The following is a 57,671-nucleotide window of genomic DNA, read 5'->3' as shown; positions in this document are numbered from 1 at the left end:
TATTCTCACGGGTACTCCGAAAGGGACCGCACTCAGTACAAAAAAGGGGTTTCGTTCGTGGTTCATTGGTCAGCTTTCTGAGTCCAAAAGATGGGAGATCTTTGTTAGAGATCAGCAGAAGAGCGGGAGATATTTGAACCCCGGGGATGTTGTTGAATCCAGGATATTCTCTTCAGATGGCAGAATAAGTCTTGGTTTGCAAAGAAACGTGGTTGTTGATGAGGAGGAAGCATATTAATGATAGGAATTATTTGTGACTCAATCGTGGATCTTCCTTTGGAGCTGGCTGAAAGAGAAGATGTGTACATCGTTCCTGTGATGGTTGTTCTGGGAGAAAAGTCCTTTCGCGAGGGCGTAGAAATAAGCAAGGCCGAAATTGCGGACTTTCTTGACGACAACTTTGCCAGAACGTCACTCCCTAGCCCTGGCGACGTGATGAAGGCCTTCGAGACAATGTATGCAAGAGGTTACGATGAACTTCTTGTTGTCAATCTTTCCGGTGGGCTTAGCGGAACTCATAATTTATTCAAGACGATAGGTGAACAGTTTGCTAGCGAGCGCAAGTCGGTTGTCATTGAATCGGTAGATTCTTTGTCACTTTCGGGCGGAATAGCCATGCTTGTCTACAAGGCGATAAAGATGAAAGAACGCGGAGACTCTTTGAGAGTAATCGCATCAGACCTTAGAAGTTGCGCAGGAATCAAGAACATAGTCTTCTTCACTTTGCCGACATTGAAGTATCTCAAACAGAGCGGGAGAATAGGAAGGCTTGAGGGTTCTGTAGGAGAAATACTCAATGTGAAACCTATAGGAACAATCGACAGTAGTGGTGTTTTCACCCTCTCCGGCAAAGCCAGGGGGATGAAAAAGGCCGTTGAAAAGATGGTAGATCGTCTGCTAGACACAGTCAAAGGAAAGAAAGTCCTTTGTGTTGCTCTGTATCATTCTGGAGATGACAGCAATACGGTCTCCCTGGTTGATTGGGTCAGAACGAAAATCTCTTCGCTTTCTGAGAATTTGCTTGCAGGAGAGTTATCCTCTGGAATCCTTGTCCACGGAGGGAAAGGAATTATTGGGATAGGGGCCTTGATTGCGTAGGAATAATAAGATCCAGTAATCTTATACTAATACACTGAAATCGTTGGAAGAAGCGTATCAAGTAAATCGATTGCCCAACAAGAAGCAACAGTGAGCAACGGAAAGATCTCGGGATTTATCTGCAGGATACAACAGCTAATTTGCCTTTTTCTTCGGTATTTATTCTTCATTCACTCAAATAAAGGATATTCACGTTTTGACTGACTTAACTGAATTGTTATAATGGAAGCGATTCCAAATTCCTATTGATTATAGGAGCGATCTCTTTGAAGAAGCCAACTATTAAGGATGTTGCAGCTCTTTCCGGAGTTGGAACCGGTACCGTTTCACGTGTACTAAATGGCGGTTCTGTTAAAGAGGCAACCAGGATTAAGGTTGTTAGGGCGATTGAGAAATTAGGTTATCAACCGAATCAAACGGCAAGAACACTGGCGGGAGGTAAGACAAGAAGAATTCTCTTCCTGATGCCTGAAGTCAGGACTGAGTTCCATTGGAGAGTTATGAAGTCGTTTGATGACTATCTCGACATGAAAAACTACGAGATGGTAATTTATCCTGTGTTTTCGGAAAGGAGACTGAGAAGACTTAGGAGAGATCTTGCTTTGCTTCATGACTCAGATGGGGCTGTAGTTTGTACAATGAACACAGAATTCTTGCTTAAGAACGGTATTGACTTCGGAACAAACATGGTCTTTTTTGAGGCTCAATCCGAGGAGTACGACTGTGTTTATCTGGATAATGTCATGGGCGGAAGGATGGCTGCCGAGCTGCTCATTGAGTGTGGCTCATCAGATTTCTTTGTGATCTCTTTTGAGGAAGAAAACACTATTCTAGCAACTGAGAATTTCGAAAAGAGAATTGAGGGCTTTATCGACATTCTCCGGGACAAGGGATATGATTTTGACCCTGAGAGGCTCGTCTACACATCGTTCTTCTTCGAAACGGCTCACGAAAAGATTGCACGGATCCTTTCTGAAAACACTAAACCCGGCATTTTCGCATTGGCCGACAATTTCGCCCTTGAGGTTCTTCAGACTGCAGCTGCTATGAAGAAGATTCCTGGAAAGGATTTTTTCCTTGTGGGATATGATAATCAGAGTTGGACTCAAAGAGCTGGTTTGACTACAATCGAGCAGCCAATGGAAGAAATGGGCAAGAAAACAGCGGAGCTGATAATCCAAAAGATAGAAGCACCAGGACAGTATATTCAGCCGGTAAGATTCCTGCCCAAGCTAAAACGCAGGAGGACGGCGTGATTTATCTCTAATAGTGAGGAGGATTTATGGCCAGGAAAGATAAGCTATCACTTGCTCAGAAGGAACAGAGAACCGCTTACAAATTGCTTATTCCAGCTCTGCTGATCCTAGCGGCCGTTGCCTTTTATCCCCTGTTTCAGGTTTTCTACACGAGTCTCACCGACAAGGTCTTCGCCTCGGGAAAGGACGAGGCGCCTGAGTTCATAGGGCTAGAAAACTATAAGCGTCTGCTCGGGCTTACAATACAGGAACTACCTGCGGTGTTAGATGATTCAACCGGAGAAACATTGATTGACGAGTCAACGGGTAGACCAGTATATGAAAGAGCGATTAGAGTCTTGCCCAGAAGTCCGATCAGGTACAGAGAGTGGTTTCAGTTTTCTTTTTTCGGACGGCGTTATGTAGTAGGTGCGAGAGATCCTGAGTTCATGAAGGCGATCTGGAATACGCTGGTCTTCACTGTTATTTCGGTCTTTCTAGAGACTATTCTTGGTCTTGGAGTTGCACTTGTAGTGAACAGCAACTTTAAGGGGAAAGGAATTATGAGAGCTACAATGCTTGTTCCCTGGGCCGTTATTACCGTTGTCTCAGCTAGGATATGGGAGTGGATGCTTCAACCAACGAGAGCTGGTCTTTTCAACATGGTCCTTAGTAGACTAGGCTTGGGCGATGGAGATCTTTCATTCCTCAGTATGTCAGGTCTGCAAATGCCCACTCTCATAGCTGTAGATGTTTGGAAAACAACACCGTTCATGGCGCTTCTGATTCTTGCGGGATTGCAGCTTATCCCGAGAGAACTATATGAAGCTGGAAGGGTTGATGGAGCAAGTAGAATTAGACAGTTTCTCTCTATCACAATGCCGCTTTTAAAGCCTACGTTAGCTGTAGCGCTCATCTTCAGAACGCTTGACGCCCTAAGAGTGTTTGACGTATTTCAGGTCTTGATGGGCAACCGGATGTACTCTATGGCCTCATACAATTATTATCAGCTGATCGGGAACAGGAATATGGGACTAGCTTCGGCAATAGGCGTAATAATATTCTTCCTAATCGGTATCTTCGCTGTGATTTACATGAGGCTTATGGGAGTTGATGAAGAATGAAGAAGAGTAGATTGCTCTGGTTCATAGGGAGAGTAGCTTTCTGGGTACTCGTACTGTTCATATTCTTTTACATGCTATTTCCGTTCTACTGGGCAGTTAACTCCTCGCTGAAGTCTGAGGCTCAACTACAAATGACCCCCGCTACTTTTGTTCCTGTGGACGGAAATGGAAAGTTCTCGCCGACACTTCAGAATTATGTTGCTGTGTTCAATGACGGGACCTTCGTTAGAGCTTTGTGGAACAGCACCATAGTTGCAGGACTAACTACAGTTCTTGCTCTAGGAGTTGGGTCTTTTGCGGCCTATGCAATGGGAAAACTTAGGTTCAAAGGGAAGAAGATAACACTCTATCTAATCCTTTCGCTAACCATGTTTCCTCAAATCACTGTACTCTCTGGGTTATACGCGGTAATCACAACGCTGAATCTAGGTGCTAGATTGAGTTTGATCCTCTCTTATATGATTTTCACTTTGCCTTTTACAACATGGGTTCTTACAGCTTTTTTCAAAGAGCTTCCTACGGAGATTATGCAGTCGGCATGGGTCGACGGTGCAACTCCATTCCAAACTTTCTATATGATCTTGCTGCCTTTGACAGCGCCGGCTCTAGTAACAGCGGGATTACTGGCATTTATAGCTGCTTGGAACGAGTACATATTTGCTCTTACATTCACAACTATTGCGCCTCAAGCAAGGACAATTCCCGTCGCGATTTCGTTGTTCACAGGGAGTGTCTCGAGACAGGTTCCCTTTGGCGAGATCATGGCTGGCGCGGTAGTGGTTACAGTACCGGTTGTGGTTCTTGTTTTCATCTTCCAAAGACGAATTGTGCAAGGATTGACTGCCGGGGCGGTAAAGGGATAGCGATGCTGAAATGATATGAATGTTTCGCTTCAATGCTAACGGGAGGTGATTTGAAGAGTCAAAGTAACTAAATGAGATTTGAGGATTGATGAAACTCAAAAAAACTCTTTTGAAGGAGGGGTATTATGAAAAAGGTACTTTTAACTCTCATGGTAGTATCATTCGCGTTAATGGCCATTTCCCAAACTGTGATTACGGTAGCCGCAGGAGCTGTCGGTCAGGAACTCGAGCTGACAAGGAAGGCTGCTGAGATGTATATGGAGATCCATCCTGATGTCACGGTAAGAGTACTGGACACACCAGATATGGTACAGGACAGACTAGGTCTCTATCTCCAGTTCCTCGAAGCAAGAAGTCCCGAGATTGACGTTTATCAGGTGGACGTAATCTGGCCCGGCGACCTCGCAGAACACTTCGTAGATCTTTACGAGTACAACGCCGACAAGGTTGTATCGATGCACTTTCCGGCAATAGTTGAGAATAACACAGTCGATGGAAAACTGGTTGCCATTCCATGGTTCACGGATGCCGGACTTCTCTACTACAGGACCGACCTTCTTGAAAAGTATGGGCTTGCTGTGCCGAAGACCTGGGACGAACTGGAAGAGACAGCAAGAATAATACAGGAAGGTGAGAGGAAGACAAATCCCGACTTTTGGGGATTTGTTTGGCAGGGAAACGCCTATGAGGGCTTAACATGTGACGCTCTTGAATGGCTTGCTTCGAACGATGCAGGTACGATTATCAGCGCCGACAAGAAGATAACAATTGCCAATGCAAACGCCGTTGAGATACTTGAAAAGGCCGCCGGCTGGGTAGGCACGATCTCTCCAAGTGGCGTCTTGACATTTGCCGAAGAGGATGCAAGAGCGGTATGGCAGACAGGGAACGCTGCTTTCATGAGAAACTGGCCATACGCTTATTCACTAAGCGGAGGCGAGGACAGCGCCGTAGCAGGAAAGTTTGACGTTTCTCCTCTACCTGCAGGAAAGAGCGGTAGCGGAGCGGCAACGCTTGGCGGTTGGCAGCTCTCGGTTAGCAAGTACAGCAGAAATCCGGAAATTGCAGCCGATGTGGCGCTCTTCATGGCTGGATATGAAGTTCAGAAGATGAGGGCAGTAGAAGGCTCCTTTAACCCAACAATTGGGGCTCTTTATGCGGATTACGAAGTGCTAAAAGCCAATCCGTTTTTCGGTTCATTGTATGATGTGTTTATAAATGCCGTTGCAAGACCTTCAACGGCGACCGCGCCACGATATAATGAAGTGTCTACTCTCTTCTTCAAGGCGGTTCATAACATCCTCTTGGGTACAGCAGATGCTCAGAACGCTCTTGAAGAACTGGCTCTTGATCTCGAAGATTTGACAGGATTTGAGGTAGTTTGGGGCTTCTAGTAACTGTCTAACTTGGTTAGCTGGTCCTAATCGGGACCAGCTAACCTTTTGCCAAAGCAGAAAGAAGGTGTGGACGTGAAGACTACGCAAGTACAGAGAAAGAGTCTGAAGGACTATGAGCCTTTTATAGAAAGTGATCTATTGGAGAGTATTCTTCAGCTTTCGAGCGAACTCAGGGGTCTGAGAGTTTTGCATGTCAACGCAACATCTTTTGGAGGAGGCGTGGCGGAAATACTACACACTCTGATTCCTCTAATGAAAGACTGTGGCCTCACTGTCGATTGGAAAGTAATTGACGCTCCTTCTCGGTTTTTCGACCTTACAAAAAGGATGCACAACGCACTTCAGGGTAAGGAGGATCGACTATCAGATGAAGACAGGAACCTTTTTGAAAACGTTTCAAAAGACAACGCGAGTTTTATAAAACCAGGTGAATACGATATTGCGGTGATACATGATCCTCAACCGGTAGGTCTTCCTGCCTTTGCAGAGTTCGGAAGTTGCAGGCTTGTATGGAGATGTCACATTGATACTTCCTCACCTAATCGGGTCTTCTGGGATTATTTAAACGGCTTCCTGTCTTACTATAATGCAGCTGTATTCACACTCAAAGACTATGCTAAAGACGGGATTTCAATCGACAAGATCTACGAAATTCCACCTTCAATCGATCCTCTAAGCAACAAGAACAGAGAACTATCGAAGGAAGAGATGCAACAGGCACTAAGAAAACTCGGAATCGAGAGTGGAAAACCCGTTATAACTCAAGTATCAAGGTTCGATCCATGGAAGGATCCGTTGGGAGTTGTAGATGCGTATAGAAAGCTGAAGGAGAGGTTTAGAGAGCTTCAGCTTCTGCTAATAGGGTCGATGGCTTCGGATGATCCCGAGGGCTGGAAGATCTATGAAGACCTTCTAAGATACAGTGGAATGGATTACGACATCAAGGTTCTCTCGAACTTCCAGAATATCAGTGATATCGAGGTGAACGCAGCTCAAAGAGTAAGCAAAGTCGTTCTTCAGAAATCACTTCGCGAGGGTTTTGCTTTGACTGTGAGCGAGGCAATGTGGAAGAAGACTCCCGTAGTTGGGGGAAACGTTGGAGGCATTCCTCTTCAGATTCACCACGGAATTAACGGCTATCTCGTTGAAAGCGTTGAAGATACCGTTGAGTACACTGGAAGAATACTTGATGATCCCGGTCTTGCAAAGGAAATGGGGAACAAGGGATATGAAATAGTGAAGAAAGACTTCCTAAGTACGAGACATCTACATCAATATCTTCAACTTTTCCGAGATCTTGCGAATTGAGAAGGCCCCCGTCCCGGCCATATGCGGAACGGGGAGCTTCATATCAGAGGAGCTTCTCCACCTTTCTTCTTTCAAGATTCTCGTATATGGGCAGACCATGTAGATAGAGATTTGGAGCTTCACCCTGTATGAGCGGTAGTGCATAGGATCTGAACTCCTCAGTAACGTGAAATCCGTCTTCCGAGATGAATTCTCTAGGAAGGTCTTTCGTTCCGTTGGCGATCCTCTCCAGATCAACTGTGCAGTATTTTTTCAGATAGGGCCTATTACTTAATCGGCGAATTGAGACCATCACTCCGCTTACCCCTTCTAGTGCCTCCCTGACTGCTAGTGCTCCTACCTCAACTGCTTCTTGCCAATCTATAAGGCTTGCAATGTGTCTTGAAGACCTCTGAAGATAATCCGGGATAGCGACATGCACTTTGCACTTCAAGGAATCGCGAATTGTCTTTTCGAGGTATTGCCCTATCTTCCCGAGCTGCACATTTCCGAAGGAATCGTAGTATCCGGCAGTAGATATGTATGATCCATCAGGCCTCTTAAGAGCCTCTGACGCAACGATTGAACAATAGCCCTCTCTTACGATTACATCATCTACTTTTGCAATGAAGGCATCTTCGTTGAAGGGTACTTCCGGGAAAAGTATGATCTGAGGACCGTGGAATCGGTCACTACTTGCGAGTGAACCTGAAGCAGCAAGCCAGCCTGAATGACGCCCCATAGACTCCATAATGAAAACCTTTGTGGAATCGCTGTACATTGATCTCAGATCTCTCGTCGCCTCCATTATCGAAATCGCAGTGAATCTTGCTGCGGAACCATATCCAGGACAGTGATCGGTTTCCATGAGATCATTATCAACAGTCTTGGGTACTCCTATCACTTGCAATGAAAAGCCTAGTTCTTTTGCTTTGTTATCGATCTTGTTGGCGGTATCCATTGAATCATTGCCCCCGTTATAGAAGAAGTAACGGATGGAATGAGCGTCGAAGACTCTGAACAATCTATCGAAGTCCTCATCGCTGTCGATTTTCGTTCTGCAAGAGCCGAATACCGCGCCAGGAGTGTAGGGAATCCTGTCTATCTCACTCCGTGTTTCTTCCGTCAAGTCAAGAAGCTCTTCGTTGAGGATTCCTTTGATACCATTTATTCCGGCAAATATCCTGTCGATTCCTTCACTCTCAAGCGCCGCAACAATCGTCCCATAAGCTGATGCGTTAATAACAGAAGTTACGCCGCCTGACTGCGCATACACAGCATTCTTCATTGTCCCACCCCTAAATGAATATACCACACTGAGAGATCACCAGTCACAAAAAAAACAGACGCCCTGAGGCGTCTGTGAAACTCGGGGACTTCTCATCGGCATGCTTCAGTAATAGTTGGCACAGTTACCGAAGCATTACNNGTACTATTATCACGCTCTTTGCTTTGGAGATTATGGCAGGCAAGTCTTCGGCGACCTTCTCATCTCTTCTGACAGATGGGGAAGGAGATTCACCGATTTGATCGCTTACGCGAGGCACAGTTACCGAAGCATTACCCCAAATAGTTATGACGTTTTTCATTGAATACAGAGTGTTCTCTACACCGGAGTAACCTGGTTTTTCATCTAGGTTGCACACTATTACGTTCTTCGATTTCTCAACTTCGAGAATTGGCATTCCATATATTGGAGAACCCTTGGCCGTATTAGCAGAAGGATTGACAACATCGCATGCACCCACCACAATTGTTAGGTCAGTGTTTTCGAACTCCGGATTTATCGTATCCATATCGTACAACTTGTCATAATCGATGCCCACTTCGGCAAGCAAGACGTTCATATGCCCGGGCATTCTTCCGGCTACTGGATGTATTCCAATCTTAACTTGCTTTCCAGCCTTCTCCAGACAGTCAATCAGATCCTTGACTTTGCCCTGCGCCTGTGCTACAGCCATTCCATATCCCGGTACTATTATCACGCTCTTTGCCGAGTTAATGACGTCTCCTATCTCCACACTGCCCTTTTTCTCTTCATTGAATCCTTCAAGTTCATTTGAGACGTTCAGCAGATTCTCCGCTCTTCTTGAGTCTGAAACAGTAGTTATTCCAGTTAACACTGCGCTGAGGTTCCTATTCATTGCACGACACATTATTCTTGTCAGAATAAGACCTGAGACTCCAACAACCGCCCCTACTCCTACGAGAAGAGGGTCCTCAACAGCGAAACCAGTTATCGAGGCAGCCACTCCGGAGAACGAGTTTAGTAGAGAGATAACTACTGGCATGTCCGCTCCTCCAACCCGAAGAGCCATTATTACTCCATAGACTGCCGATATTATCGAGAGGAAGACTACCCAAACAGAGTAGATTCCTGTTATGAAGGTGCTTACTAAAACAATTCCAGCGGCTGTTAAGAGTAGTATTCGCTGTAACTTCCCGCTTTCGTCAAGGTTGACAGGTTTTCCCGAAATGATACCCTGCAACTTCATTGCTGCAACCATACTTCCTGTGAAAGTTAATACGCCAACAGAAAGCGCAAGAGAAGCCGTTAACCACAAGTACCAGCTTGCATCGCCTAGAAACTGACTGCTCCCTGCAATTGCAACTAACGCCGAAGCAGCACCACCGAATCCATTTAGCATTCCGACCATTTGTGGCATCTGAATCATCTTCACTACATGGCCGAGTGACACTCCGGCAAACCCTCCAATAACTAACCAAAGCCAAAGAGCGGAATTTCCCATGCCTCCGTAAACGATTATCGTGTATATTATCGCGGCTCCCATAAACGCCGCTCCAATCCTATTGCCAAGAAGAGCAGTTTTTGGAGACTGCATTAATCGGATCTGAAGGATGAATCCAACTATGAATATCGCTGCAATGATAATAATGCTCATTTGTTCTTTCTCCTAACACTAGAATCAAACATCTTCAGCATACGATCTGTTACCCAGAATCCTCCCACAACATTGATCATTGCCAAAACAAGAGCTGCTCCACTAATGAAACGGACTATTCCAGAGTCAATTGTTGCAAAGACAGCGATTGCACCCAGAACGGTAATACCCGACAACGCATTCATACCCGACATAAGAGGAGTATGAAGAAGCGAGGGTACTGAAGATATTATCCTGTAACCTATAATGGCACAGGCGACCAGGAAAATTACTAAAGCCAAGAGCATAGAACTCCTCCTCTTATTGAATAGTGAAAATTATTCTATTATCTCTCCCATGGCCAACAAAGTACCGTGATGAACAATTGATCCCGCATGCGTTACAAGTGTCTCTTTCACAATCTGGTCATCAGAGTCGGTGACGATCTTTCCATCTTTCACCAGGTTGTCCACGAAGTGCCAGATATTGCTAGAGAACATCCTGGTCGAGTCTATCGAAAGTGTGGCAGGGATGTTGAGCATTCCAATCAACCACACTGAATTGTAATCGTATTCCTTACCTTCCTCTGTAAGCGCACAATTGCCCCCCTGATCAATAGCGATGTCAACAATCACAGAGCCTTTTTTCATTGAAGCGACCATTGGTTCAGTTACCAGAATAGGGGCAACCTCTCCCGGAATTAGTGCTGAGAGAATTAGAATGTCGCATGATTCCAAATGCTTTGACAGAATCTCTCTTTCCTTCTCGTACCACTCCTTTGGGAGCCTCTTAGCATAGCCGCCTTTTCCCATGGCCAGTTCCTGCGGCACGTCGAATGGAATTACCTCGACACCAAGCGACTTTGCCTGAGCAGCCGCTTCGGGCCTAATATCAAGTGCCTTCACCTTTGCGCCCAACCTCTTAGCGGTCGCAATTGCCTGAAGGCCAGCCACTCCGATGCCGACAACCACCACTTCAGAAGGAGGTATCATACCTGCAGAAGTAGGCATCATAGGGATGAATTTTCTTATTCTGTTTGCACCAAAGATAACCGATTTATAGCCCGCCACGGTACTCATCGAGGTCAGAGCGTCCATGGACTGAGCCTTTGAGATTCTTGGAATACTGTCCAGGGTGAAACTGGTGATCTCTCTCTCAGCCATAATCCTTATGGCCTTGTGGTTGACATCGTGTGCAGGGTGCAAGAATGCAACAATTGTTGCTCCGCGATTGATTAGCTCGGCCTCATGTTTTCCGAGCGAATTGTTAAACTGCGGTTCCTTGACTTTGAGAATCAAGTTAGCTCTTGAATAGACTTCTTGCGCGGTTGAGACTACTTCAGCTCCAGCAGCTGAATAATCACTATCAAAGAAGAATGCCCCCTCTCCGGCTCGACTCTCAATGACAAACTTAGCGCCGTTCTCAACAAACTTCTTTGCAACATCAGGAGTCACTGCAACGCGGAGCTCACCAGCAAGAATCTCCTTTGGAACACCAATCGTTAGTCCCGAAAACTTCATTCAGAATTCCTCCTTAACAGTCTTTGATTAAAGCACAGCCTCATTATACAATAGAGTTTGAAGAAACGAAACGACCGAATTTCTGCACAGAAACTCGATAAGAGCCAGATATTCGTATGTAGGTGCTCACCCTTCGTGATTTGAGACATTATTCGAAAACGGAGTGTTTCCCAGATTGTTGCGAGCGAAATTCTTGACTCAATATTCTGCCTACGGGCGATCTATCTTACTGTTATTGTGAAGGTTGTCGTGGCCTCCCCGCCTTTGAGATCACTAGCTCTAAGCATAACTGTGCTTGATCCAAGTGTTTCAGGAATGAATGAGTAGATGCTACCGGTCAACACTCCAGGTCCATAGATTAGTTCGTATCTAAGATAGTCTCCGTCGGGGTCGCTGCTGAACTGTCTCAAGTCAAGCCGAAGAGTTCTTGAGATTATTGTGGTTTGATCTGGAATATTGAATTCGGGCGGCCTGTTCGTATCCGTAACGAGCACGTCAAAAGAAGCATTTGCCGTACCTCCCTTACCGTCTGAAGCACTTACGACGAATGTGTAGAAGCCGTAATCCTCGTACCCAGGTTCAATTATCAGCCTGCTTCCTTCGATCGTTCCCATTCCCTGAACGATCTCAAATGATAGATTGTCATTGTCCGGATCAGATGAGTATTCATTCAGATCAACAACAAGTCTAGAACCTTCTGCTATCGTGAACCCAGGTATGTTCAAAACAGGGGGCCTATTGCTCTCTCTGACATCAATTCTTATCGTTGCTCTTGCCGATCCACCCTTTCCATCGCTCACTGAAATAACCGCTTCGTAGCTTCCCGCGCTGCCATAGTCTGCGTCAAAAGTGTAAGTTCTTCCCTGAATTGTTCCCGGACCCGAAACCAGTGAGTAGCTAAGCGGGTCATTATCTGGATCGGAAGCGTGATCTGAAAGGTTAATCGTCAGCCTTTCTCCCTCAGAAATCCTCCTCGGGAGAATTGAGATCACAGGCGGGTTATTTGTTTGACTTACATTGAAGATCACTGTTCTGTCTACCGATCCGCCCTTTCCATCGGAGGCTCTGATAGTTGCTGAGTATCTTCCTGGATCAGATGATTGAAAAGTATACTGACTACCGGCGATTCTTCCGGAACCGCTGACAAGCTGGTATGAAAGTACGTCTCCGTCAGGATCTGAGAAGTAACTGCCAAGGTTAAGCGTAAGTTGTTCATTAACTTCAATCGTTCTCTCGGGAATGTTCGAAGCTACCGGTGCTCTGTTTCTAGTGGCGATACTGATTTGAAAGCTATCTTCAACAGTATTTAGACCGTCCGAAATCTGTAGAACAACGGTCTTTATGCCTGAGTCATTCTCGGTACTTGTATATGAATAGAGTGATCTCTCTACCTCACCAGGGCCCGAACTAATTCTTATCGAAACTGGATCATTTTCTGGATCCCTTATGAAGGTTCGGAGATCCAGAACGAGTGTATTGCCCTGGTCCAGAGTCTGATCAGGGATGCTCGACACCGGTGGAAGATTTCTTGTTTCAGCTGTTACTAATCGCGAAGAAGTATCTGTTCCTTCGGGAGTAATGGTGACTGCTGTTGCTGACTCGATTGTTGTGGAGTCAGCTGATGGTGTTGATGGAGTTGTAATGAACGCCTTATTCAATATCAAGAATGTTGAATCATCATTTCCCCCGCGACCGTCAAGAACTGTTATGGTTATACTCTCCTCTGTTCTTGTTGCAAAGTCCGGTTTGTACGTGTAGCTGCTGCCAATTATCTGACCGCTGCCTGAAGAGATTCTGTACGTAAGAGGATCCAAATCTGGATCTTCTGCGAACTCATCAAGATCTATGGAAACGGTTTCGTTGTGCGCAATCACCTGATCCGGCACTGATAGCACTGGTGGACGATTCACTTCCCTAACGGTAACGACAAATGTGGATTCGGCAGTTTGCTCTTTCTGGTCAGCAACCGAAATCGTCACAGTGTGTTTTCCAGACTGCTGATAACTCGGCGAGAATGTATAGAATGTCTCCCTGATTTCTCCAGGGCCCGCTAACTTTCTGTAGGTGAGAGATGCCATCTTTTCGTCGCTTGAGTAATCGTGTAGATCTATAGAAAGAATGTCACCCTCGTTGATTATCATGTCTGGAATGCTCATTACAGGGGGTTTGTTAAGCATATCAGGAAGCAATCTGATGGCAAATACGACTGCTACCACGACCATCAACAACGCCCAGAAGAACCATTTTCTCATACCGCAAAACCTCCATAGAGACCATAATAGTAATCAAGTCTATTATAATCTTATTCCTGTTCTATGCCCAAATGGAATGGGTTCTGAATACCTTTAGTGAGAACTCCTCACAATCGTTAGTCGGAGACTCGCATACTGTTTAACACGTCTAACCATGTTGCCTTTCATTTGTTTCCCTGTGGGTAAATTTTAACCTAATACCTGGCATAAGGGGCGATCAATATGCTAGAATCTACTTGATAGAAAAATCACAATCTAGTTTCTTCTCTCTCAATAACTGAAGATTTCGAATGGAGGTGCTGTTCGGTGCCCGTGACAATTACCATTAACGGCAAGGACTATTCCGTGAAAGAGGATCAGAGTATTCTTGAGGCTTGCCGCGAAGTTGGAATGGATATTCCAACGCTCTGTTATCACCCTGCCCTCTCTGTTGTTGGATCATGCAGGGTCTGTGTCGTCGAGGTTGAGGGAGCTCGTAATCTCTCGCCCGCATGCGCAACTCAGGTCGCTGATGGAATGAAGATTAAGACGAATTCTGAAAGAGTGAACAAGGCCGTAAGATTCAACCTTGGTCTTCTGCTTTCAAATCACCCCAATGACTGTATGACCTGTGATGTGAATGGTAGATGCGAGTTTCAGGATCTGATATATCAATACGATGTTAAAGACATGTTCCCGAAGACCCTCAGAAATGTTTCTTATGACACTTCCAGTCCATCGCTGTTCAGAGACATGAACAAGTGTATTGATTGTGGAAGATGCGTTAGAGCATGTGATGAACTCCAGGGCCTATCAATTCTATCACCTGTAAATAGGGGATATCATGTTCTGCCTTTACCCGCTCTCGGAGCCCCTATTGCAGCTACTGACTGTATAAATTGTGGTCAGTGCTCAGCGGTATGCCCGGTTGGAGCTATTACCGAAAGGATGGAGTTCAGAGATGTTGTTGCCGAACTAAAGAGACATGATAAAGTTCTCATTGCGCAGACGGCTCCTTCAGTGCGCGTTGCGTTGGCTGAAGAGTTTGGAGAACTTCCCGGAACCGTTAGCACCGGCAAGATGGTTGCTGCACTCAGAAAGCTAGGGTTCGACTATGTGTTCGATACGAATTTCTCTGCTGACCTGACAATTCTGGAGGAAGGCTCGGAACTACTCGAAAGAGTTAAGGAAGGTGGAAAGTTCCCGATGTTCACCTCTTGTTGCCCTGGATGGGTTAACATGATGGAGAAACTATACCCGGAGTACACCGAGAACCTTTCAACTGCCAAGTCTCCTCAAGAAATGATGAGTGCTCTTGTCAAGACTTTCTTCGCGGAGAAGATTGGTAAAAGGCCGGAAGACATTTACCTGGTCTCCATCATGCCTTGTACTGCTAAGAAAGATGAGAAGGGGAGAGATACACTTCAAGTAAGAGGTGCCCAATCGACGGATGCAGTTCTGGTAACCAGGGAGCTCGGGAAACTTATCAAAATGCATAAGATACCCTTCGAGTCGCTTGAAGAGGAAGAATACGACAATCCTCTTGGGATCTCAACAGGAGCTGCAGCTATCTTCGGAGCAACTGGAGGCGTCATGGAAGCGGCTTTGAGAACCGCGTACGAGGTATACACCGGGGAAGAGTTGCCCAGACTTGACTTCGACTTTGCTCGCGGATTCGAAGGTGTGAAGGAAGCTGAAATAGAAATGAAGGGCACTAAAGTAAAAGTTGCGATTGCTCATGGTGGAAGCAATGTTGTCAAGTTGATGGACAAGATACGTTCAGGTGAAGCCTTCTACCATTTTGTCGAGATAATGGCATGTCCAGGTGGCTGTATAGGTGGCGGCGGTCAACCGAAATCTAGTGTTCCTGGTTATTTGGAAAAGAGAATGGAAGCAATATATAGTATTGACAGGTCTTCCAAAATCAGGAAATCTCATGAGAATCCCGGGATTCTAAAGCTTTACGAAGAGTATTTGGAGAAGCCCCTAGGACACCTCTCACACGAACTACTCCATACTCATTACAAGAACAACAGCAAGAGCGTAATTGAGAGAAAGAAGGAGCTTGAGGAAATCGCCAAAGGGTAGCTATGATGAAGAAGGTAATCCGAGGGGCCAGGTGCCCCTCGTTTCTATTCAGCCATCGCTTCTCAGCAGAGCCAGAAACACTGCAAAGGGTGTTTTCAAGAGACACCTGAAGTCTAGCATCAACGACCTGTTCTTGACATAATAGAGGTCGTAAGCAGTTTTTACTTTGTACTCTTCAAGTGTTGTTGTGTACTTGTAATTGATCTGCGCCCAACCGGTGAGTCCGGGTTTGACTAAGAGTCTTAGTGGGTAATCGGGTATGTTCTCCATTCCAAGGCTGTGAAATGATGGGAGCTCTGGCCTTGGCCCGACTAAGCTCATGTCTCCCTTTATGATGTTGATTATCTGAGGAAGTTCATCCAATCTTAGAGGTCTCAAGAATCTGCCGAGGCGAGTAATCCTATCTTTACCCGCCTTTGTTTCAAAAGTTCTAAACTTATACATTTCGAATTCCCTGCAGTCCTTTCCGATCCTCTTCTGGCAAATAAATACAGGTCTTCCGCTAGAGATAACTGAGGTCAGCACAATTACTCCGATGACAGGGCCGAACAGGACGAGTATCGTGACTCCGAGGACTATGTCAAGTACTCTCTTGATTCTGTCGTAGGTTTTCTTGGTTTCTATTGGTTCTCTTTCGATAAGCATCAACTTCTCTTCATTGAAGCTCTCGTGAGAAAGCCTGTATAGAAAGAAGTATCTCAGAGCGGTAAGTGCCAGAGTAGGTAGGGCTATCCATGGTGATAAACGAATCAACAAAGCCCCGAATAAGCAAGACAAAACAACGGATCCAAGGGAAGAAGCCTTCTGCTTATCTGGATCGGAAAAAGTGATTCCCTCGTAACCGCGCATAGAAAAGCTAATAAAGACACATACACCAAGAGCTGCGATAAACGCATCAAAACCGTTCAATAAGAGCGGCAAAGCTAGAGAAAGATCCAGCAAATACCATAGCCTGTCCATCGTTATATTGTCTCATCTTTACAACGATATTGGAACCAGCAATTTCGCAAAATATTGAATCTTGAAAGAGGATTTGCGGTATCATGTAAATTAGGAGGTCCACGGTGAAAAAACTATATCTGAGTGATCTTCACATAGGTGACGGAACGTTAAAGGATGACTTCAAGTTCGATTCGGATCTCATCGAGCTGATACTCAGCTCCAAGGACAAAGGTTTCGGCGAGATCGTGATTGTTGGTGATGGTCTTGAGTTGCTGATATCAGAGTTTATTAGAAGCAGACGGATGTTGCCTTTTGACAGATTGCTGAAAGAGATCGATGTATCGATTGTCGATGCCATTGAGAGCAAACATCAGGAAGTGTTCAGAGCATTCAGAGAGTTCGCCGAGAGTGGAAGAGTGAAATACGTTGTTGGAAACCATGATTCCCTTTTGCTTTTCAGTGAGAGACTCCGTCACAAGTTGAAGGAGTTACTGGGAGACGAAGAGAAGGTTGAAATCCTGCCTTATTATCTTGACAGAGAGTTCAAGACTTTGGCCATTCACGGCAATCAGTACGACATTGTGAACAGATTCTTCAGAGATAGGAAGAACGGCAATCTTATGCAGCCTTTTGGTGACTATATGGCCCGTTTCATGATGGAGAACTTTGACAAATGTCTCATGAGAACCGAGCTTCCCGAGCAGGTGGTAAGGGATTATCAGAATGTACACCCTACTCTCGATGTATTTCAGTGGCTTGAATACTTAAGGAGAGTGTATGAGGTCGACTCGGACTTACAGGCGGAGTGGTCAAGGCAATTTCTTATTCTTTTGAAGAGCCATGATGCACAACGTTGGATAGATGCTAACTGGCCGGTTTTGAAGGTCATTGAGGGGTTGTTTGTGAACAGGCACGGCGGTATGAAACTCGGAAGTCTGATGGTGAGAATCGTGATGGCAGTCAGAAAGTTGAAGAAGACTGACAATCTATATAGGCAAGGGAGAAGACTGCTTGGTGCGGAGGGAAAGAAAGGCTTTCAAAAGGCCATGAACAGTGAGTTCTTTCTGATGTATGGTGACAAAGCCCCGCCTATCGTTCCAGGTGAACTGAAAGGTATTGTGATGGGTCATAATCACCGCCACGTATTGCGGATGATTTCGAGCAACGGAGAAGAGAAATTCTACGCTAATGCCGGGACATGGAAGCCCGTCGTAGAGATGATAGATGATAATCCTAAGAACGGTTTTGCAAGAAGAGTTGAGCTGGGGTACATCACTATAGAGATGATTTCTAACGAGTTTCTTGTTCAGTCGAACCATATCAAGAAACTTAGTGGCCTGCGGTTATCCGAGGATACAATAGAGCGGAATGCCGACAGTTCTATTTCGCACGAGATTGGACTAAGAGTCTGAGGAGGGATTCACGTTGCACTATTACAGAGGTTCCACGATAGTGCCGATTATCATTACTTTGCTCCTGGTAATAGTAGCTGCCGTAGTTGCAGCATTTTTCCTCTGGCCCGTTCCAGAACCGAAAATACTTATCTCGAATGTCTCGCCAATTCCGAAAAATGCAGAGAGAATCCAATATGCTGAAAAGGTAGAATTAAGATGGGAAGCTGTATATGAACGTCCCAGGCATGGCCTCTTAGCAGAAGTCTTCGCTGGCAAGGACAGAAATAGTTTGACCAGATTGGCACTTGACCTTCAGGGTGATCTGACCTCCCCTACTGAGGGGATATTTTCCTTCTCTCATGAGTTTGAGGTTGATCCTCATTCTCAGTATTGGTGGAAAGTAAGGGTTTACACAGAAGGCGGAAAATCTGCAGAAAGTGAAATCTGGACGTTCGTACTCATGAATACTTATCCTAGAAGACCAGAGCTAATTCCACCCGGCAGAAACCTGGGAAACGTCCCCCTAAAAGATCTGACACTTAACTGGAGTTCCAATGATCCTGATGGAGATGAGTTAGTATACGACGTGTATTTTGGCAGAGAGCCAAGATTAGATGAGAAGGACCTTCTCATTAGAGGAACGCACGAAACGATGGTTGACGTTTCGTTACTAAAGAGACTTGATTACTCGACGAAGTATTACTGGAAAGTCGTTGCGAAGGACTCGTATGGAGGTGAATCTACTTCTTATACTGAGAGTTTCACAACACAGATGAGGGCAGATCTTCCTGCAGTTACGCCGGAAAACCCAAGAAGCGGAGCTAGCGATTTCGATGCTGGAAGGAGGAGCCTCTCATGGAAGACCTCACTTCCTCTCGAGTACTATCCCGAACCACTTTATTTCGATGTCTATCTTGCGGAAGGTCAGTCGAGGCATTCCCTCATCGGAACCACGAATTCAACGGATATAGTTATTCCTTCTCTTAAAGGACACACAACTTACAGCTGGTATGTTGTAGTGAGGGACGCATCAGGTAAGGAGAAGAAGAGCGAAGAGTGGATCTTCCGGACTTCAAACAGAGCTCCTGTAATTGATATGAAGTATCCCTTTGCACCTCCCGGGCAGTCCTCAATACCGGTAACTTGGAGCGTAGTGGATCCCGATGGGGATAGTGTTACAACCGAGGTCTTCTTCGGGGCTGAAGATGAAGAACCTGTCAGGATTGCTTCGGGCAGAATGACATCCGTTTTTCTTTCAGCTCTGGACGAGGGGACTAGTTACAGTTTAGTCATAAAAGCCAGTGACAATCATGGTGGCGAGGCAAGCAAAGAGATGCAAATAGTACCGGGAAACCGAGCTCCTAGTGTAGCCGTTGTTAACCCGGTTTCTCGGGAAGGGGTAGAGCCATCGGCTGTCTCTTTCAGGTGGGTCGGCGAGGATCAAGATGGCGACTCGATAAGCTATGAGCTTCATCTGAAGTCGCTAGATGATTCTAGAGTTATTGGACCTATAGATTCTCAAGAACGTGTAGTACGAGATCTTGGAGAAAACGAAGAGTACAGTTGGTATGTTGTTGCGACTGACTCTAGGGGCGCATTTGTCAGAAGCGAAGAAGCGGTCTTCAGAACGGGAGATAAGTCGCTGGCACTAGTTCTACCGGTATCGCCCAGACCTGGAGAAGAAGAAGTACCCCGGTCGCACACCCGTTTCATTTGGGAAATCGATGGAGAGAGAGAGGGTCTTTCTTACAGGTTTGTTCTTGCAAATGACATCGAGATGAACAACACAGTCATCGAACGCGTCCTCGATGGACCGGATATTGAGCTTACTCAGGATATATTGAGCAACACCAGGTACTTCTGGCGGGTAGATTTGATCAAGGACGGTTCCGAAATTGCAGGAGAAATCTGGTCTTTTGAGACCGAAAACCTCCCACCCGAGGTTCCGCGCCTCATATTCCCAATGGACGGTGCTTCGGAAGTCTCTACAAGGGATCTGACCCTGAGATGGGAAGGTAACGACCCGGACGGGGTAATCGTTTCAACAAAGATCTACTTGCGCGGAACCGAATTCGTTGAGAAAGAGTATTCTGCCTCAGAGAGTTCTTTCACTATCGATGAGCTTGAACCTGGGCGAAGATATGAGTGGGCCGTGGAAATTATTGATGATGGTGGGAAGAGCTCCAAGAGCAGGTACTCATCGTTTGTTACAGGCAACCAGAAGCCAGTCATCAAGCTTCTTCAACCTTCTCGCATGTTCCTGGAGGGGGCAACGACGCCTCTTGTTGTTGAATGGGAGCTGGACGATCCTGAAGGAGAAGACCTTGAGGTGGGAGTATATGTCGACCTTGCCGAAGAGTCGTTGGGGCGCCCGGTAGCTATCGGAAATAACCTTGAGAGATATGTCATAACCAACCTCATTTCCGGAAGGGATTACTTGTTGACAATCGTGGCAGAGGATCCCGGAGGTGAAAAAGGGATTCTCGAAATACCGATAAAAAGCCGTGTTTCGGGACTAGACTACATTTATCCTTCCGGTGGAGTATTCGAGAACGACAGAGAGTTCTCTTGGTCATATTCACAACAGAGTTCGGGATACGTCTTCCGACTTTATGATTCAGATCATAACCCCATTGTCAGAAGAGTTGTTCAGGACAACAAATACAGACCCGAACTATCTTTTGAGGATGGTAGACAGTACTTCTGGGCTGTATCTGTCTTGAGAGACAATGTCGAGTATGCAGGCGAGCCGGTCAGTTTCATTTCCGGACAGCCGTTTGGAGTGTTGCTTGAAGCGCCGAGGAACGGAGAAAAAGTGTCGGCTTCGGGAGTAACATTGAAATGGGTTTTAGACGGTGATACAGAAATGATAAGGCAGAAGGAAGTCTATTTTGGAGAACTGGGTAGCCTTTCACGTTACACGGTTTCGAGCGACAGTTATCAAACAGGAAGGCTTCTTCCGGGACGAACATATGAATGGTTCGTTCAGTTGACAGACAATAGTGGAGCCACAATAAGAAGCGAGACTTTCCGATTCTCAGTTGAAAACAGACCTCCAGAACTGTCTTTAATCAGTCCCGTCGATGGAAGGGCGATCGGTGAAACGTATGTTGATTTGACATGGTCAGGCTATGATCCTGACGGAGATCAGCTGAGGTATTCGGTGTATTTTGGTTCGGGATCTGATCTTGAGCTTTATAGAGAGTCAATGCAGACAAATCAAATCAGAATATCCGGTCTAATCATGAATCGAATCTATAGATGGTACGTTGTGGCAACGGACGGCGAAAACACAGTTACCTCAGAGACGAGGACCCTTTATGTGGTAACGAGTCAAGTCGATCTGCAGGTAGAGGCTCCAGCTGCAGATTCAGTTGCCGATATCAGACCTGTCTTCTCTTGGAAGGTTACGGGAGCGCAGGCGGGAGAGTTCAGAATTTATCTGGGCGAGTCTCAAGATCAGATGTCTCTAGTAGCTACGACAGCGGGTAACTCATTTCAGTATCAGGACCGACTGAAGGAAGACAGTACGTATTACTGGAAAGTTGAGCTGTGGAGGGACGGGAGTCTGCTTGCATCAACTTCAACAGTTCAGTTCAGAACGCAGTCTTCTGGAGAACCGCAACTTCATGATCAAAGAAGTGTAACAGCGATCTACTTCGGAGAGGCATTGAATATAGTTTCTTTGGATACTTCGGGCCTCGATATCATGGAGGTTCGTTATAACTATGATGGTGAAGTGCCTGTTGTGGTCAAAGGTAATCTTGTCTACGTGATAGAAGGGACGGGAAGACTAACAACCATTGATTATAGTTCGGGTGAGGCAAAGGTTATTGGAACGATCGCAACAAATACCTCTCCGGTCAAAATAGTGCTTGAGGGAGGTTACCTTTGGATTCTAGACAATAAGAGCGCTGGAGTCGTTGTCAGAGTCTCCCTTAATAGCAGCGGAATTCCCGAAGGGATGGATGTTGTTTACAGAGATTGGACAACGCCGGTAGATTTGTTCGTTACTGAGGACCTTTCAAGAATCTATTTGGCCGATGCTCTCTCAGGAATAAAGATCCTTCAGAGAGAAGGGACGGGATACGTCGATCGCACTTCAAGCTTCGATCTTTCTCTCGAAGGTTATTCTAGAGCCGTTGCCGAGAAGGACGGCATTGTCTTTTCCGGGGAAGCGGGCATAAACGGTGGACTGAAACTCATAGATACTTTGAGATCGCTGAAGAGCACCGTTGGAAGGTACTACATTGTCTTGAAGATCGAAGTCTCAGACGATATTCTCTACGCTTCAACCGACAAAGGAGTAGCGATTGTTGACATAAGCACTCCGGCATCTCCAGTTGTGCTAAGAGATCTGGAGCTTACGCAGGTCGATGAAATCTCAGTCTCGGGGAGGCTTATGATAGTGAAATCGGGAAACAGGATGTTAATATACGACGTAGAAAGACCAAATGATCCTATTCTGTTGGAAAGCAGAAATCAATAGCATCTAAACTTGGGAGGTGTTAGTGTGAGAAAGTATCTGGCAATGCTTCTAATAACTGTATTGTCTGTAGCGCTGTTCGCAGTAAGCGGCGTATTGGTGATGGCTATCGAAACCGAACCTGTAGGATTCGATCCGACTCTTGTGACTGCTTTTGCTTCGCACAGAGTTCTTGAAAACGTCTATGACGGTCTCCTGAAATACGATGAGAACATGAACCTAATACCTAACCTCGCTGTAGACTTCGAAGTTGTCGATCCTTATACCATCGTGTTCGAGATCAGAGAAGGAGTCAAATTCCACAACGGAGAATCCCTAACCGTTGAAGATGTTTTGTTCACATTTGAAAGGATTAGAGACCCGGAAGTGAAAGCTCCCGCAGCCACTTACTATGGTGAAGTCGAATCTATAAAGGTCATAGAAGGCAACAAAGTCGAGTTCAAGTTGAAGATTCCAATGGCCTCTTCTCTCTTACCTAACTTTGCAGGTGTCAATAGCGCAATACTTTCGAAGAGTTTTGTAGAGTCAGGAGCAAATCTTCAGCTCGTGACGAATGGAACAGGCCCGTTCTTTATGGCCGAATTTGTAGCAGGTAACTACATAACGCTGAGAAAGAACACTGAGTACTTTGTGGAGGGACTTCCTTATCTAAGCGAAATAAAGATGATGATCATGCCTGAGGAGGTAACACGGGTCTCCGCGCTAAGAAACGGAGATGTCGATCTGGCAAAGATTAGCGAGCCGCTTAGTTTGAGACAACTGCCCTCAGACAGATTCAAGATATATAGAACACCTGTTCTAAGCTATTACTTGTTGGGGTTCAACACAACCAGAGGTCCTCTAAGTAAGCCAGAGGTTAGGAATGCTCTGAATTATGCAGTAAACAGAGAGATGATCGTCAAGGCGGTTGCATTCGACGAAGCAACTATAACAGGTCCTCTAAACCCGGAACTTGATTTTTGGGCGCTCCAGCCAAATGAGTTTGAGGAGTACACTTACAACCCAGCAAAGGCGAAACAGCTGCTAACGGAGGCAGGCTATCCAAATGGTTTTGAGTTTGAGATAGTTGCTGCCCAGAGATATAACTTCGACAAAGTTGCCCAAGTTATTCAAGCTCAGCTTGCAGAAGTTGGCGTCACAGCAAAGATAAACATTGTGGAATGGGGTATCTTCATTAGCAAATGGAGAGAAAGCGATTTCGATTCTTTCATTTCCATGAACAGCGGTTCTATTGATCCGGATATTCAGTTCAACAGGACCTTCAGAACCGGTGGATCAACCAATGTATTCCTTTACAGCAATCCCGAGGTCGATGAACTCCTTGACAGAGGAAGAAGCGAGTCGGATATTGTTGCAAGACAGAAGATCTATGGAGAGCTCCAGAAAAAGCTTGTGGAAGACTCACCGATTCTGTTCCTGTATTCGGCAAACACGATATTCGCTTCGAATAACGCTGTTGAAGGGTTCAGATCTCTGGCTAACGAGAGTCTTGTTTTCTTGAGAGAAACTCACAAAGAGTAATGAGCAGGTAGAGAATGGAGTTCGGATACATTGCCAGGAGGTTGCTTTCGGCAATCCCCACTGTTCTCTTAGTAACATTTTTGGTTTTCATTGCAATCCACATAGTTCCCGGCGATGTGGTGGACATGATGCTCGGAACTCAGAACTATCTTAGTGAAAGCCAAATAGAGCAGCTTTATACTGAATATGGTCTAGATAAGCCTTTAGTCGTTCAGTATGGAATATGGGTGAGAAACCTCCTTTCTTTCAATCTAGGAACTTCACTTAGAACGGGAAGAACCGTAACCGAACTAATTAGAGAGAGATTTCCCGTTACTCTTGAACTGTCATTATTCTCTCTTGGATTCGCTATGTTGTTTGGTATTCCAATGGGAATCATATCTGCAATCAAAAGAAATGGTTTCATTGACAATTTCGTAAGGATAATCGGCCTCATCGGTCTTTCGTCCCCATCCTTTTGGGTGGGGGCGATCTTCATAGTTCTCTTCTCAGGTACCTTTCACGGCTTCAATCTCTTTGGCTATGTAAGACCGGGAGTAGATCTAATTTCCAATCTTCAAGTGATGTTTCTTCCTTCGCTCACATTGGGTTTGATGGTTGCCGCCCAGATCTTAAGGATTACGAGAACCTCGATGCTGGACGTGTTGAATCAGGATTATGTTAGGACGGCAAGAGCAAAGGGGGTAAGTGTGCGAAATGTTATTTTTAAGCATTCACTGAGAAACGCTCTGGTTCCTGTGGTAACGCTTTCCGGCATTCAGCTTGGATATCTTCTTGGCGGGACAATCGTTATTGAGAATATGTTTGCGCTTCCGGGAATGGGAAGACTTCTTCTCAATGTAGTGAACGAAAGGGACTACCCAGTTGTTCAGGGAATTGTTCTTTTTATAGGTATTCTGATAGTTTTGTTGAACATAGCGGTAGACATAATATACACACTCATCGATCCTCGTGTCGAACTTCGGTAGGTGAGAGAGATTGCTTAATGTATTCAGAAGACTTATCAATAATCCAATTTACATAGTGAGTATGGCGATTATCATAGTCATAATCATGGTGACTCTGCTTCCTGGTTTGTTTGCTCCGTACGATCCGTATAAGATGAATATGGATTCTTTCATGAGCAAACCCACCTGGAGTCATCTGTTTGGTGGAGACCAGTTTGGAAGAGACGTGTTCTCAAGATCAATATATGGAGTTCAGAAGAGTGTGATCATTGCGTCCAGCGCAATTGCACTATCTGCTATTATAGGGACCTTGTTGGGACTCCTTTCCGGCTACATAGGCGGCTGGACTGATCTGATAATCATGAGGATCATGGACAGTTTTTTTGCCTTCCCTTCGTTGATACTGGCTCTCTTCATTATTGCACTATTTGGTTCAAGCATGGCCAATCTGATATTCGCAATAGGGTTGGTCTACGTCCCGATTTTTGCTAGGACTGTTAGGGGAGCCACTTTGTCTCTGAAGGACAGTCTATATGTAAAGGCATCAAAGGCGTTGGGAAAGAAGGGTATTTCAATAATGTTGACCGACATCCTTCCAAACATCTCCTCTATACTCATAGTCACTTTCACAACAAACGTATCAACTGCCCTTCTTACAGAAGCATCTCTTGGGTTTCTTGGTCTTGGTTTACCTCCACCAGAACCTACTTTGGGAGGTATGGTAGGTCAAGGCACATCTTATCTACTTAGCGCACCATGGATCGTCCTCTTTCCCGGTCTTATGATCGCCATAATCGTACTGAGCCTGAATATTCTCGGAGATGGTCTTAGGGATGTGCTTGATCCAAGAATCAGCAGATAATTACCATCTGTAGGACCATAGGGTCGTGGAACTTGTGGATACGGCATCCACGTGTTTTTTGAGAGTCTCAATCTCTTCAGCGGTATCGATGAGTCCAGCGGCGACTATCGTTATGTCGGGTGCGTGTGCTCTGATCTTTGGGGCGATTTTCGCCGCAACAATTCCAGGGAGTATCTCAATATTTCTTACACCATTAGATACTATTTGCTGTATTCCTTTGTCAACGGCCCTCGAGTCAAGAACGAAGAACCTCAACAAGCTCTGATTCAAACCAACGTTAACGGCTTGCTTAAAAATCCTTAGTTTAGCCGTTATTATCCCATCTACCCCGCTCTTCTTAAGGTAGATAACGCTGTCTTCATCTCCAGAAAGTCCTGACACGAAATCGATATCAACAAATACCCTTTTGCCAGCAGATTTGAACTGGTCTATTCTCTCTTGAACTTCAAACAGGCCTCCATTGAGAAAAAAAACCGTCTCCGGTATAACGGCTTCCGGCCTCTCTTTTCTATCCCACAAAGCTGCAATGATTCCCTTAAGCATAGTAAACCTCCCTTAATCGATGATACAACATGTTCTGTAGATCGCTTATGTGCTCTTTGCTTTTAAGATATCCCGTAATCTGAAAAAACATTTGTGATATAATTCGAGTAAACGTGGTAGAGTTTATGAGAAAACCACGCCATGAGTTGATGGCGTGGTTTTCTTTTTGGAGGTGCCGGGATGCAGGCGGTGGTTATTGGTGGTGGAGTTGTCGGTTCGCTAATTGCCCGAGAACTCACAAGATACAAAATTGAAGTCGTTCTGGTTGAGAAGTCCGAGGATATAGGTCAAGGCGTTACCAAGGCGAATTCGGCGATTTTGCATGGTGGTTACGATGATCCGCCAGATACTCTAAGAGCGAAACTTTGTGCCGCCGGGAATTCGATGTTTACCAGGCTTTCTGAAGAGCTAAAGTTTCCTGTTAAGAGGACAGGGTCACTTGTGGTCGCCAGAGGCAGAGACGAACTGCCAAGACTTGAGAAGCTCCTTGAAAACGGCATCAGAAATGGTGTGGAAGGACTCAGAATTGTTGAGAAGAGTGAACTGAAGAGTCTGGAACCATACATTTCTGATGAGTTCAACTTTGCACTTCTTTGCAGCAGTGCCGGTATTACCGAGCCATGGATGGTAGCTATCTCTTCATCGATAAACGTCTCTGAAAACGGAGGCAGAATAATCACAAGCGATGAGGTAGTGGGCGGTACTATGAGAAATGGGAGGATTGAGAAGGTTCTTCTAAGATCGGGAAGAAAGCTAAGGGCTGATTTAGTGATAAACGCTGCGGGGGTATTCTTCGAGAGAGTTGCATCAAGCTTCGGAGTTGATGTGCCTTCCGTTAAATTGAGAAAGGGAGAGTACATTCTTTTGGATAAGAAAGCAAGTTCGCTTGTAAATAGGATTATCTTTCCACTCCCAACTGCCGAAGGGAAAGGAAGACTCGTTGTTCCAACGGTTGATGGAGGAGTTCTACTTGGTCCCACTTCTGTCGAGTTGCCGGGATTTACTCCTGAAGATGTAAGTACTACTTATGAGGGGCTGGTCTCTGTTAGAAATTCCGGGGAGTATCTGATCCCCGGAATAGACAATCCAGGCTGGTATGTCAAGTCTTTTGCCGGACTAAGACCGGAGACAGATCAGAAGGATTTCTACATAAGAAAGGCAGAAGAACTAGAGAACTTCATCACGGTTGGAGCCATCAGGTCTCCCGGATTAACTGCAGCACCGGCAATTGCAGAATATGTTGTGACTAGAATAGTCCCCGAAACAGGAATTCGCCTGGTCGAAAGAGATGATTTCGTTTCTAGCATCAAAGAGAGAGAGAGAATAAAAGAGCTTTCGTTTGAGCGAGTATCACAACTCATTGACAAGGATCCCGCCTATGGAAGGATAGTATGCCAGTGCAACGAGGTATCTGAGACTGAGGTGATTCAGGCAATAAGAGATGGAGCGAGGACTGTGGATGGAGTTAAGTTTAGAACAAGAGCTGGTTTTGGAAGATGTCAGGGCGGATTTTGCAGTTCAAGTATTGCCAGAATTCTGGCCAGAGAGCTGAAAAAAGACCTGTCGGAGATTAGACAGAACAATGAAAGAAGCTGGATAGTAAGCGAGAAGGTGAGACAATGAAGAGACTCATCACAGACGTACTTGTAATTGGCGGGGGAGCCGCAGGAATGGCCGGTGCCTTCAGCGCAGCGAAACAGGGTGTCAAAGTAACCCTGCTCGAAAGAGAGGCAGTAGTTGGCGGCGTCTTGAATCAGTGCATTCACAATGGTTTTGGACTTCAGTTTTATCATGAAGAACTTACTGGTCCGGAGTTTGCAGCTCGACTACAGAGTGAGATGAGTCAGGAAAGGGTAGATGTGATAGGTGAATCATATGTTCGGGAAATTGATGTCCGGAGGAAGGAAGCTTTGGTGTTGTCACCACAAGGTGCCTTCGAAATAGAGTCAAGGGCTCTCGTAATTTCGACCGGTGCAAGAGAGAGACCATTTGGGTCATTGCTGATACAAGGAGATAGACCTTCTGGGGTTCTGCCAGCTGGACTGGCACAGAGATTTGTCAATCTGGAGAACTATCTGCCGTCAAGACGTGCAGTTGTACTTGGTTCGGGGGATATTGGGTTGATAATGGCCAGAAGACTAACCCTTGAGGGTGTCGAGGTTGTGGCAGTAGTTGAGCGAATGCCGTATCCAGGTGGGCTTACGCGAAACATTGTTCAGTGTCTAGAGGACTATGGTATCCCGCTTCTTCTGTCGACAACGGTTACTGGCATTTATGGCAACGGAAGGCTTGAGGAAGTTGAGATCTCAAGAGTCGATGAGAAATTCACGCCTGTTCCTGGCACCTCGAAGAAATTGAAGACAGACACGCTGATTCTATCGGCAGGATTGTTGCCACAGGTTGAGGATTTCGATAATGATTTGATGATAGATCCTGTTAATCGAGGTTTCATCGTTTCCAATACCGGTGAAAGTAGCATAGAAGGTGTCTTCGCTGCAGGAAACAATGTGGCTGTGTTTGACCTGGTTGATTATGTGGCAGCTGAGGGTTGGATAGCTGGCCGACATGCTGCTCTTTTCTCACTTGGTGAGAACACGTCAGGTGACCGAGTTCCGGTCATAAGAGGAGAAAACGTGGGAGTACTGGTTCCAAGCATTGTCGATATGGAAGAACACTTGAGATTGTACATAAGACTGAGGAAGCCCATGGATGAGGGAAGAGTAGTACTAAAGGAGTTGAACTACGAAAAGGGTTTTTCTTACGGAGTTCCAAGTGAGATGATCCAAGTGGTCATAAACAAGGATAAGCTGGCTCCTCTCCTGGATGCAGGACAACTGACTGTAGAGGTGTTAACATGAAACGACATATTACCTGTGTGATCTGCCCCGTAGGTTGCAAGATATCTGTAAGAAAGAAGGATGAGAAATACGAAGTAACTGGTAACAAATGCCCAAGAGGTCAGGAATACGCACTCAATGAACTCGTAATGCCGAAACGAATACTTACAACCAGCGTGAAAGTTTTGAACGGAGAACTCCCTCTTGCTTCAGCGAAGATCACAGGCCCAATTGACAGAGCCCTAATACTCGAAAAGATGAGTTTAATCAGCAGAATAGCCGTTGAGGCGCCGGTGAAGATAGGGGACGTTTTGATAGATGACATCGACGGTGAGGGAACTTCACTTGTCGCTACTCGACCAGTTGGAAGAATCGAAACCTCCAATCAGTAGCTTTGGCTACTTGAAATAACTTTAGATTCGGGTTACAATAATCAATGTGTTCCAGCGTGGCTCAATGGCAGAGCATCCGGCTGTTAACCGGACGGTTGGGGGTTCGAGTCCCTCCGCTGGAGCCAGAACTCCCCCGTAAGGGGGAGTTTTCGTTATATCCAGCTCTGCCCTGGGACTTTCGGGAATAGCCTGGTTTTCAGGACGTTGTCAAGAGAGCATACATATCTGGCAAGTCTTTCGACTCCAATTCCACAACCCGCTGTTGGAATGAGTTCTCTCATTTCTGCTATCTCCATGTACCAGGCAAGTTCTTCGGGGTCAGTACCTTTGAATTCCATTCTGTTAATAATCCTTGGGTGTTCCCACTCTCTCTCTCCACCAGACAAGGTCTCTCCGAATCCTTTTGGAAGAATCAAGTCCATGTCTTTGAGTGTCTTTCCATCATCAGACAGGAGGTCGTAGAACTCCCTCTCCCATATTGGGAAGTCTATCAACCAGAAGGGTTCAGTGAAGCTGGAGGACAGAACGGTTTCGAAGTCTTTTCCATACTGTTCGTAAGCATCCATGAACTTCACTTTTGCGAATGGTCGGGAGGGTACTAAAGGGTCTGAAGACAGATACTCCAGTTCCCTTTTACAGCTCTCTTTAATTGTTGTAATTACGCTGGCCAGCAGATCTTCAACAAGTAACATCACGTCATCTCTGGACGCGTTCTTGATTTCCAGATCGATCTGACTGAATTCGAAAAGATGTTTTCCCGACAGCGCCTTCTCAGAAGTCTCTAGTCTCACGTTAGGAGATACTATGAAGATCCTGTCAAATGACTTGCATGCCAACTGCTTGTGGAAAATCATGGACTGCGTTAGACGATACTCCTGATCGTAATAACGAAACTTCGCGTTATGAACTTCATGGTTCAGTGGATCGGTTATTGGAGATACAACGGTGGGAAGAAGTTCCACAAAGCCTTTTCCCCGAAGGAAGTTGTTTGCTTCTCCCAGCAGTGCGGACTTAACTCTAACTGCCGATTTTACTAGCGGGTCTCTCAGGTGTTCCAGTATCCTTGTGCTTAGTCTCCCTGTGCTTTCCATTCTCTCACCCCTTATAAAAAAAAGAAGGCCGATGGTTATCCATCGGCCTTTTAATCTTCTAAAAGCTACAAAAGCAAAGATTAACTGACCGATCCCGGCCAGGAATTATTATCGACTCCTCTATTCCCATATAAAGACTCATTATGAACCATAATCATTCCTCCTGATTGTTTGATTGTACCACCTGAAAAGTAACACGAAAAGCACGCTGTTTAAGATTTGTTGAAGTATCTTTGTTAAATAGCGCTCGATCGGTTTATAATATTAGCATGAATATCATTCCGATTTTCGTTCCACATGAGGGTTGCAGAACGCGGTGTACTTTCTGTAATGAACATTCGGCTACGGGAGTAAGTAGACTTCCCGATGAAGCCGAGGTTCATGAAACTGTCGAGAGATACCTTTCGTTTTTCAGGGATCCCCATAAGGCAGAACTGGCTTTCTATGGCGGCACCTTTTCAGGTGAAGGCCGTCAGCAAATGTACCTTGAAATTGCAGACAGATTATTCAAGAAAGGAATCATTGGAGGTATAAGATTCTCCACCTCGCCGGGACTGCTTACTGAAGAGACGATTAATCGTATGAGATCTTACCCAATAACCTTTGTGGAATTAGGAGTTCAGTCATTCGACAACGATGTTCTGAGAGGGTGTCACAGAGATCATGGCACAAACGAGATTTACGAAGCCGCTCGATTATTGAGAAAGAATGGAATTGATTACGGGATCCATTTGATGACAGGATTATCTGGAGATTGCGAGGCGAAGGACATGTTCTCGACTAAGGAAGCAATCAGAGTCGGTGCATCTTGTGTGAGGCTTCATCCGGTCGTTGTACTGAAAGGATCGATTCTCGAAGAAGAGTATCATCTTGGAGGATTTACGCCGAAAGGAATTGAAGAGTCACTTGAGATTCTATGGAAGATGTACCTTTTGCTTTTGCTGTCTGAAGTGAAAGTTAGTAGAGTAGGGATCTGTCTTTACGGAAGACAGGTGGCAAATGTAGTTGCAGGTCCTTTTCACCCTGCTCTTGGGGAACTTGTCAGAGATAGGCTGATGTTTGAGATCTTAAGAGAGTTCTGCGTGCAGAATAATCGTCGCTCTCTTTGCCTTGATAGATCGAACAGCAAATGGTTCACAGGCCATAACAAGGGAATTCTCGCAAGGGCATTTAGAGAGGGGATTTCAATCTCCTTTGTCGAGAATGGAGAGGATATCGATTTGCCTTTCTACATGAAGTCTATCGGGGAAAGGATTCTGGGGGGAGTCTATGCTCAAGCTTGATTCAGTTTACATCAAGGGATTCAAGAGCTTTGCCATGCCGACGAAATTTGACGTATCATCGGGAATTACAGCTGTGGTCGGGCCGAATGGAAGCGGCAAGTCGAACGTTGTGGATGCAATAAGATGGATGTTCGGAGAACAGTCGATGAAGAACATCCGTGCTGACAGTAGAGAGGATGTGATCTTCAACGGTTCGGAGAGGTTTCCGCCATCAAACTCTGCTGAAGTAAGACTGGTGTTCGAGTCGGAGGAAGGGACCTTCTCAATAGCAAGAGAGATTTCCAGGGACGGGCAGTCGATGTATAAAGTTAACGACAAGCAGTCTAGGCTGAGAGATATCAGAGAGTTGTTCCAGGGGACAGGAGTAGGGATGGATATCTACTCGATTGTTGGTCAGGGACAGGTTGATAAGGTCGTGACAGCCTCACCTTACGAGTTAAGGGCTCTCATTGAAGAGGCCGCAGGCACGGCTGTTTACAAGGAGAGGAAAAAGGAAGCACTCGGGAAACTGGCGGCAACCGAAGAGAATCTGAGCAGGCTTGAAGACATTATCTTTGAGCTTGGCAAGCAAAGGAAGTCGCTATATCTGAAAGCGAAGAGGGCAGAAAAGTTTGTTGAGTATTCTGCGAAACAAAAGGAACTCAAGAACCTTTACTTTGGCAATATCGCAAGACTGGAAGAAGAGAAGCTTATTAGTCTGAGAGAAAGATTTGACAAAGCACGAGATGAACTGAAGGATCTTCAGAAAAAGCTAATTGAAGGTGAATCGAACTGGTCGGCCCTGAGGGCGGAGTTTTCTGAGGTCGACAAGGAGATTGAGGGTTTTACGAAACTTCTTGAAGAATATAAAAAACGTCAGAATGACTTGCTCGAGCTTAAAGAAATGTACACTCGAAGATTGAGTGAGAAAGAGAACCGACTAATTGAAGTCTCCACTAGGATAGATAATTTCAGATCGGAAATCGATGATCTCGATAAGAGAAAGGATGAGATCAAACTGATTATTGATAGTCTTGAGCAGCAGATCTCTGATGAAGAAGCCGCCCTTTCCTCTTCTGAAGAAGAGAGAGACTCGCTGGTGAAGAATTACAGTGCGCGTGAACGAGAATGGCTGAAACACCAGGAGAGTTTTGAGTCAATCTCGAAAAGGCTTTCCAAGATAGAGAATGAGCTTGAGAGACTCGATAACAGCCGTGAGGATACGGGCAAGAGACTAAGGTTAATCGAGAGTCAGCTTGAAGCTAAGAGCGCGAGGTTTGAGACTCTCAAAGATGAGACTGAATCACTCGCCAAACAAGGTAAGGAAAGCACCGAGAAGCAGCGCAAAGTTGAGGGAGATATTGGTGCGTCAAGAGAACGTCTGAATGAACTAGATACGGAGCTTGAGAAAGCAAGAGAGAAACTCTCTAAAGATGAAAATGAGTTAAGGCGTTCTCAAATGGAAAGATCCCTACTTGAAAGACAACAGGAAGAGTATCAGGGTTTTTCCAAGGCTGTGAGAGAGGTATTCTCGAGAAAGGATAGTTTTGCAGGCCTGAGAGATGTGGTTGCGAATCTCATCCAGGTACCAGAATCATACGAAACTGCGATAACTATTCTTCTCGGTTATAGAATGCAAGATATCGTAGTTGATGATTCCATAACCGCAAAGAGAGTCATCGAGTTTCTCAAGACAAATAAGATCGGCCGTGTTACGTTGCTTCCTATGGACATGATTGAAGGGAACTTCAGGAACTTCACCAAAGTGGAGTCGCATCCTGGATTCATAAACTACGCAGCCAGATTGGTTGATATTCCCTTTGGCTTCGAGAAGCTCCCGGTGTATCTCTTTGCGAATTCAGTTGTCGCCAGAAGTTTGGATGATGCAATCGAGATGAGGAAGGAAGCAGGCTTCTCGGGAAGAATAGTCTCTGTTGACGGTCAATTGTTGAGTGCTGGCGGTTCGATTACTGGTGGCTTCATTGGGGAAGAGACGAGAACCGATTTGCTTTCGAGAAAACGAAGAATTCAAGAGCTTCTAGAGAGAGAAACGGAACTTGAGAAAGAGATCCAGCTCGGTGGTAAGCAGATAGGTAAACTGAAAGATGAGACTATTGAAGTTCGCGGCTACCTTAAGACATTGCAGGAAGAGCTGAACGAACTTGCCTCCAAAGGGGCCGCGATAAACAGAATGATTAGTGAGCTCCTTAAATCTGCACAGGAAGTTGAAGAGGAGATATCGGAACTAACTAAGCTCGAGAATGAGTATACAAGAAGGTTGGAGGAGAATTCGAGAAAGAAGGAGCTTCTTGTTGGAGAGCAGACTTCTCTGAGAGAAGAACGATTGGATTTGGAAAAGAAAGTCGAGGCCGAATCCGAAGAGTTGAAGAAACAGAAAAAGGCTCTTGAACAGCTCCAAGAGACAATAGTAGACACTAGATTAAGGCTTTCAACTCTATATGAGAAACATGAACAGTATACGAAGGAACACGCATCTCTAATTCAGAAGAAGAAGAATGATCAGGAAAGTATTGAGCTCCTGTCTAGGGAGGTAACTGAGCTTGAGTCGGAGACAGAACGCCTAAGAAAGCAAGTAGCCGATCAGGAACGGGAGCTTTCATCGGTCAAGAAGGAAACAGAGAATCTCTTCTCCAGCATTAGATATCAAAGAGAGGGGAAGGAGCAAAGACTATCAGCCCTTCAGGAGGCCGAAGAAGAGATTACCAGGTTGAAGGATGAAAGAGAGAAGCTTCGTGAGCAATCTCATCAAATCGAAATGCATATTCAGGAAAGTGAAATGAAGCTCTCAAGGGTAAGAGAAGAGTTTGAAGAAGATGCGAGCGAGATTCAGATCCTGTCAGAAGAGAACCTTAAAGATGTAAAAGTGGAGCTTGATGATTACGAAAACAAGCTGAAGTTTCTTGGCAGTGTTGATCTTGAGGCAATAGACGAGTATGGAGTTGTGGATAAAGAGTATCAGGAACTCGATGAGCAGAAGCGAGATCTGGAAGAGGCCAAGGTGAAGTTGATAGAGCTGATTGATAAGACTGATGCGAAGGCCAAGAACATTTTCATGGAGACGTTCAACAACGTGAACAGTAACTTCAGCCATTACATTAAGGAGATTTTTGACGGTGGGGAAGGAGAAATCAAAATCATCCCGGGTGAAGATCTTCTTGAGACCGGTTTGGAAATAACTGTAAGGAGGCCCGGAAGGAAAGTTCAGAAGCTGCAACTTCTCTCTGGAGGAGAGAAAGCACTTGTCGGTATTGCACTAGTGTTCTCCTTATTGAGTATAAAGCCCAGCCCCTTCTACGTTTTAGACGAGGTAGATGCTCCTCTTGATGACTTCAATGCGGAGAGGTTCAGGGTGCTGTTGAGAAAGCATGCTACCGATACTCAGTTTCTTGTTGTCACCCACAACAAACTTGTTATGGAAGTTGCCAACGTTCTTCACGGAGTTACGATGACAGATGGTCTCTCAAGAGTTATTCCAGTAGAGCTTAAATCGGTTGAGACTGTAATCGGTTAATCTTTTCCGTTTGTAGCAGTCAAATGACTAGACTCCCTTGAAATAACTACAAGCATTCCAATACCAATGAGTGCTGATCCCGAGAAGAACATAAGAGAGGGGGAGTTCTTTAGAAAGAGTATATCTGCAATGATTGTGAACACAGGAATGGTGTAGACCCAGAGAGTTGCTGCCTTCCCGCCCCAAAGATTTATGCCTTTGTTCCACATTATGTACCCAAGAGCGGAGGCGAATACACTAAGAAAGAGAATCCCTCTTACTGCACCTTGAGAAAACTCAACGGGTTTGTTTAGAATGAACACCTCAGTTACCACGAGAGGTGATGAAAAGAGAAGACCCCAAAGCATTATTTCCAGAGTAGTCCATATTGAGCTGTTGTGTATCTTCTCGTAGAAAAAGGTGTAGGCAGCCCATGAAACTGCAGCCCCAAAGGAGAGGAGATTTCCAACTGTACTAGAGCCTTCGGAGAATCTCCCTGAGAAGATGATTACAAAGAGTCCGGCAAAAGCTACTAAACCCCCAAAATACTCCAAGAAATCGAATCGCTTCGTAGCAACATCGTAGAGAATTATTGTCAGAATCGGTGCGGTGGAGACGATGAGAGAAGCATCAGAAGCGTTCGTCAAAGTCAGTCCGTAGTTTTCAAACAGGAAATAGAACGTGATTCCGAATAATCCAGCCAAAGCAGCATTCTTGTGATCGATGGTCCTAAACGAACCTCTTTTCCGTGTAGACAACGGAAAGAGTATACCGACCGCTATGGAGAATCTTATATACGCTAGTAGCATTGGTGGCAGTGATTCAACGGCCACCTTCGTAAATATATACGATCCTCCCCAGATCATAGCTGTCGCTGCAAGAATTACGAGACCGAAAGATCTTTTTTTTGTTCTTCTCATACTCTCTTGTATGGGGAGTAATCTGCGTTGGATCTAGAGATCACAGGTTCAAGTATTAGAGCCTCGTATGGGTGAAGGTCAATACTTATCGTCCCAAAGGATGCACTAAAGGCCTTTCCTGCAATAGTGTCTTTCATCTCCGTTCCATTCATGAGAAAGCCCTCTTGCAGAAATACTCTTGACCTTACATTCTTTTCTGTAGGATTTACGATGCAGACTAAAAGATCATCAACAATTCCAGTTGTTCTCTTGAATGAGATTAGAGAATGATCAGAGCTGACTAGAGGTTTGAAGTCGCCCGACCGGAGAGATGGTTTGCTTGAACGAATGGTGTTCAGAGTCTTGTATAAGTTCAAGGTCTCAATCTCCTGGCACGTGTGCTCCCACTTCATTGGTGCCCTATTCTCCGGATCGTTGCCTCCTTCCATACCTAACTCTTCCCCATAGTAGATCAAAGGGACGCCCGGAAGGCAATACTGGAGAATCAACGCTGCTTTGATTCTGTCTATGGATCCAAGCTCGTTCTTCAGTCTCGGTACATCGTGTGAAGAAAGGACAGTCCAGGACTTCGACAGGAATTCCAGGCCTGCATCTCTAACTGCATCATTAATAATGTTAACTGCATCTTTCCCTGAAACAAAACCGTTCAGAGCTTCCCATATTATCAACCTGAAGTAGTAGTTCATAAGCCCATCAAGACCCGATCGCTCCGGCCAGCTCCCTGGGTAATTCCATATCTCACCAATCACGCACGAATCAGGTCTAGCAAATCTTGTTCTTTCGACTATTTCCTTCAGAATTTCAGGACCCAGATCATATGCAACGTCTAGCCTCCAGCCATCGATTCCCATGTCGAGCCAATGACGCAACACTGATTCCTCTCCCTTGAAAATGATTTCCGCAAGATCGGGGTTCTCCAGGTTCAGTTCGACAAGATTACCGGAATTCATCCAACCCCTGAATCCCTTCTCTCCCCTTATGAAGTACTCCATCAGTCTTTCGTTGCCTTGAAAAGCCCCCGGTTCATCGAAGATCTCCAGCCCATTGAACCACCTTCCAGCAATGCCAGCATGATTAAACACTCCGTCAAGTACAACTCTAATTCCCATTGCGTGGGCACTCTCAATTAGGGCAACAAAGTCTTCTTCAGTGCCAAGATCGGGGTCGATAGCGAAGTAATCAATTGTGTCGTACTTATGATTTGTGTGAGCCCAGAATACCGGATTCAAGTAAACGGTGTTTGCTCCAAGCTCCTTGATGTAATCAAGTTTTTCGACTATGCCGATCAAGTCTCCTCCCCAAAAATCATACTGGTGACTTCCGTCAATTGAAGGGAGAGGTCTTTCTTCCCAACTTTTGACCTTTTGTTTGGGGAGCGAATAGTACCCTTCCTCTTTCTTCTGAAAGACAGTCTTTCCATTGCCCAAATTGAATCTATCGGGGAGCACCTGATATACAATTGCATCCTTCTTCCAGTCTCTCATCTTCTCTCCTCTAGCAGCTCATTGGCATACGCGAGGTATACCATTCCAAGAAAGATATTGTTTCTTACAGACCAGAGTTCTTCAGGCTTGATGTTTATTTGAGATTGCCTTAACCATGAATTCAGAGTCCAGAGAGTCATCTCGTAGATTTGCATGAGTCCTCTCGAATAGACGTATGATGAAAAGGATTCGTCGATGCTTCTCTCTTCCATCAAAGCAAATGGATTCAATGATGACTCAACTGTCATAATAGACAGCACCACCGCCGGATCGAGCTTGGAGAGATCTAGAGTACGAACTCTTCCACCGATAATAATCTCTACCTTCGTACCGCCGAACTCGACAAGCGAATCGTAGATCTCCTCTGAAAGGCGTCTTCTAAAGAGATCCGATCTATCGGAAAGCAATTTGCTGGATTCAATCAACGAAGCTACTTTTCTTTCTAGATCAGGATACTCCTTTTTCGTTCTGGCCTGTGTAAGCTTTTTAAGGGCGGAGTTATATTCGAAAATCCTTTCTTCAGGCAGATTATGCATTCTAATCGAATTGTTTAACATTAGTTCGTTTGAAGGGTTCTTGTCGGTGAAGTAGCTGTAGGCATCAAGTACTCGATCATCATACAAGTAGGTGGGGCTATTGAGAAAAGTCTTGTAATCAGCGCCCAAGCCTGCATTGTAGAGGACAGACAGAGCTGCAACTCTCTCGAGCTTGTTCTTTTCGCCTAGAGAAGTGAGTATTAGTGCAATAGTGATTATCGAGGCAAGCAGAATCATTAGCACAATTAGATCAGTCTTCTTACCTTTGTCCATAGTCCACCTCTCGGCAATTATAGCAGAGAAAAGGCCGGGTCGCCCCGGCCAAAGATTTCAACGTATTTACCTCTTCTTTGGTTTTTCGAACTTGCAGACACCAACAGGACACTGCGGAGCATCTACGTGGGCAAGGAATTCCTCCTTGAATCTATCCAGGATAGATCTCAAGGGTACAGGTACCGATTGTCCTAGACCACAGAAAGAAGAGTCTTCCATAGTTTCAGATATGTCATATAGCTGACTGAGCATCTCTGTAGTTCCTCTCCCTTTCGAGAACTCATTCAGAATATGAACAATTACATGAGTTCCTTCTCTACATGGTGAGCACTTTCCGCAAGATTCATGGGCGAAGAACTCCATGAGATTCTTTGCTGTATCTACTGCACAGTGGGTCTCATCAATTGCAAGAATAACACCCGAACCTAGAGATGCACCATACTTTTTGAACGAGTCGAAATCAAGTTCTGCATCCATCTCTTCGGATCTGATAAAAGTACCTGCAGCACCGCCGGTCTGTACCATTTTCAAAGCTCTTCCGTTCGGTATTCCTCCACCGAACTTGTGAACAAGATCTCGAACAGAAGTGCCCATGGGGACTTCAACTATTCCTCTTTTCACCAAATTACCACACAGAGAGAAGACCTTTGTTCCAGGTGATGACTGGGTCCCAATAGATTTGAACCAGCTTGCTCCTTTGTCGACTATCGGAGGAACACACGCAAATGTCTCCACATTATTAACAACTGTCGGCTTATCATATAGTCCGCTTACCGGCGGATAAGGCGGTTTAAGTCTTGGCCTTCCGGATTTACCTTCGATAGACTCTATCAAAGCAGTCTCTTCTCCACAGACATAGGCACCTGCTCCCAGTCTCACAGATAGATCAAATGAGAATTCAGTTCCGAGTATTGATTGACCGAGAAGGCCATACTCATAGACTTTACTGATTGCATCTCTAAGGCTTGCAACGGATTCGAAATATTCTCCTCTGATGTATATGTAACCCTTGTTGGCGCCCACTGCATAACCTGCAATTGTCATGCCCTCTATTACGGAATGCGGGTCGCCTTCCATTATCAATCTGTCTTTGAACGTTCCTGGCTCACCTTCATCTGCATTGCAGATCACAAATTTCTCCTCTGAATGAACCTTCTGGGTGAATTCCCACTTAAGTCCTGTAGGAAAACCGGCTCCACCTCTTCCTCTTAGGTTGCTCTTCTTTAGTTCTTCAATAACGGCTTCTGGAGTCATTCGTAGGGCTTTGGCAAGACCTTGATAGCCATCACGAGCAATATATTCTTCGATATTCTTTGGATCGATCGAACCTGCGTTTCTGAGGACAATACGTTCTTCTTCAGATGCCTTGCCAGCGTGAACATGTCCGCCACCTTCGAAGTCTGTAACAATCAATTCTCTGACTCTTCGACCCTTCAGAAGGTGCTCAGTAACCATCTTTTCTATGTCAGCTTCAGTCTTGACAGAGTACATAACATTGTCAGGCAGGATCAAGAAGAGAACCCCTCTTCCATAATCTCCAAAAGAGCCTGTTTCAAGCACCTCTACCAAAGAAGTGAGATTGTAGTTCTCGGTCAGGGTGCTTAGGTAGTTCTTGAAGTGTCTTGCACCTAGTAGCAAACTGTTCGAATCAATCGATACGAGGACGGTTATCGGTTTGTTCACAATGACTCACTCCTTTCTCTTGACACTATTTCATCTATGATTTCCGAGACTCTTTCAGGAGTGAGATTGCCATAAGCTTCATCATTTATCATCATTACAGGGGAGACTCCGCATAGTCCCAGGCAACTCGTTTCCTCAAGGGTAAAAAGGCCGTCTTCTGTAGTCTCACCGAAATCTATTTCCAGTCTATATTTTAAAGAGTCAATCACCGCCTGACCGCCTGTAACATGGCATGGAAGGCTCTTGCAAACTCTTATTACATGTTTCCCTCTCTTATGAGTAGCAAACATTGTGTAGAAAGTCAGTACTTCATAAATCCTTGAAAGAGGTGTTCCTGTCACTTCTTTCAGTGCTTCGGCTGCCTCTATTGGTATAAAATTGCCGTAGTGATCCTGAATCGCATGAAGAGTATTAATAAGCACATCGCCCCTTTCAAGACTCTGGCTGCTTACGTCTTCGTAGATTCTCGATACTATCTCATGAACGTCCTCAACAGACATACAAGTTCCTCCCTTCAACCCTCTTCGAAGTAGCAAAAGAGCCCCCGCTCAAGGGGGTTCTTGTAAACCTTTTATGGTGATACCTTGCTAATTGCACCGAATCTACAAACTGCGAGACAACTTCCGCATCGCGTACAGATTTCCGGATCTATTTCGTGAGGTTTCCGTACCGAACCGCTTATTGCGTCAACCGGGCAGACTCTCGCACAGGCTGTACAACCTACACATTTCTCTTTGTCGATTACAACCCTCATCAAAGTCTTGCACTTCTTTGCAGGACATTTTCCTTGTTTGACATGAGCCTCGTATTCGTCCCAGAAATACCGCATCGTTGAAATCACAGGTTGTGGAGCGGTTTGGCCAAGCCCACAAAGTGAAGTCGCCATGATATTCTCGCCAAGATCTTTTAACAGCTGTAGATCGTTCATGGATCCTTCTCCTTCTGTTATCTTTTCGAGAATTTCAAGCATCCTTCTCGTTCCGTCCCGACAAGGTGTGCACTGACCGCAAGACTCCTCAACGGTGAACTCGAGGAAATACTTAGCAACATCTACCATGCAGCTGTCCTCGTCCATAACTATCATCCCGCCCGATCCAATAATCGTGCCGAGTTTCTTCATATTGTCATATGTTATTGGCGTATCTATCAATTCTAATGGAATGCATCCTCCACTAGGACCACCTGTCTGGATCGCCTTAAGCTTCTTTCCTCCGGGAACACCTCCGCCAATCTCATAGATCAATTTCCTTAAAGTAATTCCCATCGGTACTTCCACCAGTCCTGTGTTCTTCACATTTCCGGCCAGAGCGAAGACTTTGGTCCCTCTTGATCCCTCAACACCATACTGGCTAAACCATTCGCCGCCATTTATGATTATCGGGGGGATGTTTGCATATGTCTCGACATTGTTCAAAAGGGTTGGTTTTTCCCACAATCCTTTGCTGGCAGGGAAGGGAGGCTTGACTCTCGGTATACCTCTTCTGCCTTCTATTGAGTTTATGAGAGCCGTCTCTTCTCCACAGACGAACGCACCAGCACCAATTCTGATTTCTAGATCGAATGAGAAGTCAGTTCCGAGAATGCTTTCGCCCAAGAATCCGTATTCCCTTGCTGTCTTCATGGCGTGGGTTAACCTTTCAATTGCAAGTGGATATTCGGCCCTAACATAAACAAAACCCTTCTGGGCCCCAACAACCCTGGCAGCGATGGTCATAGCTTCAACAATTGTATGGGGGTCACCTTCAAGAACGGCTCTGTCCATGAATGCACCAGGATCGCCTTCATCTGCGTTACATATGATGTATTTTGTTTCTCCCTTTGCCTTCTTAGTCAGGTCCCACTTCATCCAAGTGGGGAAGCCTGCTCCTCCTCGTCCCTTCAATTCACTCTTCTTCAGTATTTCAACAACATCATCGGGACCTATCTCAAAAAGAACTTTATGTAGTGCAAAGTAACCGTCCCTTGCAATATACTCATCTATTGAAAGAGGATCAATTACACCTAGATTTCTTGTTGCGATCTTTACTTGTTCAGTGAAGAAAGGAAGCTCTTCCTGAGGCTTTTCCTTCATTTCTCCAGAGTCGCCTTTATATAAAAGCTCTTCGACTACTCTTCCCTTTAGAATATGTTCTTCGACTATTCGGGCTGCACTCTCTGCCGTAATCTTCTGATAAAACACCCCTTCAGGATAGATTACGAGGATCGGCCCGAGGTCACAAGCACCCATACATCCAGTCTCCACTACCCTAACTACACCATCTAATGAATACTTCTTCAGGGTTTCTTCAAATACACTCTTAACGCTCTTCTCGCCTGCAGAAATGCAAGCCCCTCCGGCACAAATAAGTACCGTGTTTTCAACAACGGGCACCCTTAATCACCTCTTCGTTAAAGTTCTCCTCTTTTCACTATGAGATCTCCGACAACTTTACCACCGACAATGTGTTGCTCAACGATTCTCTTTGCCTGAGCAGGGGTAACATGCCCGTAGATTATCGGCTCAGCTCCTTCCAAGTGAACCTCAATAGTCGGTTCGACATCGCAAAGGCCGAAGCAACCGGACTGCACGACAGAAACATCGTCGACCCCCTTCTCATCGAGTGAATCTACGATGGCCCTAAGTGTATCCTTTGCGCCTGCTGCAATTCCACAGGTACCCATAGCAACTATCACTTTGCCTCTCTTGCCTGAGTCACGCATCTTAAGACCCTTCATCGCGTTCTCTTTGATTTTCATGAGCTCTTCAAGGCTCTTAATCTTTGCCATCACTCGGCCCTCCTATATTTGTCTAGAATCTTTGATACTTCATCAGGGGTGACTCTTCCATAATAGTCGTCTTCACCGACCAGAACTACCGGAGCCATGCTACAGGCGCCGAGACATCTTACGGCGTGAATCGAAAAGAGTCCGTCGGAGGTCGGTTCATTCATCTCGACTTTCAGCTCATCGTGGAGCCTCTCAAGTATCTTATCTGCGCCCTTAACATAGCAGGCAGTTCCTAGACAGACCTTTATCTGGTTCTTTCCTTTTGGCTTCATGTTGAAGAAATTATAGAAAGTTACAACTCCATATACCTGACTCAACGGAATATCCAATTTTTCGGATACGTGTTGCTGCAATTCTTCAGATAGATAACCGAAGACTTCCTGCGCCTTGTGAAGTACATTGATGAGAACGCCCGTGTTGTCTTTTACTGAAGCAATGTACTCATCAAGTTCATCGTAGAGCTTCTGACAATCCGGGCAATTTACGAGAGACAAATCTTGCACCTCCTTTGAGGAAAGAATGTTATTTATTTCACACATGCATTATAACATGCACCTAGAGAAATGGGCTGATTCCTGTGTTAAAATAACCCATGTCAAAGGAGCTCTATAAGGAGGAGATTAGATGGATCTAGAAGCCTTTGTGCGTGACGTTCCAGACTTTCCAAAGGAAGGCGTGGTTTTCAAGGATGTCACTCCATTGTTAAAGGATCCGCTTGCTTTTAGAGAGTGCATTCTGCAGTTGTCAGAAAAAGCAAGAAAGTTCGATTTCAATATAATGGTTGCACCTGAAGCAAGGGGTTTTATTTTTGCCGCTCCTCTTGCTTTTGAAATGGCGAAGGCACTGGTTCCAGTCAGGAAACCCGGAAAGCTCCCTTACAAAACCAGGGAAATCGAGTACGAATTGGAGTACGGCAGAGAAACCCTTCAGATGCATGTGGATGCGATTGGTGATGGAGATAAGGTGCTAATCGTCGACGATATTCTTGCCACGGGGGGGACTATGGAAGCTATCGCTCGCATCATCGAAGACAGTGGAGGAGAAGTCGTCGGAATTCTTTGCCTTGCGGAGTTAGGATTCCTGGAGCCCAGAAAGAAACTGTCTGGCTACAATGTAGAGACAATAATCACTTATTGACGGAGGTTTGAAATGCTCAAATATGACTTCTCGTTTGCGTTCAGGGAAACACTTGAAAGCGGCCTGGCCTTTGATGAGATGACCGAGATTGGGAAGACGTTATCTGCGAATTTCGAGAAGATCTTCCTCCCCCTTCCTGGTTTTCTCAGAATACTTGAAGATGATGAGATCATCGATGAAGTAAAGGCATTGAGATCATGGATTGAGAAGTTCGACAATTTCGTTGTCATCGGGATTGGAGGCTCTGCGTTGGGAAACCAGGCTTTGCATTTTGCACTAAAACCCATCAACTGGAATCTCTATGAAAGAGACAAGCGAGCTGGAAAGGCCAGGGTATTCTTGCTTGATAATGTAGATCCCGATATGATCACGGCGATTCTCGGAGAACTGGATTTAGGAAAAACCGTTTTCAATGTTATCTCCAAGTCTGGAACAACTGCGGAGAGCATGGCAAACTATCTGGTCGTCAGGGGCCTGCTTGAGAAGCTCGATCTTCCTGTGAAAGACCACTTCATATTCACGACGGACAAGGAAAACGGAGTCCTGAGACAAATTGCCGACAGTGAGGGAATTAGAACCTTGACGATTCCAGAGGATGTTGGAGGTCGCTTCAGTGTTTTGACTCCAGTTGGTTTGCTTTCGGCCGCTGCAGAAGGAATAGATATCGATCTCTTATACGAGGGTGCTAGATTCGGAAAAGAGAGGTATTTAAGAGAGGATGTGAAATCGAATCCCGCTGCCGTAAGTGCGTTGATTCACTACGCCTACCTGAAGAAGGGACACAATATATCGGTGATGATGCCGTACTCAAACAGGCTCTATACACTTGCTGATTGGTACAGACAATTGTGGGCCGAATCTCTAGGAAAGAAGTTCGATGTCTCAGGAAGGATTGTCCACTGTGGGCAGACTCCCGTGAAGTCTCTGGGGGCAATTGATCAACATTCTCAAGTACAGCTTTACAGTGAAGGACCAAGGGATAAGATAGTTACTCTAATCAAGGTAGAGGACTTCGGTAATCAGCTTACAATACCATTCATTCATTCCGATATCGAGGCTTTGTCCTATCTGAATGGAGTAGAAGTAGGAGAATTGCTTAATGCGGAACTCAAGGGAACGGCGATCGCTCTTGCGGCAAACGGCGTCCCAAATATCGCGGTCACATTCCCGCAGATTGACGAGGTACATGTTGGCGAATTTATCGTCTCATATGAGATACAGACCGCAATTATGGGGTTTCTTCTTAGAGTGAATCCATATGATCAGCCGGGAGTTGAGCTTGGAAAGAAACTGACTTACGCTTTCATGGGAAGAAAGGGATACGAAGAAGTAAGGGATAGATATGAGGAGAAGACCTCCTGGAGGTTCGAGTTATGAAATCAGAGCTTATGAAAGTTCTCGACGGTTTTTCGGTAGAGGAAGCGTATTATGCTGCCGGAGAGGCAATACCCACTTTTGTTATTGTTTCATTGGAACCTGAGAATCTCTTGCAGAAAATCGGAGAGATGGAAGAGATTGAGGCTGATATTATCGTTATCAGTCCCGAAGAAAGAAAGAAGCTCGAGAGTGCAGACAGTGATATGTCAAGAGTGGTGATGAGTGTTATCGAATCAGGAGAGAAGCTTCTTTGACCGTTATAGGGCTTGCTGGCAAAGCCGGAAGTGGCAAATCCACGATAGCTGAGCGTCTTGAAAAACTTGGTATCGAACGGATCTCCCTTGACGAAATTGGTCACAGTTCTTTGATCGAAGCGAAACAAGAGATAGTTTGCTCATTTGGAAAAAGGATTCTTACCTGTGACGAAGTAGACAGAAAGAAGCTTTCTAGGATTGTATTCCGAGATGGAAGCTTGCTGGACAGACTCAATCAGATAGTACACCCGATTATTAAGAAGAAGGCACTGGAAATTGTTGAGAGAAGCGATTCCGATCTCCTTTTATTTGATGGTGCGCTGATTCATGAAATCGGGCTATCTAGCTATTGTGACAAGATTATCTGGTTTGAGTGCGCAGATGAAGAAGCTGTTCAAAGACTTGTGAACAGAGGAATAAGTGAATCTCAAGCCAAATCAATACTTTCTTCGCAATCATATCTCGATCGCAATAGAGAGTTAGCAAATGTTGTTGTTTCAACGTCTGGCTCCATTGAAGAGACTTTCAGAACAACTATGGAGGTTCTTTTTGAATGGGGCATAATGGTATAATTGGTTTACTTAGACATTTCTTATAAGGAGGTAGGGAAATGCGCAAGAAACTTATTCTAGCTCTGTTAATTGCGTCTTTTTCGGTGTTCACCCTTGCTGCGACTGAGATTGAGTTTTGGCATGCGATGGGTGGTGCTCAGGGAACGACGGTCAACGAAATTGTAGATTCTTTCAACGAAGCCAACCCCGACATTGAGGTGAAAGCGATCTACGTGGGAAATTACAGTGCTTTGCAGCAGAAGCTGCTAGTAAGCGCAGAAAGTAGAACCCTCCCCGCTCTTTCACAGGCATATGGTAATTGGACCGCGAGGTTAATACCACGAGGTGCTGTTCAGGAGTTGAATTCGCTAATTTCCGATCCAGAAGTTGGATTAACCGATGAGGAATGGGCTGCAATCTGGGACCCGTTTAAGAGAATGGTCACATGGGGAGATACTGTCTACGGTCTTCCCTTCAACAAGAGTACATATGTGCTGTACTATAACACAGATCTCTTTGAAGAATACGGATTGGAAGTACCAAAGACCATGGATGATCTTCTCTTTGCCGCGATGATGCTTACTGAAGACAAGAACAACGACGGACAGATTGATCAATATGGCTTCGGGTTCAGAACGACGATCGATCACTTCATGATTTTCTTGAGGGCCAATGGCGGGGAAGCAATTGAAATTAAGCCAGACGGTTCGGTTGATGTCATAATTAACTCGCCTGAAGCTAAAGAGGCGCTTCAATTAATGTACGATATGGCTCACACCTACAAGGTTGCGCTTTTTCAGGGCGGATACCTGGACGCCCCGTTTGGAGATGGCCAAATAGCTATGTTCGTTGAGACGATCGCATCCGCTTCTTATGTTGACTCCGGTTCCAGAGGAAAGCACGGCTGGGCATGGGCTCCAGTTCCTATGTGGAAGGTTCAGGCACCACCGTTCGCTGGAACGGACGTTGTTATGTTCACCGGCATCACACCGGAGCAAAAAGCAGCTGCTTGGAAGTTCATGAAGTATCTCGTTAGCCCGGAAATCCAGGCATATTGGTCCGTAAAAACAGGATACATGCCAGTAACGGAGATCGCTCTGACAACTCCCCAGTGGAAGGCATATGAAGAACAGAACCCAACTGTACTTGTTCCAATCAGTCAGATCCCGTTTGGCTCGGTTGATCCTAATGTTGCACTGTGGGACGATGTAAGGACTGTTCTTGGAACTATGGTAGGAGATGTGATAAACCAGAAGAGGACTGTCGAAGAAGGTCTTGCGTGGGCTGAACAAGAAATCCTGCGAAAAGTGGCTGAACAGTAGATAAATGCACTATCGAAAAAGGAGGCCTTCGGCCTCCTTTTTCAATTGGATTATGTCCAGGAAAACAAGGAGAACAATAGTTTCGGCGCTCAAAGAGGGCAAGAGTTCCGTAGATGCTAGAGAGTGTTGACTTCGCAACCGTGACGCGTGATATCTGATAGGGTAGAATACTTACAGTCCAATGCTCTGTTAGATCTTCCTTATTAAACCTTTAAGAGAGGCGGTACAGTGATGAAGAGCTTTTTCCACGCATTCAACTTCTATGCATTCTCCTTTTCGATACTACTCTACTTGCTTACTTCATCGATAAATACAAAGGCCGCAGAGTGGGGTTTGTCGTACCTAGCGATAGGTCTGATAAATTTCTTGGGCTGCTTATTCTATGTTTTCTCTGCTCTGGTGTTTGGAAGGATGGGTGACAGGACTGGCTTCAAGAGGAATCTCTCTTCTGGAATGATTATTATGGCGATCTCACTCGTATACGGGTTCTTCTGGGCACATCCGATTGATTTGGTCGTATCTGCGATAGGAATGAACATATTCTTCGGCTTTTTCTTTCCATCAATTGAGGGATTGCTTTCAAAGTCAGAAAGAGCAGAAGGAGTCGATCCCGCTGCAACCGTTATTCGTTTCGTTCTTTCCTGGAGTGCCGGAAACATGTTAGGAATGGCGCTCGGTCCTTTCCTTATTCAAAGATATCCAATAGCGGTCTTCGCTTACGGCATACTTCTCAGTCTATTCGGCGCTATTCACATAAGATACCATATGAAGAAGTATGGTGAGTTGCTTCCCGGTCCTTATGATTCTAGACTGAAAGAGTCCTTTGGCAAAATCGACTTGCCCAATATACGAGACTACAGAAGGGTCTATAGGGTCACTTTTCTGCTTGCCGGTGTTATCTATACGAGTGGAATGGCTCTATTTCCCAAGCTAATATCTTCAACGGGGATCCCGCTGGAAAGTGTTGGCTTCCTAACTGTAGGTGCTAACATTGGGGTCTTTCTGTCGTTCATATTCATGAGTTTCTTTCGCTTCTGGGTTGGTAGTCCACGAGTATCTCTATTTATTATGACGGCAGTATTTGTCGCAGCAATTACAACCTTTTTTATGCCCGAAACGGCACTCACGTTCTTTCTGTCGACTCTGTTTTCTGGTGCCACATATGCTGTTCCCTATACGTTTGCGATTTTCTATGGCCTCAATTCGCAGGACGATGATCACGGAAAGCAGGGAGGATTTCACGAGTCGATGGTTGGTGTGATCTTTGGTGTTGGTCCGCTTCTAGGGGGGTATTTTCTTCAAGTGTGGACGAGTCTCAAGAGTATGGGAATCATGGCCTCAGTCCTTATGACGGTGATTATCGTAAGTCAAATGACCTTCATAAAGAGAATTAGCATTAAGCGGTGATTAACTTAATTAACAGTTATTTCTAGCGCATAATGCTCTTAAAACAAACCTCACAAATTTCGCTACTCTTCATTTATTCATGCCATATTCTTTGAGATACACTCGCTAGATGTGATATAGCAGGTATGCAATGATAGTCTATTGATTAAATTATTCTGGTTAAGATCCTGTCCAAACTAGCATTATCCATTTAATTCGGATCATAAGATAATCTTGATGCTGAAAGTGAATAGCTGTTTCTTGGGGGAAGGTCTTGGCCACAAAGTTTTCTCCGGCTCTTTGTCGGAACTTCTGGAAGGAGAAGCATATGGGGTTTTTTTAGCATCTGGGAAGAAACTACGACCTCGTTTTGATAGAGCTGCTGAATCACATAAAGATCATCGCGATAGCGGTACCTATTGCGATTGGAATTGAAGTACCCATTGGGATAATCGTCTCAAGGAATAAGAGGGTTTAGTCGATAGCTCTCTATGGAGCAGGCATCCTAATGACGATTCCCAGTCTAGCTCTCTTCGGTTATATGGTCGTTCTGCTTGCTCCGCTGAAAGCAGGTATTGGTGTCACACCGGCGGTTATTGCCCTTGTGATCTATTCTTTCCTGCCTGTTATAAGGAATACAGTAGTAGCTGTGAATTCAGTTGATCCTCGAATGATAGAGGCGGCCAAAGGAATGGGGATGACGAACAGGCAGATACTGTGGAAGGTAGAAATGCCGGTGGCAGTTCCAACGATGCTCTCAGGGATCAGAAGTTCTGCAACGATAAATACCGGTACTGCTGCTATTGCCGCGTCAATTGGCGCAGGTGGCCTTGGGGAGATCATCTTCACGGGACTTCGCATGACAAGAGGCCCAATGATAATTGCCGGAGCCATACCAGTAACCTTACTGGCTGTGGCTGTTGATATAATCCTTGGCCTTTCGGAAAAAGCACTGACTTCGAAAGGCCTCAGAACATAATGAACACGGAGGTGTCTAAATTGAAAAGACTGCTAATAGTAGCACTATTAATTGTAGTCGTGACAACTCTATCGTTTGGTCAGACAAGACTGAATGTTGGAGCAAAGAACTTCACAGAACAGTACATCGTCAGTAGCATGATATCACAGCTTCTTAGAGATGCTGGGTTCAGGGTGACTGAGAGTTTTGGAATGAGTTCGTTCGTTGCAAGAAGTGCACTCGAAACCGGGCAGATCGATCTATATGCTGACTACACTGGAACAGCCTGGCCCACATATCTAGGGCATGAAAAGATGATTAGAGATCCTTTGGCTCTGTAGGAAGCCGTGAAGGCGGAAGATCTCGAAAATGGAATCGTATGGCTTGACATGGCTGATTTCAATAATACATATGCGTTAGCTGTGAGAAGAGATTTCGCTGCTGAGCATGGACTGCAGACTTTTGAAGATCTCGCTGAACTAACTAACGATGACCCTGATCTTCTCTTTGGAATCGTGTACGAATTTCTTGAAAGAGATGATGGGTTCTGGCCTATGAGTGAGACTTACGAGTTTTCTGTCGAGAAGAGGCAGGTTAAGACAATGGAGATCGGGCTGACTTATGAGGCACTTGATAAAAAGCAGATCGACATCGCCATGGTCTTCTCTACTGACGGAAAGTTGGAAAAGTACAACTTGCTTGTACTTGAAGACACTAAGAATTTCTTCCCGTCATATAATCTTGCCGTAACCGTACGTAAGGAAGTTCTTGAAAGCCATCCTGAGATTGAGGAGATCTTAAGGCCAATATTTGTCTATCTTACAGAACCAATAATGATCAGGCTGAATTACCTGGTGGACGCAGGAGGTTACGAGCCAGATGAAGTTGCCGAAGGGTTCCTAAAGGGATTAGGCTTAATAGATTAAGTTAGCAAATGTTAAGTTTTAGGGCCGCCTCATGGCGGCTCTGTTTTTTTTCCAACATCCTCAGAATTGAAGTCACTATTCTTCTCAACTTTTCTGAACAGAAGTCGCAGTGGAAAGAGACCTTCAACATTAGAAAGGTAGCTAAACACCCCGATTCACTGGCTATGATATAATCATTCGAATATGCTTTCAGGAAGGGAGGAAACAAAGTGTCAGAGAAGTATGTGTACTATTTTGGAAAGTTGAAAGCCGAAGGCGACGCGAAAATGAAAAACCTTCTCGGCGGAAAAGGAGCCAATCTATCTGAGATGGTTAAGATAGGGATACCTGTTCCCCCGGGTTTCACTATTTCTACCGAGGTATGCAAGTATTACTACGATCACGGGAAGACATATCCGGTTACTTTGGAAAAGGATGTCCAGGAAGCCGTAAAGCTACTGGAGGAGGAAACAGGAAAAGGATTCGGATCTGCAGAGAGACCTTTACTTGTCTCTGTAAGGTCTGGCGCGGCGATTTCAATGCCCGGCATGATGGATACTATCCTCAATCTTGGTCTTAACGACGAAACGGTTAACGGCATGATCAAGGAATCGGGCAATCCCAGGTTCTGTTATGACGCTTACAGGAGATTTCTTCAGATGTTTGGCGATGTTGTGCTGAAGATAGAGCACTCCGAGTTCGAAAATGCGCTGGCTTCTGTGAAAAGGGAAAAGAGAGTTAAGCTTGATACAGACTTGGATGCAGAAAACATGAAAGACGTTGTAGAGAGGTATCTTGAGGTCTACAAGAGGGCCGGCAAAGAGTTCCCTCAGGATCCATGGAAACAATTGTGGATGGCGATTGATGCAGTATTTGGAAGTTGGATGAACGAGAGAGCAATAAAGTACCGGGCCCTCAATGGCGTGAAAGAGGGAGAACTTCTTGGAACTGCGGTTAACATTGTGGCAATGGTTTTTGGCAACACGGGAGAAGATAGTGGAACGGGAGTCGCATTCACGAGAGATCCTAATACCGGCGAGAAGCAATTCTATGGAGAGTATTTGCCGAACGCTCAAGGAGAGGACGTTGTTGCCGGAACGCGTACGCCATTCCCTCTAACAAAACTTCAAGATATTAATCCTGAAGTTTATGACCAGCTCCTGGAAATATTTACTAAACTGGAGAACCACTATAGAGACATGCAAGATATCGAGTTCACCGTTGAGCACGGAACTCTTTATCTGCTTCAGACCAGAAATGGGAAACGGACACCATATGCGAGCGTGAAGATCGCAGTTGATCTGGCAGAAGAGGGAAGGATTTCAAAGGAAGAAGCGATCATGAGAGTTACACCTGAGCATATCGAGACGCTCCTCCACCCATATTTCACGAAGGAGACTATGGAGAGCGCAGAAGTTCTAGCCAAAGGTATCGCAGCATCGCCCGGAGCGGCAGCAGGTATAGTTGCATTCGATCCCGATACTGCTGAAAGACTTGTGAGAGAAGAGGGTAAGACTGTGATCCTTGTGAGGCCGGAGACTTCTCCGGAAGACATAGCCGGAATGGCTGCTGCTCAAGGAATCCTCACCTCGACTGGTGGAAAGACTTCACATGCTGCGGTTGTAGCCAGAGGAATGGGAAAGACCTGCATTGTGGGCTGTGAAGCCGTTGAAGTAGATCAGAAAACCAGAGTAATGAAAGTTAACGGGAAGACAATAAGAGAAGGAGAATGGATAAGCATTGATGGGACCACTGGAGAGGTTTTCATGGGAAAGCTGGATTCAGTTAAGCCTCAGGGTTTGGAAGGTCCGCTAGCAAAGCTTCTTGGATGGGCCGATGAGATCAGGAAGCTCGGAATTAGAACTAACGCAGATACTCCTAAGGATTCACAGGTAGCCAGGGAATTCGGAGCGGAAGGAATTGGACTCACAAGGACGGAACACATGTTCTTCCAGGAGGATAGGATTTTTGCTGTGAGACAGATGATTACATCAAATACCAAAGAGCAGAGAGAGAAGTCTCTTGCGAAGCTTCTCCCTATGCAGGAAGATGATTTCTACGGTATTTTCATGGCCATGGAAGGACTCCCCGTTACGATCAGACTTCTTGATCCGCCACTTCACGAATTCCTTCCAAAAGAAGAAGAGGATATAAAAGAGTTAGCCGAAGAGATGGGTATGACATATCAGGAACTAAAGGAGACAATCGAAGATCTTCATGAGTTCAATCCGATGATGGGATTCAGGGGATGCAGGTTGGCTGTAGTTTATCCCGAGATTGCTGAAATGCAGACCAAAGCGATAATTGGAGCTGCGTTGAGGTTGGTTGAAGAAGGAAAATCAGTGATTCCCGAGATAATGATTCCTCTGATCGTTGAGCTGAAGGAGCTTAAGTACGTGAAATCGATCATTGTGAATGCGGCTAATGAGATTATTTCCAAGTCAGGGCTGAATCTTGAATACAAAGTGGGTACAATGATTGAGGTTCCGAGAGCGGCACTGACTGCAGACGAAATTGCCAAGGAAGCAGAGTTCTTTAGCTTCGGAACCAATGATCTAACTCAGATGACATACGGATTCAGTAGAGACGATTACGGCAAATACGTTGGACATTACATGGAAAAGGGGATTCTGGAGAACGATCCATTTCAGAAGCTCGACAGATTTGGAGTAGGTCAGCTTGTGAAGATGGGAACTGAGAGAGGACGCTCAGTTAGGCCGGATCTGAAGGTCGGAATATGCGGCGAACACGGTGGAGAGCCTTCATCTATTGAATTCTGTCATATTGTAGGTCTTAACTATGTTAGCTGTTCACCTTACAGAGTTCCAGTTGCTCGACTTGCAGCAGCTCAGGCAGTAGTAAAGAATCGTTAGGGATTATTCAGACCGTGCCTGAGGGCACGGTCTTTACTATTTTGGAGGTTTGCCTATCATGACGGCGTTAATCTCGGGATATCTATCACAGACAGGATTCGCTACGGTAAGCTGGGAAAACTGGGTTATGTTTGTAATCGCGGGAATTCTAATCTATCTGGCGGTTGCAAAGGATGCCGAACCACTTCTTCTTGTTCCAATTGCCTTTGGCATGGTTATTGCAAACATCCCTCCGGAAGTAACCGGTGTCTTCACTCCCGGAACCGGGATCATGTGGATTTTGCAGCAGGGATTGATGCTGGGGATCTATCCACCTTTGATATTTCTTGGCATTGGCGCTGTTACCGACTTCTCTTTCGTGCTGGCAAACCCTAAGACTCTCTTTTTGGGTGCTGCTGCACAGATAGGGATTTTTTTAACTTTTCTTGCAGCGAATTTTCTGGGTTTTTCCCTTTCGGATGCGGCATCCATAGCGATAATTGGTGGTGCGGACGGACCAACCTCAATCTATGTTGCAAGCATTATGGAATCACAGTTTCTTCCAATAATCGCGATCGCTTCCTACTCTTATATAGCTCTTATACCAGTTCTTCAGCCACCGATAATGAGACTATTTACTACTCGTAAAGAACGGGCAATAACAATGGGAAAGAAGCTTAGAAAGGTTTCGAAGCTAGAGAGAATTGTCTTCCCGGTAGTCGCGACTATTGGGATCTCTCTTATTGTTCCTCAGGCGCTCCCTCTGGTAGGAATGTTGATGCTCGGTAATCTTCTTAGGGAAAACGGAAGAACAAAGAGACTGGTTGAAGCTTCGGGCAAATACATCTCCGATACTGTGATCATTTTGCTTTGTGTTTCAGTAGGAGCAAAGGCTGATGGCAAGATATTTCTAACACTGGAGAGTATAATGATTTTGGGGTTGGGTTGTGCAGCCTTCGTTGTTGCAACTGTTTCGGGGATTCTCTTCGCGAAGTTTATGAATCTGTTCTGTAAGAGCAAGGTAAATCCTTTGATCGGTGCCGCCGGGGTCTCGGCAGTTCCAACTGCTGCAAGAGTTGCTCAGAAGGTTGCTTCGGAGGAGGATCCGACGAACTTCGTCCTGATGCACGCTATGGGTCCGAATATCGCAGGAGTCATCGGATCGGCGGTTGCTGCGGGTGTATTCCTTTCAATAATATGATTTGGTGCGGGAGGATGTCATGGCTGTGAAGAAGCAATATCAGGTGAATATCAATCATACTCTGTGTAAGCGATGTGGGATTTGTTATTGGATATGTCCCACCAAGACAATCACAAAGGGAGAGCTTGGCAGGCCGCAGATCATTGACCAAAAAACCTGCATTGGTTGTTTAATGTGCGAAAACGCCTGTCCGGATTTCGCGATTGATGTTAAGGAATTGGAGGCGGTGAAAGAAGATGCGTGAGTTCGTTCTGCTTCAAGGAGATGAAGCATGTGCGCTTGGGGCTATAAAAGCTGGGTGCAAATTCTTTGCAGGTTATCCTATTACGCCCGCGACCGAAATTGCGGAGACTATGGCTAGGGAGCTTCCGAAGATTGGAGGAACGTTCATTCAGATGGAGGATGAGATAGCAAGCGCCGCTGCGATAATAGGGGCGTCACTTGCCGGCGAGAAATCAATGACTGCAACGAGTGGTCCGGGCTTCTCCCTAATGCAAGAAGCGATTGGGTATGCAGCCATGACTGAGACACCTACAGTCATAGTCAACGTTCAGCGGGGTGGCCCGTCTACCGGCATGCCCACGAAGACGGCACAAGGAGATATAATGCAGGCGAGATGGGGCACTCACGGCGACCACCAGATCATCGCAATATATCCTTCGAATGTTGAAGAAGTATACAAATATATAATTACGGCTTTCAACTATGCTGAGTTATACAGAACACCTGTGATTTTCTTGATGGACGAAATCCTAGGTCATATGCGTGAGAGTGTATATTTGCCACACGATTCTGAAATCATGGAAGTACAGAGGGTCGGTGAAATGGAAATGGCTGACGATGATATATTCCACCCCTTCGAAGGCGATGACCAGATGATGGCAACTCCACTTGTTAAGATGGGGAAGTCAAGGTTTCATGTTTCCGGTCTAGTGCACGACGAGTCTGGTTTTCCAATAGGTTCGCCATCTGATTCTTCGCGACTCCTGAGGAGGTTAGACAATAAGATAAGATTGCATAGCGATGAGATAGTTATGTACGACGAATACATGACTGAGGATGCAGAGATACTTGTACTCGCTTACGGTTCAGTTGCCAGAAGTGCAATAAATGCTGTAAAGATGGCGAGGGAGGATAAGATCAATGTAGGTCTCTTTAAACCAGTGACTATCTGGCCATTCCCGAGTACAAGACTGAGGCAGCTTCTAAAGAGAGTAAGTGCCGTCATTGTTGCAGAGATGAACCTTGGACAAATTCTTTATGAAGTGTCTAGATTGAACAAGCGCGGTGCAAAGATTGAGCACTTAAGCAAAGTTGATGGAGAGCTTATCACTCCGCAAGAAGTCCTTGATGCTATATCAAGGGTTAAGTCGGAAATAATGGATCTGTAGAATGAACGTCTTTGTCGATTCTTTCTTCTTTTTGCGAACAGTATGTTAAAACTTTTGCTAATTCAGCGGCCTCTGTGGTAGAATAACAGCGAAATTACCTGCAAAAGGAGGAAATCTCAATGGAAATCCTGAAGGTCAGTTCTAAATCTAATCCTAACAAGGTTGCAGGTGCCATAGCCGGGGTCATCTCAAAGAACGAGCAAGTAGAACTTCAGGCCATTGGCGCTGGTGCTGTGAATCAAGCTGTGAAGGCAGTAGCCATCGCTTCTAGATTCCTCAGAGAACAGGGTACTAAGGTGTCCATGGTCCCTGGATTTGTGGAGATTCAGATTGGCGAAGAGATGCGAACGGGGATCACCATTAAGATTATTTCGGAGAAAGACGAAGAAAAGTAATGAGGGTTCTGTAATCTCATAAGTCGGGGGGAGGTCGTTGATCTCTTCCTTTTTTGTTGGAAGACTACGAGATAGTTGCTGGTTAGCTGAATGAGGAGGTATTAGATGCTTACAGTAAGTGATATGCTGGGTATAGCCCTCAAGATCGAAAGTGCAGGTTATTCATACTATCAGAAGCTTAGTGAGAGAACTTCTGGGGAAGTAAGAGATCTTTTCTCAAGACTTTCGGTGCAGGAAAGGGAGCACGCAGAAATATTCAGAGATATTCTGAAGAATGTGGAAAACGAACCAACAGCCCAGGATTGGGACGACAATGTGGGTTATTTGAAGTCTTATGCAGAGATATCCATTTTCCCTCGAATTGAATCGTCAGAGGTCCCTCAGAATATGAGCAAAGCTATCAGTGGTGCAATGGAAGTGGAAAAGGACAGCATTATATTCTATTCAGATCTCGCTTCCTTTATACCCAACAGTAAGGAGCTCAAAGAGATAATTGAGGAAGAACGAAGGCATCTCCATGATCTAGTGAAGCTTTACGGTTCATTATAGAGACTGTTAAGGGAATGGGCTCCCAAACGGTGAAAGTGCCAAGGATCTCTAAGAGCGAGTCTCTATACTGGGTGAATGAATGTGGTTTCCGCAGTTAAGTATCTTTGTGGAGGACATCAAGAGAAAGTATTTGATTGACCCGTCGCAATGCATCAAAATAGAATCTATTCAAAATCGAATTGAAGGAGATTAAGAACACCTCCCTTTGAGTTAGATTT

Annotated in this window: 47 protein-coding genes, 1 tRNA gene and 1 pseudogene (1 of these 49 running past the window's edge); 33 read left to right on the top strand and 16 right to left on the bottom strand. The window is 45.3% G+C overall.

What is annotated here, in order from left to right:
- From B3157_RS02860 to B3157_RS02830, 7 genes are all read left to right on the top strand, one after another.
- On the top strand, positions 1 to 238 hold the final stretch of the coding sequence (locus tag B3157_RS02860; protein WP_292588708.1) for a fumarylacetoacetate hydrolase family protein. 737 nt of this gene lie to the left of the window's left edge; the window shows 238 of its 975 coding nt (coding positions 738-975); its start codon lies beyond the left edge, outside the window; the stop codon is at positions 236 to 238.
- Positions 238 to 1,098 (top strand): DegV family protein, encoded by an 861-nt coding sequence (locus B3157_RS02855; protein WP_099830548.1) that lies wholly within the window; start codon positions 238 to 240, stop codon positions 1,096 to 1,098. Before B3157_RS02860 ends, B3157_RS02855 begins: the two co-directional genes overlap by 1 nt.
- 266 nt (positions 1,099 to 1,364) lie before the next feature.
- On the top strand, positions 1,365 to 2,354 hold the full coding sequence (locus B3157_RS02850; protein ID WP_292588705.1) for a LacI family DNA-binding transcriptional regulator: 990 nt from the start codon (positions 1,365 to 1,367) through the stop codon (positions 2,352 to 2,354).
- Positions 2,355 to 2,380: 26 nt separating this feature from the next.
- On the top strand, positions 2,381 to 3,457 hold the full coding sequence (locus tag B3157_RS02845) for a carbohydrate ABC transporter permease (protein WP_292588703.1): 1,077 nt from the start codon (positions 2,381 to 2,383) through the stop codon (positions 3,455 to 3,457).
- Positions 3,454 to 4,320, top strand: coding sequence for a carbohydrate ABC transporter permease (locus tag B3157_RS02840; RefSeq protein ID WP_214079361.1), 867 nt, complete (start codon positions 3,454 to 3,456; stop codon positions 4,318 to 4,320). Before B3157_RS02845 ends, B3157_RS02840 begins: the two co-directional genes overlap by 4 nt.
- 125 nt (positions 4,321 to 4,445) lie before the next feature.
- The gene (locus B3157_RS02835; protein WP_214060991.1) at positions 4,446 to 5,714 is read left to right on the top strand and encodes an ABC transporter substrate-binding protein; all 1,269 of its coding nucleotides are present in this window, start codon (positions 4,446 to 4,448) and stop codon (positions 5,712 to 5,714) included.
- 75 nt (positions 5,715 to 5,789) lie between these two features.
- Entirely contained in the window at positions 5,790 to 7,025 is a 1,236-nt protein-coding gene (locus B3157_RS02830) for a glycosyltransferase (protein WP_292588699.1), read from the top strand.
- Positions 7,026 to 7,068: 43 nt separating this feature from the next.
- Here B3157_RS02830 and B3157_RS02825 read toward each other — a convergent pair whose 3' ends face one another.
- From B3157_RS02825 to B3157_RS02805, 5 genes are all read right to left on the bottom strand, one after another.
- Positions 7,069 to 8,292, bottom strand: a complete 1,224-nt coding sequence (locus tag B3157_RS02825) for a 6-phosphofructokinase (protein WP_214079364.1) — start codon at positions 8,290 to 8,292, stop codon at positions 7,069 to 7,071.
- A 124-nt stretch (positions 8,293 to 8,416) separates the two neighbouring features.
- On the bottom strand, positions 8,417 to 9,847 hold the full coding sequence (locus tag B3157_RS02820) for an NAD(P)(+) transhydrogenase (Re/Si-specific) subunit beta (RefSeq protein ID WP_422655667.1): 1,431 nt from the start codon (positions 9,845 to 9,847) through the stop codon (positions 8,417 to 8,419).
- Between the two features lie 56 nt (positions 9,848 to 9,903).
- Entirely contained in the window at positions 9,904 to 10,194 is a 291-nt protein-coding gene (locus tag B3157_RS02815; RefSeq protein ID WP_214060480.1) for an NAD(P) transhydrogenase subunit alpha, read from the bottom strand.
- A 30-nt stretch (positions 10,195 to 10,224) separates the two neighbouring features.
- Positions 10,225 to 11,406 (bottom strand): NAD(P) transhydrogenase subunit alpha, encoded by a 1,182-nt coding sequence (locus B3157_RS02810; protein WP_214078421.1) that lies wholly within the window; start codon positions 11,404 to 11,406, stop codon positions 10,225 to 10,227.
- 221 nt (positions 11,407 to 11,627) lie between these two features.
- The gene (locus B3157_RS02805; protein ID WP_214078420.1) at positions 11,628 to 13,658 is read right to left on the bottom strand and encodes an Ig-like domain-containing protein; all 2,031 of its coding nucleotides are present in this window, start codon (positions 13,656 to 13,658) and stop codon (positions 11,628 to 11,630) included.
- Between the two features lie 306 nt (positions 13,659 to 13,964).
- Here B3157_RS02805 and B3157_RS02800 point away from each other — a divergent pair, with 306 nt between their 5' ends.
- On the top strand, positions 13,965 to 15,725 hold the full coding sequence (locus B3157_RS02800) for an NADH-dependent [FeFe] hydrogenase, group A6 (RefSeq protein ID WP_214078419.1): 1,761 nt from the start codon (positions 13,965 to 13,967) through the stop codon (positions 15,723 to 15,725).
- Between the two features lie 48 nt (positions 15,726 to 15,773).
- Here B3157_RS02800 and B3157_RS02795 read toward each other — a convergent pair whose 3' ends face one another.
- Entirely contained in the window at positions 15,774 to 16,685 is a 912-nt protein-coding gene (locus B3157_RS02795) for a sugar transferase (protein ID WP_214061128.1), read from the bottom strand.
- Positions 16,686 to 16,789: 104 nt separating this feature from the next.
- Here B3157_RS02795 and B3157_RS02790 point away from each other — a divergent pair, with 104 nt between their 5' ends.
- From B3157_RS02790 to B3157_RS02770, 5 genes are read left to right on the top strand one after another with little or no spacing between them, the layout of a single operon-like run.
- Entirely contained in the window at positions 16,790 to 18,079 is a 1,290-nt protein-coding gene (locus tag B3157_RS02790; protein WP_292588689.1) for a hypothetical protein, read from the top strand.
- 13 nt (positions 18,080 to 18,092) lie between these two features.
- Positions 18,093 to 22,550 carry a fibronectin type III domain-containing protein gene (locus B3157_RS02785; RefSeq protein WP_292588687.1) on the top strand — a complete coding sequence of 1,486 codons (4,458 nt, stop codon included), beginning with the start codon at positions 18,093 to 18,095 and terminating at the stop codon, positions 22,548 to 22,550.
- Between the two features lie 24 nt (positions 22,551 to 22,574).
- A complete protein-coding gene (locus tag B3157_RS02780) occupies positions 22,575 to 24,068 on the top strand; it encodes an ABC transporter substrate-binding protein (protein ID WP_214078416.1) in 1,494 nt (497 codons plus the stop codon).
- 14 nt (positions 24,069 to 24,082) lie between these two features.
- A complete protein-coding gene (locus B3157_RS02775) occupies positions 24,083 to 25,036 on the top strand; it encodes an ABC transporter permease (protein WP_214061124.1) in 954 nt (317 codons plus the stop codon).
- A gap of 10 nt (positions 25,037 to 25,046) precedes the next feature.
- Positions 25,047 to 25,877, top strand: a complete 831-nt coding sequence (locus tag B3157_RS02770) for an ABC transporter permease (protein WP_292588684.1) — start codon at positions 25,047 to 25,049, stop codon at positions 25,875 to 25,877.
- Here B3157_RS02770 and B3157_RS02765 read toward each other — a convergent pair whose 3' ends face one another.
- Positions 25,878 to 26,420, bottom strand: coding sequence for a glycerol-3-phosphate responsive antiterminator (locus tag B3157_RS02765; RefSeq protein WP_214061122.1), 543 nt, complete (start codon positions 26,418 to 26,420; stop codon positions 25,878 to 25,880).
- A gap of 180 nt (positions 26,421 to 26,600) precedes the next feature.
- Here B3157_RS02765 and B3157_RS02760 point away from each other — a divergent pair, with 180 nt between their 5' ends.
- The 4 genes from B3157_RS02760 to B3157_RS02745 all read left to right on the top strand — a co-directional run bounded on the left by B3157_RS02760 (position 26,601) and on the right by B3157_RS02745 (position 29,774).
- Positions 26,601 to 28,043 (top strand): NAD(P)/FAD-dependent oxidoreductase, encoded by a 1,443-nt coding sequence (locus tag B3157_RS02760; RefSeq protein ID WP_292588681.1) that lies wholly within the window; start codon positions 26,601 to 26,603, stop codon positions 28,041 to 28,043.
- A complete protein-coding gene (locus B3157_RS02755; RefSeq protein ID WP_292588679.1) occupies positions 28,040 to 29,278 on the top strand; it encodes an NAD(P)/FAD-dependent oxidoreductase in 1,239 nt (412 codons plus the stop codon). The genes B3157_RS02760 and B3157_RS02755 overlap by 4 nt, the downstream gene beginning before the upstream one ends.
- On the top strand, positions 29,275 to 29,649 hold the full coding sequence (locus tag B3157_RS02750) for a DUF1667 domain-containing protein (protein WP_292588677.1): 375 nt from the start codon (positions 29,275 to 29,277) through the stop codon (positions 29,647 to 29,649). Before B3157_RS02755 ends, B3157_RS02750 begins: the two co-directional genes overlap by 4 nt.
- 50 nt (positions 29,650 to 29,699) lie before the next feature.
- A tRNA-Asn gene (locus B3157_RS02745) sits at positions 29,700 to 29,774 on the top strand.
- Positions 29,775 to 29,801: 27 nt separating this feature from the next.
- On the opposite strand, the gene B3157_RS02740 is transcribed toward B3157_RS02745, so the two are convergent.
- Positions 29,802 to 30,740 (bottom strand): asparagine synthetase A, encoded by a 939-nt coding sequence (locus B3157_RS02740; RefSeq protein WP_214061119.1) that lies wholly within the window; start codon positions 30,738 to 30,740, stop codon positions 29,802 to 29,804.
- 233 nt (positions 30,741 to 30,973) lie between these two features.
- On the opposite strand from B3157_RS02740, the gene B3157_RS02735 reads away from it, so the two are divergent.
- Both B3157_RS02735 and smc read left to right on the top strand, forming a co-directional pair.
- Positions 30,974 to 32,023, top strand: a complete 1,050-nt coding sequence (locus B3157_RS02735; protein WP_292588674.1) for an elongator complex protein 3 — start codon at positions 30,974 to 30,976, stop codon at positions 32,021 to 32,023.
- Positions 32,010 to 35,534 carry a chromosome segregation protein SMC gene (gene smc, locus B3157_RS02730; protein ID WP_292588673.1) on the top strand — a complete coding sequence of 1,175 codons (3,525 nt, stop codon included), beginning with the start codon at positions 32,010 to 32,012 and terminating at the stop codon, positions 35,532 to 35,534. The genes B3157_RS02735 and smc overlap by 14 nt, the downstream gene beginning before the upstream one ends.
- Here the strand turns inward: smc and B3157_RS02725 are convergent.
- The 8 genes from B3157_RS02725 to B3157_RS02690 form a co-directional block, all read right to left on the bottom strand.
- On the bottom strand, positions 35,531 to 36,433 hold the full coding sequence (locus tag B3157_RS02725; RefSeq protein WP_292588671.1) for a DMT family transporter: 903 nt from the start codon (positions 36,431 to 36,433) through the stop codon (positions 35,531 to 35,533). The genes smc and B3157_RS02725 overlap by 4 nt on opposite strands.
- The gene (locus B3157_RS02720) at positions 36,430 to 37,917 is read right to left on the bottom strand and encodes a glycoside hydrolase family 13 protein (RefSeq protein WP_292588670.1); all 1,488 of its coding nucleotides are present in this window, start codon (positions 37,915 to 37,917) and stop codon (positions 36,430 to 36,432) included. The genes B3157_RS02725 and B3157_RS02720 overlap by 4 nt, the downstream gene beginning before the upstream one ends.
- Positions 37,914 to 38,726, bottom strand: coding sequence for a transglycosylase SLT domain-containing protein (locus B3157_RS02715; RefSeq protein ID WP_292588668.1), 813 nt, complete (start codon positions 38,724 to 38,726; stop codon positions 37,914 to 37,916). Before B3157_RS02715 ends, B3157_RS02720 begins: the two co-directional genes overlap by 4 nt.
- Before the next feature lie 66 nt (positions 38,727 to 38,792).
- Positions 38,793 to 40,409, bottom strand: coding sequence for an NADH-quinone oxidoreductase subunit NuoF (gene nuoF, locus B3157_RS02710; protein ID WP_214061114.1), 1,617 nt, complete (start codon positions 40,407 to 40,409; stop codon positions 38,793 to 38,795).
- A complete protein-coding gene (locus B3157_RS02705) occupies positions 40,406 to 40,909 on the bottom strand; it encodes a complex I 24 kDa subunit family protein (protein WP_214061113.1) in 504 nt (167 codons plus the stop codon). Before B3157_RS02705 ends, nuoF begins: the two co-directional genes overlap by 4 nt.
- A gap of 71 nt (positions 40,910 to 40,980) precedes the next feature.
- The gene (locus tag B3157_RS02700) at positions 40,981 to 42,780 is read right to left on the bottom strand and encodes an NADH-quinone oxidoreductase subunit NuoF (protein WP_214061112.1); all 1,800 of its coding nucleotides are present in this window, start codon (positions 42,778 to 42,780) and stop codon (positions 40,981 to 40,983) included.
- Positions 42,781 to 42,797: 17 nt separating this feature from the next.
- Entirely contained in the window at positions 42,798 to 43,175 is a 378-nt protein-coding gene (locus B3157_RS02695; protein WP_099830576.1) for a (2Fe-2S) ferredoxin domain-containing protein, read from the bottom strand.
- Positions 43,175 to 43,669, bottom strand: a complete 495-nt coding sequence (locus B3157_RS02690; RefSeq protein ID WP_349680356.1) for a complex I 24 kDa subunit family protein — start codon at positions 43,667 to 43,669, stop codon at positions 43,175 to 43,177. Before B3157_RS02690 ends, B3157_RS02695 begins: the two co-directional genes overlap by 1 nt.
- Before the next feature lie 130 nt (positions 43,670 to 43,799).
- Between B3157_RS02690 and B3157_RS02685 the strand changes: the two genes are divergently transcribed.
- The 14 genes and pseudogenes from B3157_RS02685 to B3157_RS02620 all read left to right on the top strand — a co-directional run bounded on the left by B3157_RS02685 (position 43,800) and on the right by B3157_RS02620 (position 57,453).
- Positions 43,800 to 44,312 (top strand): adenine phosphoribosyltransferase, encoded by a 513-nt coding sequence (locus tag B3157_RS02685; protein WP_214060622.1) that lies wholly within the window; start codon positions 43,800 to 43,802, stop codon positions 44,310 to 44,312.
- Positions 44,313 to 44,324: 12 nt separating this feature from the next.
- Entirely contained in the window at positions 44,325 to 45,689 is a 1,365-nt protein-coding gene (locus B3157_RS02680; protein WP_214060623.1) for a glucose-6-phosphate isomerase, read from the top strand.
- Positions 45,686 to 45,943 carry a hypothetical protein gene (locus B3157_RS02675; RefSeq protein ID WP_214078408.1) on the top strand — a complete coding sequence of 86 codons (258 nt, stop codon included), beginning with the start codon at positions 45,686 to 45,688 and terminating at the stop codon, positions 45,941 to 45,943. The genes B3157_RS02680 and B3157_RS02675 overlap by 4 nt, the downstream gene beginning before the upstream one ends.
- Positions 45,940 to 46,515: a dephospho-CoA kinase gene (coaE, locus tag B3157_RS02670; protein ID WP_214060625.1), complete on the top strand. Its 576-nt coding sequence runs from the start codon at positions 45,940 to 45,942 to the stop codon at positions 46,513 to 46,515. The genes B3157_RS02675 and coaE overlap by 4 nt, the downstream gene beginning before the upstream one ends.
- Positions 46,516 to 46,553: 38 nt before the next feature.
- Positions 46,554 to 47,816, top strand: a complete 1,263-nt coding sequence (locus B3157_RS02665; protein ID WP_214078407.1) for an ABC transporter substrate-binding protein — start codon at positions 46,554 to 46,556, stop codon at positions 47,814 to 47,816.
- 231 nt (positions 47,817 to 48,047) lie between these two features.
- Positions 48,048 to 49,223 carry an MFS transporter gene (locus B3157_RS02660; protein WP_214078406.1) on the top strand — a complete coding sequence of 392 codons (1,176 nt, stop codon included), beginning with the start codon at positions 48,048 to 48,050 and terminating at the stop codon, positions 49,221 to 49,223.
- Between the two features lie 487 nt (positions 49,224 to 49,710).
- A complete protein-coding gene (locus B3157_RS02655) occupies positions 49,711 to 50,181 on the top strand; it encodes an ABC transporter permease (protein ID WP_292588660.1) in 471 nt (156 codons plus the stop codon).
- Positions 50,181 to 51,086, top strand: a pseudogene (locus B3157_RS02650) (glycine betaine ABC transporter substrate-binding protein). The gene B3157_RS02655 and the pseudogene B3157_RS02650 overlap by 1 nt, the downstream one beginning before the upstream one ends.
- Before the next feature lie 209 nt (positions 51,087 to 51,295).
- Complete coding sequence (ppdK, locus tag B3157_RS02645; RefSeq protein ID WP_214060155.1) at positions 51,296 to 53,938, top strand: pyruvate, phosphate dikinase; 2,643 nt, start codon at positions 51,296 to 51,298, stop codon at positions 53,936 to 53,938.
- A gap of 58 nt (positions 53,939 to 53,996) precedes the next feature.
- Positions 53,997 to 55,118, top strand: coding sequence for a sodium ion-translocating decarboxylase subunit beta (locus B3157_RS02640; protein WP_214078405.1), 1,122 nt, complete (start codon positions 53,997 to 53,999; stop codon positions 55,116 to 55,118).
- Positions 55,119 to 55,137: 19 nt separating this feature from the next.
- Complete coding sequence (locus tag B3157_RS02635; RefSeq protein WP_214060153.1) at positions 55,138 to 55,362, top strand: 4Fe-4S dicluster domain-containing protein; 225 nt, start codon at positions 55,138 to 55,140, stop codon at positions 55,360 to 55,362.
- Complete coding sequence (locus tag B3157_RS02630; protein ID WP_214060152.1) at positions 55,355 to 56,509, top strand: 2-oxoacid:acceptor oxidoreductase subunit alpha; 1,155 nt, start codon at positions 55,355 to 55,357, stop codon at positions 56,507 to 56,509. The genes B3157_RS02635 and B3157_RS02630 overlap by 8 nt, the downstream gene beginning before the upstream one ends.
- 119 nt (positions 56,510 to 56,628) lie before the next feature.
- Positions 56,629 to 56,904 (top strand): stage V sporulation protein S, encoded by a 276-nt coding sequence (locus B3157_RS02625; protein ID WP_214060151.1) that lies wholly within the window; start codon positions 56,629 to 56,631, stop codon positions 56,902 to 56,904.
- Between the two features lie 105 nt (positions 56,905 to 57,009).
- A complete protein-coding gene (locus B3157_RS02620; protein WP_099830592.1) occupies positions 57,010 to 57,453 on the top strand; it encodes a ferritin family protein in 444 nt (147 codons plus the stop codon).
- The last annotated feature ends 218 nt before the right edge of the window (positions 57,454 to 57,671 follow it).

This window comes from Mesotoga sp. UBA5557 (assembly GCF_002425715.1).
Classification (GTDB): domain Bacteria; phylum Thermotogota; class Thermotogae; order Petrotogales; family Kosmotogaceae; genus Mesotoga.
The sequence above is the reverse complement of the archived record's forward strand: the minus strand, read 5'-3'. Positions and strand labels throughout refer to the sequence as shown.

Coding starts and splice junctions, on each gene's coding strand:
- B3157_RS02855 (WP_099830548.1), top strand. CDS start 238: ATGATAGGAATTATTTGTGACTCAATCGTGGATCTTCCTTTGGAGCTG.
- B3157_RS02845 (WP_292588703.1), top strand. CDS start 2,381: ATGGCCAGGAAAGATAAGCTATCACTTGCTCAGAAGGAACAGAGAACC.
- B3157_RS02840 (WP_214079361.1), top strand. CDS start 3,454: ATGAAGAAGAGTAGATTGCTCTGGTTCATAGGGAGAGTAGCTTTCTGG.
- B3157_RS02835 (WP_214060991.1), top strand. CDS start 4,446: ATGAAAAAGGTACTTTTAACTCTCATGGTAGTATCATTCGCGTTAATG.
- B3157_RS02825 (WP_214079364.1), bottom strand. CDS start 8,292: ATGAAGAATGCTGTGTATGCGCAGTCAGGCGGCGTAACTTCTGTTATT.
- B3157_RS02815 (WP_214060480.1), bottom strand. CDS start 10,194: ATGCTCTTGGCTTTAGTAATTTTCCTGGTCGCCTGTGCCATTATAGGT.
- B3157_RS02810 (WP_214078421.1), bottom strand. CDS start 11,406: ATGAAGTTTTCGGGACTAACGATTGGTGTTCCAAAGGAGATTCTTGCT.
- B3157_RS02805 (WP_214078420.1), bottom strand. CDS start 13,658: ATGAGAAAATGGTTCTTCTGGGCGTTGTTGATGGTCGTGGTAGCAGTC.
- B3157_RS02795 (WP_214061128.1), bottom strand. CDS start 16,685: ATGGACAGGCTATGGTATTTGCTGGATCTTTCTCTAGCTTTGCCGCTC.
- B3157_RS02775 (WP_214061124.1), top strand. CDS start 24,083: ATGGAGTTCGGATACATTGCCAGGAGGTTGCTTTCGGCAATCCCCACT.
- B3157_RS02765 (WP_214061122.1), bottom strand. CDS start 26,420: ATGCTTAAGGGAATCATTGCAGCTTTGTGGGATAGAAAAGAGAGGCCG.
- B3157_RS02760 (WP_292588681.1), top strand. CDS start 26,601: ATGCAGGCGGTGGTTATTGGTGGTGGAGTTGTCGGTTCGCTAATTGCC.
- B3157_RS02755 (WP_292588679.1), top strand. CDS start 28,040: ATGAAGAGACTCATCACAGACGTACTTGTAATTGGCGGGGGAGCCGCA.
- B3157_RS02750 (WP_292588677.1), top strand. CDS start 29,275: ATGAAACGACATATTACCTGTGTGATCTGCCCCGTAGGTTGCAAGATA.
- B3157_RS02740 (WP_214061119.1), bottom strand. CDS start 30,740: ATGGAAAGCACAGGGAGACTAAGCACAAGGATACTGGAACACCTGAGA.
- smc (WP_292588673.1), top strand. CDS start 32,010: ATGCTCAAGCTTGATTCAGTTTACATCAAGGGATTCAAGAGCTTTGCC.
- B3157_RS02725 (WP_292588671.1), bottom strand. CDS start 36,433: ATGAGAAGAACAAAAAAAAGATCTTTCGGTCTCGTAATTCTTGCAGCG.
- B3157_RS02720 (WP_292588670.1), bottom strand. CDS start 37,917: ATGAGAGACTGGAAGAAGGATGCAATTGTATATCAGGTGCTCCCCGAT.
- B3157_RS02715 (WP_292588668.1), bottom strand. CDS start 38,726: ATGGACAAAGGTAAGAAGACTGATCTAATTGTGCTAATGATTCTGCTT.
- B3157_RS02705 (WP_214061113.1), bottom strand. CDS start 40,909: ATGTCTGTTGAGGACGTTCATGAGATAGTATCGAGAATCTACGAAGAC.
- B3157_RS02695 (WP_099830576.1), bottom strand. CDS start 43,175: ATGGCAAAGATTAAGAGCCTTGAAGAGCTCATGAAAATCAAAGAGAAC.
- B3157_RS02685 (WP_214060622.1), top strand. CDS start 43,800: ATGGATCTAGAAGCCTTTGTGCGTGACGTTCCAGACTTTCCAAAGGAA.
- B3157_RS02680 (WP_214060623.1), top strand. CDS start 44,325: ATGCTCAAATATGACTTCTCGTTTGCGTTCAGGGAAACACTTGAAAGC.
- B3157_RS02675 (WP_214078408.1), top strand. CDS start 45,686: ATGAAATCAGAGCTTATGAAAGTTCTCGACGGTTTTTCGGTAGAGGAA.
- B3157_RS02665 (WP_214078407.1), top strand. CDS start 46,554: ATGCGCAAGAAACTTATTCTAGCTCTGTTAATTGCGTCTTTTTCGGTG.
- B3157_RS02660 (WP_214078406.1), top strand. CDS start 48,048: ATGAAGAGCTTTTTCCACGCATTCAACTTCTATGCATTCTCCTTTTCG.
- B3157_RS02655 (WP_292588660.1), top strand. CDS start 49,711: ATGACGATTCCCAGTCTAGCTCTCTTCGGTTATATGGTCGTTCTGCTT.
- B3157_RS02640 (WP_214078405.1), top strand. CDS start 53,997: ATGACGGCGTTAATCTCGGGATATCTATCACAGACAGGATTCGCTACG.
- B3157_RS02635 (WP_214060153.1), top strand. CDS start 55,138: ATGGCTGTGAAGAAGCAATATCAGGTGAATATCAATCATACTCTGTGT.
- B3157_RS02630 (WP_214060152.1), top strand. CDS start 55,355: ATGCGTGAGTTCGTTCTGCTTCAAGGAGATGAAGCATGTGCGCTTGGG.
- B3157_RS02625 (WP_214060151.1), top strand. CDS start 56,629: ATGGAAATCCTGAAGGTCAGTTCTAAATCTAATCCTAACAAGGTTGCA.
- B3157_RS02620 (WP_099830592.1), top strand. CDS start 57,010: ATGCTTACAGTAAGTGATATGCTGGGTATAGCCCTCAAGATCGAAAGT.